The following is a 56,606-nucleotide window of genomic DNA, read 5'->3' on the forward strand; positions in this document are numbered from 1 at the left end:
GGGCCGGGCAGCACTCGTGAGCGCCACCCCCGCGAGGATCAGCGCGCCGCCCAGGGCCTGCACCGCCGTGGGCACCTGCCCGAGCAGCAGCCACGACGCCACCGCCGAGGCCACCACCTCCACCAGCGCGACCAGCGCACCGCGGGACGCACCGATCCGCGCGACCGCGGCCACGCCGGTCAGGTACGCGATGACTGTGGAGACGACGACGAGCAGCATCGCCGTGACCGGCCAGCCGACGTCGGCGCCGCCGAGGAGCACCCCGGTCGCGGATATGTCGATCACGACGGGAAGCACGCCGCCGAGCCCGAGGAGCGCCACCACGACGGCACCCACCGACATCCCGACGCCCGCGAGCACGAGCGGTGGTGTGCTGCTGCCTGCCCGGTCGGCCACCAGGAAGTACGACGCCTGGCACACAGCAGCGGCGAAACCCCAGGCCAGCCCCTCCCACCGCAGCTCGACTCCCGTCCATACCTGCACGACGAGCGACAGCCCGATGAGGGCGACCGCCGCCCCGACCAGCGTGCGCGGGCTCGGTGGCTGGCGCCGGACCACCCACACCCAGGCGATCACGAGGATCGGGCCGGTGTACTCCAGCAGCAGCGCGATCGCCACGGGCAGATAGAGGAGCGCGTTGAAGAACGCGACCTGCACACCCGCCATCGCGAGCAGGCCGTAGAGGAGGAGGGCCGGCCCGTCCGCACGCATGGCGGCCACCACGCCGGGCCGCACGACCGCGAGGACCACGAGAAGGATCACCGCGGCCCCGCCCAGCCGCACCAGCACGGCTCCGGTGGCGGACCATCCCGCGTCGGTCAGGGCCTTCGCGAAGGGACCCGAGAGCCCGAACGTCACGGCCGACACGAGCGCGAGGGCGAGGCCCGCTCCGGCGCGCTGGACGGCGATGCCGGCGCTCAGTCCTCCGCTCCGGTCTCCGCCACGAGCCCGGCGGCCGCGATGCCGGCGACGGCCGCGGCCTCGTCGTTGAGCGAGGCGTCGCCGCTGATCCCGACGGCGCCAAGCAGCGTGCCGTCGGCGTCGCGGATGAACACCCCACCGGGCACCGAGACGAGCTTGCCGCCGGCCAGCGCGACGAGGGAGGTGTAGATCTCCGGGGAGTCGGCCGCGCGGGCGGCGAGCGCCCGGTTCGTGATGCCCATGCCCAGGATTCCCCAGGCCTTCGCCGTCGCGAGGTCGGGCCGGAGGTAGCCGGAACCGTCCTGGCGGCCGAGCGCGACGACGGCTCCCCCCGTGTCGAGCACGGCCACCGTCAGCGGGTTGAAACCCTGCTCGGTGCCGTGCTCGAGCGCCGCGCGCACGATCGTCTGGGCCTGGGCCAGCGTGACGGACATTGGGTCCTCCGGGGTCGACGTTGATCTCGGGGACAATCCTGCCTGTCGAACGTCAGGCCGCCGGAGTGAGCCGCAGCACGGGAATCGTGCGGCTGGTCTTCTGCTGGTACTCGGCGAAGCCGGACCGCTCGGTGATGACCCGCTGCCAGACCTGGCCGCGCTCCTCGCCCGTGATCTCCTCCACGAGGACGGGGAACGTTCGCGCGCCGACCTCGACCTCGATCTTCGGGTTGGCCTTGAGGTTGTGGTACCAGGCGGGGTTCTCCGGCGCCCCGCCCTTGGACGCGACGATCACCATCTTGCCGTCGTCCTCGGCGAAGTACACCAGCGGCGAGACACGCTCGGTGCCCGACTTCGCCCCCACGTGGTGGATGAGGATCATCGGCGCACCCTCGAACATGCCACCCACGCGCCCCTCGTTGGCGCGAAACTCATCGATGATCTGCTGGTTCCAGTCAGTCACGTCGCTCCTAGTCCTTGAAACAACAGCACCCAGGCCGCGATGATCACGGCCACGCTCGCCAGTAACCAGAAGAGGCCCGCCCACATTCCGCCCGCGAGCGGGGTGATCCGCGCGAGCATGTCGGCGTCCGACGTGCCGTGGTGGCCGCGCCGCCTGCCCCGCTGCAGCTCCTGCACCGCGCGCAGCCCGCCGAACACCAGGAACCAGCAGAGCGCCGCGGCGAAGCCGTCCTGCAGCCGCGGCTCGCCGAACCACGCGACCGCACCGACGAGCGCGCCGGTGGCCAGCACGGAGAACACACCGAAGACGTTGCGGACGTGGATCAGCGTGGCGACGAGCAGCGCGACCGCGATCCAGAGCATCAGCGCCGCCCGGTCGGCGGCCACGAGGACCGCACCGCCGAGCCCGAGGAGCGAGGGCGCCGGGTAGCCGCCGAGGAACGTGAACACCAGCCCGGGCCCGCGGCGGGCGCCGGTGGAGACCGTGAGCCCCGAGGTGTCGGCGTGCAGCCGGATGCCCGTCAGGCCGCGGCCGGCGACCACCGCGACGAGCGCGTGGCCGCCCTCGTGCGCGATCGTCACCACGCTGCGGGCCCAGCGCCACGACAGCGACCAGGTGACGGCCACCAGCGCGAGCACCGCGGCCAGCAGCACCCCGGGCCGGTCGGCCACCACCTTCTGCAGCGTCTCGACAACATCTTGCCCGGTGGCTTGTGCGGTCACTCGGCGTCACCCACGTCCCCCAGTCTGGCACCCTCGGAAATCGGCGTTGACCTTCCACCGGCTGGAGAGTTGAGGATGGCTGCATGACCGACAACGCCCTGCTCACGATCGGGCAGCTCGCGCGCCGGTCGGGTGTGCCGGTTCGCACCATCCGGTTCTGGTCCGACCAGGGCGTGCTGCCCGAGACGGACCGGTCGCACGGCAACTACCGCCGCTACGACGCTCGCGCCGTCGCCCGGCTCGACCTCGTGCGCACGCTGCGCGAGCTGGGCCTCGGCCTCGACGACGTGCGGCTCGTCCTCGAACGCCGAAGCAGCGTCGAGGACGTGGCGGCGGCGCACGTGCGGGCCATCGACAGCCAGATCCGCACCCTGCGGACGCAGCGCGCCGTGTGCACGCTGCTCGCCCGCGGGGCCACCACTCCACGGAAGGCAGCACTGATGAACGACCTCGCCCGGCTCTCTGCCGCCGAGCGCCAGCGGATGATCGACGAGTTCGTGGACTCCGCATTCGCCGGCACCGACCCCGACGCCCCCGGCGGCGGCATCGCCACCGCCATGCGCACCCTCCCGGCCGAACTGCCCGACGACCCGACCACCGAGCAGGTGGAGGCCTGGGTGGAGCTCGCCGAGCTCGTCTCCGACCCGGAGTTCCGAACCAGGGTGCGGGAGATGGCAGTGACCGGCTCGGACGCGGGCCCCGGTCCGCGCGAGTACGACCCGGCACCCGTCGCGGAGCACGCGGGCGGCGCCCTGGCCGCCGGGATCGCGCCCGGCTCGGCCGAGGGGCAGGCCGTGCTCGCCCGGATCGTGGCGCCCGAGATGCTCGCCGACCCGGCCGCCCGCGACCAACTCGCGGACACGACCGCGACGTTCTCCGACCGGCGAGTGGAGCGCTACTGGGCGCTCCTCGGCGTGCTCAACGGATGGGACCCGTTCCCTCCGACGGTGCCGGCGTTCGAGTGGTTCGTGGACGCCCTGCGCGCCCACGCGTGACGGCGGCTGTGCCCTGGCGGGCCGATCAGGGCCGCCGCGGGTGCCTGGCAGGCGGCCGGCGTTGATCGTCAGGAGTGGTGAGAGAGCGACAGATTTGACGCGTTGACACCACTCCCGACAATCAAGGGGACGAGTTCTGCCGAACGGGTCCGGGGCGGGGCCGCGGCGTTCCATTCTTGGCCGGTGTCCATGCAGCGAACGGTTGGCAGGCAGGCGGGCGTGATCGCGCTGTCTCAGACCGTCGCGCTCGGGATGAGTGCCCGCACCGTTCAGCGGCGGGTTCGCAATGGGGCGTGGCGGGAGCTGCACCCGCGGGTCGACCTGGTCGGCGGCCACCAGTGCACCGACGAGGCACGGGTCCGGGCCGCGTGGTTGTGGGCGGGTGGTGAGCCCGCCGCCGCGGGATGGGACCTGCTCCGGTTCACCTGGCACGACCTGAACGGCAGGCCCGCGGAGGTGGCGGCAGAGATCAAGGCAACCCTCGTCGCCGCTGCATGATCGTCAGGAGTGGTTTGAGGGCGACAGATCTGTCGCTCCCACACCACTTCTCGTGATCATGAGTGTCACCAGCCGTAGAAGACCCGCTCCACCACCGCGCGGGCGCGCCGGGTGGTGCGGCGGTAGTCGTCGAGGAAGATGCCGGGGTCGCCGTCGGCCGGGTAGCTCATCGCGGCCGCGACCGCGAGCAGCTCGCGCCCCGAGCGGGGCAGCTGGTCGCCCGGCTTGCCCTTGACCAGCATGACGGCGTTGCGAGCGCGGGTGGCCATCGTCCAGCCCGCCGCCAGCTCGTTCGCGTCCTCCGCGCTCAGCAGGCCCGCCTGGCTCGCCGCCCGCAGCCCCTCGAGCGTGGAGGTCGTGCGCAGCTCCGGGATGTCGCCCGCGTGCTGGAGCTGGAGCAGCTGCACCGTCCACTCGACGTCGGCGAGCCCGCCCAGCCCGAGCTTCGTGTGCGTGGTGCGGTCCGCGCCGCGCGGGAGCCGCTCGGCGTCGACCCGGGCCTTGATCCGCCGGATCTCGGTCACCGTGGCCTGGTCGATGCCGTCGGCGGGGTAGCGGATGGGGTCGACCATGTGCAGGAACCGCCTGCCCAGGTCCTCGTCACCGGCCACCGCGCTCGCCCGCAGCAGCGCCTGCGCCTCCCAGGGCTCCGACCAGCGGGCGTAGTAGTTGCGGTAGGACTCCAGCGTGCGCACCAGCGGCCCAGAGCGCCCCTCGGGCCGCAGATCCGCGTCGACGACGAGCGCCGGGTCCGGGTTCGGTGCGGCAAGCCTGCGACGGACGGTCTCGGCAACCGTGGTCGCGTACCGCACGGCCTCGCGGTCCTCCGCGCCGTCTACCGGCTCGCAGACGAACAGCACGTCGGCGTCGCTGCCGTAGCCCAGCTCGGCACCGCCGAGCCGGCCCATCCCGATCACCGCGAGCCTGGCGGGCGGCGGCCCCCCGTCGATGGCCTTCTCGACCGACTCCAGCGTCGCTTGCAGCACCGCGACCCACACGGCGCTCAGCGCCACGCAGATCTCCTCGACAGACAGCACGCCGAGCAGGTCGCCGCACGCCACCCGCAGCATCTCGTGGCGCCGCAGGGAGCGGGCGCTGGCGGCGGCGGCGTCCGGGTCGTTCTGCCGCGCCACCGTCGCGCGTAGCGACGCCGCCACCTCCGCCGGGTCCCGGCGCAGCTCGTCGGCCTGCCCTGCAGCGGGCGAGGCGAGCAGCCGCAGCACCTCCGGCGCCCGGACCAGCAGGTCCGGGACCAGCGCGGACGTGCCGAGCAGCCGCATCAGCCGCTCCGCGACCTGCCCCTCGTCGCGCAGGAGACGCAGGTACCACGGGGTGGTCGCGAGAGCCTCGGACACCCGCCGGTACGCAAGCAGCCCGCGGTCGGGCTCGGGGCTGCGGGCAAGCTCACCGAGCAGAACGGGCAGCAGCGTCTGCTGGATCGACGCCGCCCGCGACACCCCGGACGTCAACGCACGCAGGTGTCCGAGGGCCCCCTCCGGCGACGCCCAGCCCAACGCACCCAGCCGCGCGACCGCCGCCTGCTCCGACAGCCGCACCGAGTCGACGGGCAGCCGCGACACGGCCGTGAGCAGCGGTCGGTAGAACAGCTTCTCGTGCAGCCTGCGCACGCGGTGCGCGTTGTGCGCCCACTCCGCGGCCAGCACGCCGACGACGTCGCGGCGCCCGTCGGGACGCATCCGCGCCGCCCTGGCGAGCCAGCGCAGGTTGTCGGTGTCGTCGGGGGCGGGGAGGAGGTGGGTGCGCCGCATCCGCTGCAGCTGGAGGCGGTGCTCCAGCAGGCGCAGGAACCGGTAGGACGCGGCCAGGTTGGCCCCGTCCTCACGCCCCACGTAGCCGCCGTCGGCGAGGGCGGCGAGCGCCTGCAGCGTGGACGGCGAGCGCAGCGACTCGTCGGTGCGCCCGTGCACGAGCTGGAGGAGCTGCACCGCGAACTCGACGTCGCGCAGCCCGCCCGGCCCGAGCTTGATCTCGCGGTCGGTGTGGTCGGGGCGGATGTGCTCCTCCACCCGCCGGCGCATCGCCTGGACGTCGGCCACGAAGTCGTCGCGTTCGGACGCGCTCCACACCAGCGGCGCGACGGCCTCGGCGTAGGCGGCACCCAGCTCCGGGTCGCCCGCCACCGGCCTCGCCTTGAGCAGCGCCTGGAACTCCCAGGTCTTGGCCCACCGCTTGTAGTAGGACAGGTGCCCGTCGAGCGTGCGGACGAGCGTGCCCTGCCGGCCCTCCGGGCGGAGGTTGGCGTCGACCTGGAAACACGCCTCCCCTGCGATGCGCATGACCCGGCTGGCCAGCCGGGTGGTCTGCTGGTCAGCGGGCTCGGCGACGAACACGACGTCGACGTCGCTCACGTAGTTCAGCTCGTGGCCGCCGGTCTTGCCCATCGAGATCACGGCGAGCCGCCCGGGGTCCACCTCGGTCTCGGCCACGGCGACGGCCAGCGCGGCCTGCAACGCGGCCGCGGCGAGGTCGGCGAGCTGCGCGGCCACGTCCTCGACGTCGAGCACCGGCAGCTCGGGCTCCCCGACCGCGGCGAGATCGGCGGCGGCGAGCACCAGCACCTCGTCGCGGTAGGCCGTCCGCAGGGCGGTGATCGCCTCGGCCCCCGTGAGCGTCGCGGGCGATCCACCGGCCGCGCCCGCAGGCGGGCCGTCCGGGTCGGCGCCCACGGCCCGCAGCAGGGCGGCGGTGGCGGCAGCCCCCGGCGGCGGCGCCGACGCGGTGAGCCGGTGCCAGCGGTCGGGGTGGGTGATCAGGTGGTCGGCCAGCGCCGTCGAGCTGCCGAGGAGGGCGAGCAGGCGCCCCCGAAACACCTGGTCCGTGCGCAGCGCGGCGTCGAAGTCAGCGCGGTCCGGTACCGCCTGGACCAGGCGCTCCGCCGCCCGCAACGCGAGGTCGGGGTCGGGGCTGCGGGCCAGCGCCCACATGATCGGACCCGCGCCCTCGGCCGGTTTGTCACCGGCCCACCAGCCGAGCTCGGTGACCGTTGACTCCGCCCGGGGCTCAGTGAGCCCCAGGCGCGCGAGCGAGCTTCCGGTGCGCGTCACGGACGTGGATCCTGCCCTACATCGGGCGAGAACATCACCATGGTCTTGCCACGGAGCGACGACAATGTTTCGTATCGGGGGCCGCGCCGTCACGGTCCGCGAACGGGACCAACGCGGTGCAGCCGGTGATCGACTCGACCGGACGTGGTGGACTCCGGGCCCTCACGCGACGAACTGCACCTCGGCCGCCTCGTGCACCGGCCGGTACCCCAGGCGCGGGTAGAGCCGGTTGGTGACCGGGTTGGCGAGGTCGGTGTACAGCAGCACCCGGTCGGCGCCGGCGTCGAGCGCCCACTGCGATGCGGCCGCCGTCGCCGCGGCCGCGTAGCCATGGTTGCGGTGCTCAGGGGGTGTGTAGACGGGGCCGATCCGCGACATCCCGGCTACCACCGGTCGCGCGGCGGCGTGCGACACGGGCTCCCCGCCGACCTCCCACAGGATCTCGGCGCACCCCAGCAGCAACCCGCTCAGCACGGTCTCGAGCGGCGACAGCGGGTCGTGCCACCCCCCGTGGTCCTCCTCGACGAACGCGAGCCGCCAGGCGGCCAGCAGGTCGGCGTCGTTCTCGTCGCCCCGGCGCGCCGCTCCTGGGACCCCCGTCGGCGGCGTGAGCGTGTCCAACTCGAAGAGGCGGGTGCGCATCGTGGTCTCGGTGCGGTCACCGGTGCGGGCCGCGCGGGCCGCCGCGAAGGCCTCCAGCTCGGCGATCGGACCGGTTGCCCCGGTCAGCTCCGGGTCGGCGATAGCGAGCGCCTCCTCGGCGGCGGCCGCGTGCCGGGCGGGCACGGCGGAGACGAGGACCGGCCGCCCGGGCGTGCGCAGGGCCGCCCCGACCACCTTCCCTGCCTCGTGCAGTGTGAGGAGCGCGGCCGCCTCGTGCCCGGCCCGGCGGATGCCGTCGAGCACGGTGAGGACGACGGTGTGGCGCAGTGGGTCGGCGCGCAGCACAGGGCCGGCAGCGGCCGCGAACGTCTCGGGGCTGTCATGCAGGACGATCTCCACGGCACGACTGTGCCGCCCGCCGCCGCTGCGGCAAAGCCACTTTCAGGGCCGGTCGAACTCCCCCGCGCGCACGCCCGCCACGAACGCGGCCCACTCCTGCGCCGTGAACCGGTGCACACCCAGCGAGCGGTCCTTGGTGTCGCGCACCGCCACGCCGCCGCCGGGCAGGAACGCCACCTCGACGCAGCCGTCGCCGCCGCCGTTGCCGTTACTGAAGCTGCTCTTCCGCCAAGCGAGGCCTGCGGAGGGGGTCGAGGCGGGCATCGGCACCTTCTTCGGGACGACTAGAGCTTCTCGGCCATCCCCTCGACCAGGGCGACGGACTCGGCCGGACCCAGCGCCGCCGAGCGGAGGTGGTCGAACACGACCCTAGCCCGGGCGACGTCCTCGTCCTTCTCCAGGTGGACCGCGCCCATCGGGTGCTCGACGTAGGCCATGTCCGGCTCACCGAGCCTGTCGAAGCTCAACAGGGTGAACGCCCCGCCCATACCGGCATGGGCGCCCACCGCGGTCGGGAGCACGTGGAACGTCACGGTGTCCAGCGCTGCCGCCTCCACCAGTCGCTCCAGTTTGGCGCGCATGACGGCCGGCCCGCCGACCGGTCGGCGCAGCACCGTCTCCTCGACGATCGCCGACAGCTCCAGCGGCTCCTCGTCGGATGTCAGCCGCTTCTGACGGATCATCCTGACCGTGACCTCGCGCTCCTTCTGCTCGGCCGTCCATCGCGTTGCCGATGCGTCGAACACCGCTCGCGCGTAGTCCTCGGTCTGCAACAGCCCGGGCAGGTACATCACCATGAACTCCCGCAGCAGCGTTGCCTCGGCCTCCAGCGGCACGTAGCCGTAGTCGTTCAGCCCGTACGCCCGCCACCACCCCGGCCGCCGCGCCTCACGCGTCAGCTCGATCAGCTCGGTCCACTTCTCACCGCCGACGCCGTAGTGGTCGAGCATGCTGCGCACGCCATGCACGTCGACCAACTGCTGCGCGTTCTCGATACGGCTCAGCTTGCTGGACGACCAGTCCAGCGCCGGGGCCGCGGCTTCGATCGTGAGCCCGGCCTGCTCGCGCAGCAGCCGGAGCTGGCGCGCGAGCTGCCGTCTCCGGATCGTCGATCCGTTCCGCACGCATCCACTCCCACTCTCGGCGACCAGCCGATCGCAGATGGTGTCAGGTGGAAGGTGGGAAGTGAAAGTTGCACATGATCATGCCCAGCGATCACGGGCCGTGTGCGTCAGAGCACCGGGAGGTAGGTGGCGAGCTCGTAGGGGGTGACCTGGCGGCGGTAGCCGTCCCATTCCGAGCGCTTGTTGCGGAGGAAGAAGTCGAAGACGTGCTCACCGAGGATCTCGGCGACCAACTCCGAGTGCTCCATCGCCCCGAGCGCCTCGGTGAGGTTCTGCGGCAGCGCCTCGTAGCCCATCGCGCGGCGCTCGGTCTCGGTCAGCGACCAGACGTCGTCCTCGGTGGCGGGCGGCAGCTCGTAGCCCTTCTGCACGCCGGTGAGGCCGGCGCCGAGGATCACGGCGAAAGCGAGGTAGGGGTTGCAGGCGCTGTCGAGCGTGCGGATCTCCACTCGCCGCGTGGACGACTTTCCGGGCGAGTACATCGGCACCCGCACCAGCGCCGAGCGGTTCGCGTGCCCCCACGACACGGCGGTGGGCGCCTCGCCGCCGACGATCAGGCGCTTGTAGGAGTTGACCCACTGGTTGGTGACCGCGCTCATCTCGCGCGCGTGCCGGAGCACGCCGGCCACGAACGCCTTGCCCGTCTCGGAGAGCTCGTACGGGTCGTTGGGGTCGTGGAAGGCGTTGCGGTCGCCCTCGAAGAGCGAGAAGTGGGTGTGCATCGCCGAGCCGGGGTGCGCCGAGAACGGCTTGGGCATGAACGACGCCCGCACGCCCTGGGTGAGCGCGACCTCCTTCACCACGTACCGGAACGTCATGATGTTGTCGGCCATGGTCAGCGCGTCGGCGTAGCGCAGGTCGATCTCCTGCTGGCCCGGACCGCCCTCGTGGTGGCTGAACTCGACCGAGATGCCCATCGACTCCAGCGTCTCGATCGCGTTGCGCCGGAAGTGCGGGGCGACGTCGTGGCTCGCCTGGTCGAAGTAGCCGCCGGAGTCGGCAGGCTCGGGCGGGGACCCGTCGGAGGGCAGGTCGCGCAGCAGGTAGAACTCGATCTCGGGGTGGACGTAGCAGGTGAAGCCCGCCTCGCCCGCCTTGGACAGGGCCCTACGCAGCACGTGCCGGGGGTCCGCCCACGAGGGCGATCCGTCGGGCATGGCGATGTCGCAGAACATGCGGGCCGAGTAGTGCTCGCCCTGCGACGTCTCCCAGGGCAGCACCTGGAACGTCGACGGGTCGGGACGGGCGACCATGTCCGACTCGTACACGCGCGCGAAGCCCTCGATCGCGGACCCGTCGAACCCGATCCCCTCCGCGAACGCCCCCTCCAGCTCGGCGGGAGCGACGGCCACCGACTTGAGGTAGCCGAGCACGTCGGTGAACCAGAGTCGGACGAAGCGGATGTCGCGTTCCTCGAGCGTGCGGAGCACGAACTCCTGCTGGCGGTCCATGGGCGCCGAGCCTAGGAACGCCGTGTTACAGGCATGTTACCTACGGGGGTCCTGAACAACCGCCACCGCTCAGGCCGGCCGGCAGACGATGCCGGGCGGTGGCACCGAAAGGTCGACGAGGTAGCGCGTCACCGCGTCGTCGACGCACGTCACCCCCCGCAGCGCAACCGTGTGCTGGTTGCCCTCGAAGGTCAGCAGGCTGCCGCCGAGGGATTGGGCGAGGTCGACGCCCGCCTGGTACGGGGTGGCGGGGTCGCCGGTCGTCGAGATCACCAGGGTGGGCGGCAGGCCCTGCACCTGCGGCACGTGTGGCTGACTCGTGGGCGGGGACGGCCAGAACGCGCACGGGTCGAGCGCCGCGACGACGCCGCGGCCGTCGTCGCGGAACGGGGCTGCCTCGTTGGCCCGCCGGATGAGCTCGGCCTGCTGCGCCCGGTCGGTGATCCGCTCCTCGTCCACGCAACTGATGGCGTTGAACGCCTCGATGCCGTTGCCGTAATGCCCGTTCGGCTCGCGGTTGTAGTAGATGTCGGCGAGCTGAAGCAGGGTCGTCCCGTCGCCCGACGCGAGCGTGGAAAGCCCTGCGGAGATGACGGGCCAGAACTCGGAGAGGTACAGCCCCTGGATCACCCCGGTGATCGCATCGGGGTAGGCGAGGGTCCTGGCGCCGCCCTCGGCACGCGCCGGGGCGTCGATGAGCGGCCGGGTGAGCGCCTGGAAGCGCGCGGTGGCCTGGGCGGGGTCGGTGCCGAGGGGGCAGTTCGGCTGCCGGGCGCAGTCGGCGGCGTAGGCGTCGAAGGCGTGCTGGAACCCGGCGTTCTGCGCCACGACCCGGTCGATCGTCGACTGCTTCGGGTCCAGCGCCCCGTCGAGCACCAGCGCCCTGACGTTCCCGGGGAACGCCTCGGCGTAGGACGACCCGATGCGCGTGCCGTAGGAGAAGCCGAGGTAGCTGAGCTTCTGGTCGCCGAGGACGGCGCGCAGGATGTCGAGGTCGCGCACGACGTCGCGCGTGCCGGCGTTGGCGAGCACCTGCGGCCCGCCGGAGCGTTCGGTGCACAGCTGGGCGTAGTGCTGGTTCTCCGCCTCGGTCTGCTGCACGCCGGCGGGCGACGGGTCGACGTCGAGGTCGGCGCGCTCGACCTCCCATTCGGGGTCGTTCAGGCAGTCGAGCGTCGGGGTGCTCGATCCGACCCCGCGCGGGTCGAAGCCCACGAGGTCGAAGCGCTGCCCGAGCGGGGCCTCGGCGAGCCCCGGCGCCAGCGAGGCCACCGTCTCCATGCCGGAGGCCCCCGGCCCGCCCGGGTTGAACAGCAGCGACCCGATCCGGTCGGGGCCTGTGGCGCGCTGGCGCAGCACCCCGACCTTCGCGGTCGGTCCGGCGGGTGCGGAGTAGTCGAGCGGCACCGTCAGGCTGAAGCAGTCGAACGCCTGGTTGGCGTAGGCCTGCTGGGCCTGGGCGCTCGTGGCGTAGTCAGCGCACGCTCCCCACTGCGGCACCTGGTCGTAGAACCGGTTCAGCTCGGCAGGCGTCGGCGTCGGCGTGGGTGGCGCCGGAGCGGGCGGGGCCGCCTGTGAGCACGCCGAGAGCACCAGGGCGGCGGAGCACAGGGCGGCCGCGAGGACGGAGAGCCTCAGTCGGGGGAGCACGCGGTCAGCATGCCAGCGCCCCACGCAAGCGCACGGTGAAGCGGATCTGCGCGCTGGGAGGGTGCTGAAAAGCTCGGGCCTACTGCGCGGCGCCCAGGCACCATCTGTGACGCCGCTGAGGCACAGCCGGCCCAGCCGGCGTGTGAACCTCGTCCCACGGCGGTGATCGCACCGGCCCCCGATGTCACGCTTCTTGCGTCAGCACCCTGACGACCCGGGGACCCGCCATGGGCCTCGAGGGAGGACGGACAGCGATGTCTGAAACAGAACTGCAGGCGCCCTACCGGTCCGGCGCGGCCCGCCCGAAGCGCGTCCGCATCCCGCACCTGCAGGAGTTCAAGGAACGCGGCGAGCGGTGGGCGATGCTCACCGCCTACGACACCTACACCGCGGAGATCTTCGACGAGGCCGGCATCCCGGTGCTGCTCGTCGGCGACTCCGCGGCCAACAACGTCTACGGCTACGAGAACACCCTCCCCGTCACCACCGACGAGCTGCTGCCGCTGGTCAAGGCAGTCGTGCGGGGCGCGAAGTCCGCGCTGGTCGTGGCCGACCTCCCGTTCGGCAGCTACCAGACCGGGCCCGAGCAGGCCCTCACCACCGCGTTCCGGTTCATGAAGGAGGGCGGCGCGCACGCCGTCAAGCTGGAGGGCGGGGCGCGGTTCGCGCCGCAGGTCGACGCACTCGCCGGGGCCGGCGTCCCGGTGATGGCGCACCTCGGATTCACCCCGCAGAGCGAGCACGCGCTCGGCGGATATCGGGTGCAGGGCCGCGGCGCGGCCGCCGACCGACTCGTGGAGGACGCGCTCGCCCTGCAGGCCGCAGGCGCGTTCTCGGTGGTGCTGGAGATGGTGCCCGCGGACGTCGCCAAGCGCGTCACCGGCGAGCTGACGATCCCCACGATCGGGATCGGCGCCGGGCCGGACTGCGACGCCCAGGTGCTCGTCTGGTCGGACATGGCCGGGATGAACCGCGGGCGCAAGCCGCGCTTCGTGAAGCAGTACGCCGACGTCGGAGCAGTGCTGCTGGATGCAGCCAGGCGGTTCGGCGAGGACGTGCGCGGCGGCACCTACCCGGACTCCGAGCACTCCTACAGCTAGACCTCCCGCACGGGCGCGGGGCAAGAAGCCGCGCCCGTGCGGTGACCTCCCGGCTTCGGGACCTACTCGGCGGCCACCGCGAGCACCTCGCCGGTCTCGCTGCCGCTCACTAGGCGCCTTCGACTGCATGTCAAACACGGCTCCCCCGCGGGCTCAACCCCGCCACGGGCTCCCCGGCCTCGTAGGCCGCCAGCATCGCCGTGGCCGGGGACTCGCGGCGCTTCCAACGCGCGCGAAGGCTCTCCAGCCGGGCCAGGTCGTCGGCGCGGCCCGTGAGAGCAGCCTCCGCGGCGTCGAGGAGGTCGCCGGTGCCCGCATGCACCTCGTCGTCGGTCAGCCCGGCCTGGGCCACGTGCCGGTGCATCTCGGCGTCCGGCGTGGTGCGGCGCCCGGGCAGCGAGCGGTCGAGCACGAGACCGGTGAGCAGGCTCAGCAGTTCGCCGTAGAGCGCCGGCTCGGGGCAGGAGTCGAACGCCTTGAACTCGACGCGCCCGACCTCCGCGGGCAGGCGCGCCACCTGCGTCAGCGACGGGTCGGCAGGCAGCTGCCCCTCCTCCCCCGCCAGGAAGACGAGAGCGGCCGGCCGCCTGCCGGTGCGCACCGCGGTACGCGCCGACAGCCCGCCCCACGGCTTCCCGTCCCGGAACGGCGAGGAGAACGACAGCGGCACGAGCCACGGGCTGTAGTAGGTGAGCTTGCGCCCGGCGTCGACGAGGTCGGCAGGCCCGATGTCCGAACACGACAGGTTCAGGTCGGGCCCGTACGTCGACATGTGCACGTGGGCCGTGCGCTCCTCGGGCGAGCCGAGCCGGTGCTCGCGCTCCCAGTCGTTCAGCGGCGGCTCGATCATGTACTCCGAGCGCAGCGGGTTGAACGAGATCGTGGTGGTGCGCAGCCCCGTGCTCGCCAGCGCCGCGTCGAGCCGGCCGATGTCGGCCCGCAGCGCGCCGACGGCGGCGTCGACGGAGTCGTGGATGCGCGTGCGGACCTCCAGGCCCTTGGGGTCGCAGCGCACCAGCCCGCCGCGGGCGTCGAACCGCTCGTAGCCCTCGACGTACCAGCGCTTGCGCTTGATGCCCTGGTCGCCGACGCGCAGGTCCGGGTAGTCGGCCGGATCCTCGGGCAGGCCGTCGACCACGGCCTGCAGCTCGTCGAACGTGGTGTTCGTGTAGTCGGCGAACCGGCCGTCGGTGTGCAACAGCGCGCACTCGTGCTCGATGCCGTAGCGGAACCGCACCGGCCGACCCCTTCGTTCAGTCAGCGGACCATCCGCAGCGATGAGGGTACCCTTACAACATCACCCTCTCAGGAGGAGTGCTCACCTGGCTGCGGTGACGCGCGCGGCTCAGGCTGCGGCGAACTCGATGCGGCCGGTCGCCGGGTCCGTCTCCATCAGGCGCACCCGCACCAGTGCCCCCGCCGTCAGCGCCCCGGTGCAGCGGGCCAGCACGGGCGGGTCCGGCACGTAGACCTCACCGGGCTCACCGTCGCGCCCCGCCGGCCGCAGCACCACGGCGTCGAACTCCTCGCCGACCCGCGCTGTGAGCAGCGCGGCCTCCGTGCGGTCGACGCAGGCCCTGTCGACCTTCCCGGCCAGCGCGTCCGACGCCGACATGGCCTCCGGCAGCGCCGGGAGCGCCGCCCGCAGCCAGTCCGGCAGCTCCTCGCCCGCCGCAACAGCCAGGCACAGCTCGGAGCCGAACCGGTCGGCCAGGCGCCGCAGCGGGGCGGTCACGTGCGCGTACGGCGCTCCGATGCCGCCGTGACGGGGGTCCGCGGGGGCCGGAAGGCCCGCGGCGGGGTCGAAGGCCGCGTAGCCGGCTCCGCGCAGCAGCACGGTCGCCGCCCGCCGCACGGCCAGCGCCGCGGGGTCGGCCGCGGTGAGGCCGGCCAACTGCTCGGCCACCGACGCCCCGTCCGGCCAGGCGAAACCCAGCTCGCGCGCGGCGCGGACGAACGCCTTCAACGCCTCGGGCTCCGGCGAGGGAAGGGTGCGCAGCAGCCCGATGCCGGCGTCCAGCATCATCCGGGCCGCCGCCATGCCCGTGAGCAGCGAGATCTCGGCGTTCCACGCCTCGATGTCGAGGCGCCGCCGCACCTGCACCGTCCAGCCGCCCGCGCCGTCCGGCACGACCTGCTGCTCGGGCAGTTCCAGCTCGATCGCCCCGCGCCGCACGGCGTGCGCCCGGCGCAGCACCCCCAGCTCGGGCAGCGCGGCCACCGCCGGGTGCACGCTGCCCGCATCGACGTCGGCCTGGACCCCCGCGTAGTCCAGCCGCGCCCGGGACCGCACGACGGCCCGCCGGACGTCCACGCCCGTCTGCTCGCCGGCCTCGTCCAGGTCGAACGTCCAGAGCACCGCCGCTCGGGAACAGTCGGGGAGCAGGCTAGACGCGCCTTCCGAGAGCACCGGAGGGTGCAGCGGCACCGACCCGTCAGGCAGGTAGACGGTCTGCCCGCGCCGGCGCACCTCCGCGTCGAGGGCGCCGCCTGGCGCGACCACCGCCCCGAGGTCAGCGATGGCGTAGTGCACCCGGAACCCGCTGCCGCGCCGGGTGACGCCGAGCGCCTGGTCGAGGTCCTTCGCATCCGGTGGGTCGATCGTCACCAGCTCGACATGGGTGGCGTCGAACCGCCCCGGCCCCGGCCCCGGGCGCTCGGCCGACGCCCGCTCGGCCTCCGCCAGCACGTCGGGCGGGAACGCCTCCGGGAGCGCGAACTCGGCTCGGACGGCGTCGAAGTCGGGAACGGCCCGCGTCGGCTGCACGGCCGGAGCCTCCCACGAACAAGCACGGAACGCGGGCTAGCTCTCAGGCTCTGCACACACATACGCGTCCAGCCCGCCGTCGCCCAACCGTGAGGTGCACGCCAGAGCTGTTCGATCTTCTTGGGACCGCTCTCAGGTCCATTTCGACGCACGCGACGGCCGAGCCCGGTGCGTATGTGTGTGCAGAGCCAGCGGCGGCCGCGGCGGGGCGAGGAGGGTCCTGAACAACTCCGGCCGTAGCGAGCGGCGTCCAGGTGGTGGCAGCGCAAGGCGGAGGAGAGGCCCGATACCGCTGTTGTATCGGGCCCGACGACAACGCAGCGATGGCGCCGGCTGGGCGTCGCGCAGTAGGCCCGAGTTGTTCAGGGCGCTCCTTAAAGCCAGCGCGGGAGGGCGGGGAGCTTGCGGGCGGCGTCGCCGCGCAGACCGCGGCCCTTGCTCCGGCCGAGGAGCCACGCCGCCAGCTCGGGCGCAGGCCCGGACACCGTGGTGGGTGCGGCCTGGTCGCCGACCTTCCACGCCGTCCCGTCGGGTGCGACGAGCAGCAACGGCGGGCAGTCCGGCTTCTCCGCCATCGCCTCGGCGACGTCGGTGAGCAGCTCGGTGACCATCGGCGCCGGGAAGTCGTCGAAGGACGCGCCGACGTCGAGGTCGACCGAGTGGATCCACATCTCCCGCGCCCGGATCCACGCGATGTCGGTGGCCGGGATCTCCCGCCCCTGCACGTTGGTGATGTGCGCCGACCATGCGGTTTTCGGCATCTTGCGCACCACCACCGCCAGCCGGTCCGACGACTCCACGACGTCGTCGCGGATCTCGGCGGGCGAGCGCGCGGCCCCGGCCTCGATGGCGCTGTCGCGGGCGTCACGGCTCGCGTAGGCGGGGGTCGGGACGCCGGTACGCGCCCACGTCAGGAGGTTGATCATCCCGTCGGCGTTGCGGGCGATGTGGGTCAGGACGTGCGCACGGCTCCAGCCGGGGAGCGTGGACGCGGCACCGAAGGCGTCGTCGCCCATGCGGGTCATGAGCCCCCGCAGGTGCGCGGCGCCGTCACCGGCCCAGGCCAGGGTGTTCGCCAGCGACCGGGGGCCGCCTGCGGTCACCGTTCTCCCTCGAGCCTGCAGGTGTTGCGGCACTAGCCGACCCCTGCCACGGACGTGACCAGCAGGTTGCCGTGCTCCAGGTACCGCGGGGGCCGCTCCGGCAACGCGCGGACGTCGGCCTCACCCGTCTCGACGGTGGCGTCGGCGTCCACGCGCACCGCGCGGTTTCCCGTCGCCGTCCGGATCGTGGCCAGCCTCATCGTTTCTCCTCGCCCAACGTCATGGGGCCCGACGTCACGGGGCCCAATGTCACGGGGCGCAGTCTCGTCCAGCACTGTGGGGGACGCCCGATCGGGGCCATCCCCAGCCAGGGGACGGCCCCGATCGTCCGGATCAGATCTCCCCGCCGGCCGCCTCCCCGCCGGTGGAGGTGCGCACCGGCAGCGTCGCGAAGACGGCGGGCGGCTCGCGCCACGGGTCGGCGGCCTGCCCGGCCCGCGCGTCCCGGACCGCCCGCCACACCCGCTCCGGCGTGCACGGCAGGTCGATGTGCCGCACCCCGAACGGACTGAGCGCGTCCACCACGGCGTTCTGCACCGCCGGGGTGGCCCCGACCGTGGCCGACTCGCCGATCCCCTTCGCCCCGAGCGGGTTCATGGGGGTGGGGGTCTCGGTGTTGCTCGCCTCGAACGTGAACAAGTCGGCCGCGCTCGGCATCCGGTAGTCGGCGAGCGTGGCGGTGAGCGGCTGGCCCTCGGAGTCGTAGACGACCTCCTCGTAGAGGGCCTGAGCGACGCCCTGGGCGAGCCCGCCGTGCTGCTGGCCCTCGACGAGCAGCGGGTTGAGCACGCGCCCGCAGTCGTCGACGGCGACGTGCCGCAGCGGCGTGACCCGGCCGGTGTCGGTGTCGACCTCCACCACGGACACGTGTGCCCCGAACGGGAACGTGGCACCCGCCTGCCGGAAGTCGAGCCCCGCCGCCAGCGCCTCGCCGTCGGTCTCGGCGGCGGAAGCGAGCTGGGCCCAGGTGAGCGTCACCGACGGCACGCCCACCACCCCGAAGACGCCGACGCCGTCGTCGCCGGTGGTCAGCTCGATGTCGTCGACCGAGGCCTCCAGCTGCGCCGCCGCCCGTCTGCGCGCCTGTTCCAGCACGTCGTCGGCGGCCGCCCGGACCGCGTTCCCACCCATCTGCAGGCTCCGCGAGCCACCCGTGCCCCCGCCGCGGGGCACGGTGGCGGTGTCCGACTGCACGAACCGGATCTTGTCCATGGGGATGCCGAGGCGGTCGCTTGTGAGCATCGCGAACGCCGTCGCGTGGCCCTGGCCGTGCCCGGAGGTGCCTGCGGAGATTGTGGCCGCCCCGTCGGCGTGCACGGTGACCGAGCCGAACTCGGTGCCGCCCCCACCCGCGGTGATCTCCACGTAGACGCAGACGCCGAGGCCCAGCTGCACCGGGTCGCCCGACTCGCGGCGGCGGGCCTGCTCCTCGCGCACCTTCTCGTAGTCGACGAGCCGCAGCGCCTCGCGCAGCGGGAGGTCGTAGTCGCCGACGTCGTACCGCGCGCCCGGGATCGTCGTGTACGGGAAGTCGGCGGGGTCGATGAAGTTGCGGCGGCGCAGCTCCACCGGGTCCATGTCCAACTCGGCAGCCGCGATGTCCATGATCCGCTCGAGGTGCGCCGTGGCCTCCGGGCGGCCGGCCCCGCGGAACGCGCCCATGGGCGTGGTGTTGGTGAGCGCGACGGCCGCGTCGAACCCGATCTTCGGCACCCGGTAGACCCCCGGGCTCATCGTGTAGGTGGAGCCGAACACGAGCGCCCCGCCGAACCCGGCGTACGCCCCGCTGTCGGCCACCACCCGCGCCCGCAGGCCGGTGATGTCGCCCTCGCGGGTCAGGCCGAGCTCGTAGTAGGCCACCTGTCCGCGCCCGTGCGGCATCGAGACGAGGTTCTCCGAGCGGGTCTCCACCCACGTCACGGGCCGGTTCAGCGCCCTCGCGACGCCGACCGCGGCCGTGTGCTCGGCGATCATGCCCGCCTTGCCACCGAACCCGCCGCCCACGTGCGGGGCGATCACCCGGACCCGGTCGGCGTCCAGGCCGAAGAGCTGCGCCGCCTGGTCGCGGAAAAGGTGCGGCATCTGGGTGGACACCCAGATGGTGAGGTCGTGCTCCCCGCCGCCGTCACCGCCGCCGGGCTGCACCGCGATCGCGTTGCCCTCCATCGGCATCACCGCGAGCCGCTGGTTGACCAAACGCGCCCGCACGACCACCTCGGCGTCGGCGAGCGGGTCCTCCTCGGAGCGCTCGCCCCTGGCGACGTTGCTGCCCAGCTCCGGGAACTGCAGCGGGGCGCCGGGCTCCAGCGCCGCCTCCATGTCGACGACGGCGGGCAGCGGGTCGTAGTCGACCTCGACGAGCTCGACCGCGTCGACGGCCGCGGCCTTCGTCTCGGCAACGACAACCGCGACGGCCTCGCCCACGAACCGGACGCGGTCGGTGGCGAGCGGCGGGCGCGGCAGGTCCTCGTTGACGACCATCAGGCCGTGGTGGGCGGGCAGGTCGAGGTCGGCCGCGGTGAAGACCGCGACCACGCCGGGTGCGGCGGCGGCCTCGGCCGTCGCGATCCCGGTGACGACGGCGTGTGCGAGTGGGGAACGGACGAACGCGAGATGCAGCACACCCTCGAGACCTAGGTCGCCGACGTACGTGCTCGCGCCGGTGATGAGGTCGAGGTCCTCCACCCGGCGGACGGAGGTGCCGAGAATCGATCCAGCCATGATTCCGACCCTACGGTCAGCGATCAGGGAACTTCCAGGAGTTGACGCGAGCCGTCTCTCGGGAGAAGGTCTCCAACCGGAGACCTCGCGCGCCGGTTCGCCGGACGCGCACACCCCGGGAGGTCGGACTGGTCGGGGGCCGGTCCGGCCTCCCGACCCATGTTCGGGCTTGTTAGTTTCGGCGGGTGCCCGAATTCGGTTACACGGACGTGCTGCCCCTCGGTCCCGACGACACGGAGTACCGGAAGCTCGACCTCCCGCCCGGTCGTCCGGTCGAGGCCGCCGGCCGCACGTTCCTGGAGATCGAGCCGGCCACGATCACCACCCTGGTCCGCGAGGCGGTCCGCGACATCCAGCACATGCTGCGCCCGTCGCACCTCGCCCAGCTCCGGGCGATCATCGACGACCCGGAGGCGTCGCCGAACGACCGGTTCGTCGCCACCGACCTCCTGCGCAACGCCTGCGTCTCGGCCGGGGGCGTGCTGCCGATGTGCCAGGACACGGGCACCGCGATCGTCGTCGGCAAGCGCACCGAGACCGTGCTCACCGGCGGCAACGACGAGGAGGCCGTCTCCCGCGGCGTCTTCGAGGCCTACGACGAGCTGAACCTGCGCTACTCGCAGATGGCGCCCACGTCCTTCTGGGATGAGAAGAACACCGGCACCAACCTGCCCGCCCAGGTCGAGCTGTACAGCGCGCCGGGGCAGGCGCCGAAGTACGAGTTCCTCGTGATGGCCAAGGGCGGCGGCTCGGCCAACAAGACCTTCCTCTACCAGGAGACGAAGGCGCTGCTGAACCCGAAGAAGCTCGCGGCGTTCCTCGACGAGAAGCTTCGCTCGCTCGGCACGGCGGCCTGCCCGCCCTACCACCTCGCGATCGTGGTGGGCGGGATGTCGGCTGAGTACACCCTCAAGGTCGCCAAGCTTGCCTCGGCGCGCTACCTCGACGCGCTCCCCTCCGAGGGCTCGGCGGCGGGCCACGCCTTCCGCGACCGCGGCCTCGAACAGCAGGTCCTCGAGCTCACCCGCGAGTTCGGCATCGGCGCCCAGTTCGGCGGCAAGTACTTCTGCCACGACGTGCGGGTCGTCCGCCTGCCCCGGCACGGCGCCTCGCTGCCCGTCGGAATCGCCGTCTCCTGCTCCGCCGACCGCCAGGCCAAGGCGAAGATCACGCCTGATGGCGTTTTCCTGGAGCAGCTCGAGCGTGACCCGGCGCGCTACCTGCCGGAGGCCACGTCGGAGGACCTCTCCGCGGAGGTCGTGCGGGTCGACCTGAACCGGCCCATGGCCGAGATCCGGGAGCAGCTCTCGGCGCTGCCGGTGAAGACGCGGGTCTCGCTCACCGGCCCGCTCGTCGTCGCCCGCGACATCGCGCACGCCAAGATCGCCGAGCGGCTGGAGGCGGGTGAGGCGATCCCGCAGTACCTGCGCGACCACCCCGTCTACTACGCCGGTCCGGCCAAGACGCCCGAGGGGTACGCGTCCGGCTCGTTCGGGCCGACCACCGCGGGGCGCATGGACTCCTACGTCGAGCAGTTCCAGGCCGCGGGCGGCTCGCTGGTGATGCTCGCGAAGGGCAACCGGTCCAAGCAGGTCACCACCGCCTGCGCCACCTACGGCGGCTTCTACCTCGGCTCGATCGGCGGCCCGGCAGCGCGCCTGGCCCAGGACTGCATCCGCAAGGTCGAGGTGCTCGAGTACCCCGAGCTCGGCATGGAGGCGGTCTGGAAGATCGAGGTGGAGGACTTCCCGGCGTTCGTCGTGGTGGACGACAAGGGCAACGACTTCTTCGCCGGGGTCAGCCAGCCCACGCTGCAGGTCTCGTTCCGGAGGTAGCGCTTACCGCGTGGGTCAGCGGAGGCGGCGCGGACCGCCGTCATCCCGGGTGGGCGGCGGGCCGAGCACGACCCGCGCCCCCGTGACGAACGCCCCCTCCGGCGAGGCGAGCACCGGATCGAGGCCGAGCGACCGCACCTCGGGGAGGTCCTCCGCGATCCGGCCGACGCGCAGCACGAGGTCCTCCAGCCCCGCGAGGTCGACCGGTTCCGTGCCGCGGTAGCCGGCCAGCAACGGGGCCGCCCGTGGGGCTCGCACCAGCGCAGCGGCGTCCTGATCGGACACCGGCACCACCCGGAACGCCCGGTCGCCGAGCAGCTCCGTGGCCATCCCGGACAGCCCGAAGGAGAGCAGCGAGCCGAACGACGGGTCGTCCACGATCTCCAGCACGCACGAGATGCCCTTGGGCGCCATCCGCTGCACGTAGACCTCGTCCTGGCCGGTGAGGCGGGCGAGGTCGGCGTGCGCGCGCCGCACGCCGGTTCCGGTGGCGACGTCCAGCCGCACCCCGACCAGATCGGTGCGGTGGTGCCAGCGCTCCCCGACCGCCTTGATCGCCACCGGGAAGCCGAGCTCCTCGGCCGCCGCGACGGCCGCGTCGGCGCCTGCCACCCTCCGGAACTCGGTGAACCGGATGCCGTAGCAGGCGAGCAGCTCCACGGCCTCGGCGTCGCTGAGCCGCCGCTCCTTGTCGCCGCCGAGCTTGGCGACCAGCTCGCGGGCACGGTCGGCGTCGACGCCGTCAGGCGTGACGAACTCCCCGACCGGGCGCGACCGCCACCGCGCGTACCGGCTGACCCGGGCCAGCGCCGCCGCGGCCCGCTCCGGGCTGGGGAAGCTGGGGACCGAACCTGGGCCCGGCGACCCGTCCTCGCCCGGCACCGCCAGCTCGGCCGGCACCCCCTCGGCCGCGAGGAAGACCGCCGCCACCGGCTTGTCCGACCCTGCCACTGCCTCCCGCAGCGCCCGCGCGTACGCCCCGCTGGGGGTGGCCACGGGTGGGACGAACACGGCGACCAGCGCGTCGGCGCCGCCGTCCGGGCCGTCGGTTTCGCTCAGGGCACGTGCGACGGCAGCCGCGAACTCCTCGGGCGGGGCGGCGGTGCCGACGTCCACGGGCGGGCGGGCCAGCTCCAGCCCTCCGTCGAGCAGGGCGTCGGTGACGAGCAGGCCGAGCGCGCTGGAGTTGCCCACGACCGCGACCCGCGGCCCGGCCGGCAACGGCTGGTAGGCGAGCAGCAGCGCCGTGTCGAACAGCTGCGACAGCGTCTCGACCCTGATGACGCCCGCCTGCTCGAACAGGGCCTTGACGCTGGCCTCGTCGATGGGCGCGGCGCGGGCGGCGAGCGCCGGGGTCGGCCCGGTGTGGCGGCCGCTCTTCACCGCGACGATCGGCTTGGTGCGGGCCAGCCGCCGGGCGAGCCGGCCGAACTTGCGGGGGTTGCCGAACGTCTCGAGGTAGAGCAGCACGAGGTTCGTGTCCGGGTCGGTCTGCCAGTACTGGAGGAGGTCGTTGCCGGACAGGTCGGCCCGGTTGCCTGCCGAGACGAAGGTCGACAGGCCCAGCCCGCGCTCCTTCGCCGCCGCGAGGATGGCGATGCCGAGCGCGCCGGACTGCGAGAAGAACCCGACGCGGCCAGTACCCGGCAGATCGGGCGCGAGTGTGGCGTTGAGCCGCACGTCGGGGGAGGTGTTGGCCACGCCGAGCGCGTTGGGGCCGATCACCCGCATCCCATGGGCCCGGGCCTCGGCGACGAGCCGGCGCTCCGCGACCGTGCCGCTCCCGCCCGCGTCGGCGAACCCCGCGCTGATCACCACGAGCGCCTTCACGCCCTTCGCGAGGCAGGAGTCCATGACCTCGTCGATGCCCGCGGCCGGGACAGCAACCACGGCGAGGTCGACCTCGTCGGGGATGTCGGTGACCGAGGCGTACGCCCGCACTCCGCGCACCGACCGGGCCTCCGGGTTGACCGGGTAGACCGGGCCGGTGAAGTTGGCGCGCAGCAGGTGCGCGAGCACGGCGTGGCCGATCTTGGAGGGGTCGGTGGACGCACCGATCACGGCGACCGACGACGGATGCAGCACGTTGTGCACGCTGCGCGCCTCGGCCCGCTGCTCGCGGGAGTCGCGGACGGCGAGCGAGCGTTCGGTGGGGTCGACGTCGAACTCCAGGTGCAGCACACCCTCGGCGAACGCCCGGCTCACCTGGTAGCCGGCATCGCGGAAGACCCGCACCATCTGGTGGTTCTCCACCAGGACCTCGGCCTCGAAACGGCGCACACCGTTCTCGCGGGCGGCCGCGGCGAGGTGCTCCAGCAGTATCGAGCCGAGCCCGCGGCCCTGGTGCTCGTCGCGGACGACGAAGGCCACCTCCGCCGACTCCACCTCTCCCCCGCGCGCGGCGTCGAGACCCTCGTAGCGCCCGACCGCGATGATCTCGTCGCCGAGCAGGCAGATGAACGCCACCCGGGTGCGATGGTCGACCGTGGTGAAGCGCACCAGGTCGCGAGGCGAGATGCGTGGGTACGGCCCGAAGAACCGCAGGTAGCGCGTGCGCTCGGACAGGCCCTCGTGGAACCGCAGCAGCGCGTCGCCGTCGCTGGGCAGGATGGGACGCAGGTGCACGATGCCACCGTCGGACGCGACGACGTCGGCCTCCCACTGCCGGGGGTATCCCGGGTCGAGCGCCGCCGCCTCGGCTGGCGGCTCCGCGACGTGGGCCGGACGGTCCGATGGCGGCATGGTTCAGTCCCGTGGGTCGTCGGGGTCGAGGCCGTGGAGCGGGAAGAGCATGCGGCGGGTCTCCAGGACCGCGGTGTCGACGCGGTCGGCGCCCTCGGTCCACGGCTCGTAGCTGGTGTCCCGGCCCTCCGTCATCTCACTGGGCAGCCGCTGCCCCGTGAGCGAGGCAGTGTGCGCCACCCAGCCCGCGGGAAGCGGGCGGTGCGGCTCCACGTCGCGGTCGAGCACCGTGGCGATGAGGTGCGTCCACGACCGCGGCACCACCCGGAACAACCCGTACCCGCCGCCGCCCGTGGCGAGCCACTTGCCGCCCGCGGCCTGCTCGGCGAGATCCCGCAGCGCCCGGTAGATCGCCCGGTGGCCGTCGACGGAGAGCCCGAGGTTGGCCAGTGGGTCCTCGGCGTGCGTGTCCACCCCGCACTGAGTGACGAGCACCTGCGGCCGGAACGCCGTGACCAGCGACGGCACCACCGCGTGGAACGCGCGCAGCCATCCTGAGTCGCCCGTGCCCGGCGGGAGCGCCACGTTGACCGCGGTGCCGATCGCCGGGCCCTCCCCCGCCTCTGCCGGCCAGCCCGTGCCGGGCCAGAGGGTCATCGGGTGCTGGTGCAGGGAGATCGTGAGCACCCGTGGGTCGCGGTAGAACGCCGCCTGCACGCCGTCGCCGTGGTGGACGTCGACGTCGACATAGGCGATGCGGTCGAACCCGTGATCGAGCAGCCAGGAGATCGCCACCGCGCAGTCGTTGTAGACGCAGAACCCGGACGCGTGGTCGGGCATGGCGTGGTGGAGGCCGCCCGCGATGTTGACGGCCCGGTCGGCCCGCCCCTCCGCGATCTCCTTCGCCGCCAGCAACGACCCGCCGCACACCAGCGCGCTCGCTTCGTGCATCCCGGCGAAGATCGGGTTGTCCTCCGTGCCCAGGCCGTGCCCCACACCGAACGGCATGTCGGGCGCCGCCTTGACCGCGGCGAGGTAGGCGGGCACGTGGACCCGTTGCACCTCCTCGTCCGGCGCGGGCTTCGGCACCAGCGGCTCGACGCCCTCCAGCACCCCCAGCCCGGTGGCCAGCCGCATCGTGAGGTCGAGGCGGACCGGGTCGAGCGGGTGGTCGTCCCCGAGGTCGTAACCGAGGAAGTCGGGGGTCCACACCACGGCGGCGCGCGGGCTCATGGCCGCGACCGTAAAGGACGGCCGCGGGCCGCGTCGCCCGCGGTGGAACCGGCGGCCCGGGTCACGGCTCGGTTCCGGTGGCGACCGGTCGGGCCGGGTCGGCCGTCCAGTTGGACCACGACCCGGCGTAGAGACCGATCGGCCGCTCGGGCGTGCGCAGCCCGGCGTGCTCGACCGCGAGCACCAAGGCAGCGGCGGTGACCCCCGAACCGCAGTAGGCTCCGGCCTCGCCGGCCCCTGCCACGCCGAGCGCCGCGAACCGCTCCGCCAGCACCTCGGGGGGCAGCCACCGGCCGTCGGCGCCGATCAGCTCGGCCGAGGGCGCGTTGCGGGCACCGGGCACGTGCCCGGCGACGGGATCGATCGGCTCGGTCTCCCCGCGGTAGCGCGGGGCCGCGCGAGCGTCGAGCAGGACCCCGTGCTGCCCGAGCGCCGCCGCGGCGTCGGCGTCGAGGACCGGCATGCCGCCCGGGCGCACCGTGATGTCGCCCGGCTCGGGAGCCGACGGTCCGCCGGTGGTGGGGAGGCCGGCCGCGGTCCACGCGGGGAACCCGCCGTCCAGCACGGCGACGCGCCCGGCGGGCAGGCCCGCCCAGCGCAACAGCCACCACGCCCTGGCTGCGGGCGCCCCGTCGCCGTGGTCGTGAGCGACGACCAGCGACCCCTCGCGCACCCCGGCCCGCCGCAGCACCGCCTGCAGCGCCTCGGCCGACGGGAGCGGGTGCCGGCCCGCCGGACCGGGCGGGCCGGCCAGCTCGGCGTCGAGGTCCACGAAGACCGCACCCGGGACGTGCGCGGCGTCGTGGTCGGGCCGTCCGGGCGGACCGCCCAGCCGGTAGCGGACGTCGAGCACCACCGGCCGCTCGGCCGGGTCAGGAGCGGCGAGGAGATCCGCCAGCCGGTACGGATCAATCACGGGAGCAATCGGTGCAACCACGTCGTCATCCTCCACGGGATCGCGCTCCTCTGTGACGTCCTCACCGATAGGATGGGGGCTTGACGAAAGGGCTGAGCGCGTGAACGAGCTCATTGACACCACCGAGATGTACCTCCGGACGATTTACGAACTCGAAGAGGAGGGCGTCGTACCGCTGCGCGCGCGGATCGCCGAACGCCTCGGCCAGAGCGGGCCGACGGTGAGCCAGACCGTGGCCCGCATGGAGCGCGACGGTCTCGTGGTCGTCGCGGGTGACCGGCACCTGGAGCTCACCGACGCCGGGCGCAACCGCGCCGTCGCGGTGATGCGCAAGCACCGCCTCGCCGAACGCCTGCTCGTCGACGTGATCGGGCTGGAGTGGGAGTACGTGCACGCCGAGGCGTGCCGGTGGGAGCACGTCATGAGCGAGGCCGTGGAGCGCAAGCTCGTGCAGCTGCTCGACAACCCCACCATCTCCCCGTACGGCAACCCCATCCCGGGGCTCGCCGAGCTCGTGGAGCGCCCGGAGGCCCCGCCCGCCAGCACCGTGTCGGTGCCACCGACGCTCGAGGTGGGCCTGCAGCGGCTCGACGAGTTCGCCAGGCGCGGCGGCGGCCGCGTGGAGGTGCGCCGGATCGCCGAGCACGTGCAGGTGGACACCGGGTTGATGGCCGACCTCAAGGGCGCGGGCATCGTGCCGGGCCGTGACGTGGAGGTGCATGCCATCTCCCGCTTCGGCGACGCGGTGCCGGTGGCTGCCAACGGGGCGGACTCGTCGGTGGCCCCGCTCATCGCCCACGCGGTGCTGGTGCGGGCGCGCTGACGCCGACTCGGGGCGCGTCGCTCCCCCTTGGAGGACGCGGCTGCGCCCCGTGAGACGGTGTGCCGCGGCGACGTGCGGTGGCTCTGCGCCGCGCGCCATCCCCGGAGGAGGAACCCTGTGAAGCTGCTCGTCACCGGCGGTGCCGGTTACGTCGGCAGTGTGTGCGCCGCCCACCTGGTGGACGCCGGCCACGACGTGACGGTGCTCGACGACCTGTCCACCGGCCACAAGGACGCGGTGCCCGACGGCGCCCATCTCGTCCACGCCGACCTCGCGGAGGCCGCCGAGGAGGTGCTCGCCGAAGGGTTCGACGGGGTGCTGCACTTCGCGGCCAAGTCGCTCGTGGGCGAGTCGGTGGCGCGCCCGGAGCTGTACTGGGCGGGCAACGTGGTGACGACGTTCCGGCTGCTGGAGGCCATGCGCAAGCACGGGACCCCGCGCCTGGTGTTCTCCTCCACCGCCGCCACCTACGGCGAGCCCGAGCGCGTGCCGATCCCGGAGGACGCTCCGACCCGGCCCACCAACCCCTACGGCGCCAGCAAGCTCGCCATCGATCTCGCGATGACCTCCTACGCGGCCGCCCACGGCCTCGCCGCCGTGAGCCTGCGGTACTTCAACGTGGCGGGCGCCCACGGCCGCTTCGGCGAGCGGCACACGGTGGAGACCCACCTCATCCCCATCGTGCTGCAGGTGGCCTCGGGCACCCGCGAGGCCGTGCAGGTGTACGGCGACGACTGGCCGACTCCGGACGGCACCTGCGTGCGCGACTACATCCACGTGGACGACCTCGCCGACGCCCACCTCCTGGCCCTGCAGCACGCGGAGCCCGGGAAGCACGCGATCTACAACCTGGGGTCGGGCACCGGGTTCTCCGTGCGCCAGGTGATCGAGGCCTGCCGCGAGGTGACCGGCCACCCCATCCCGATGACCGCCGCGCCGCGCCGGGCCGGCGACCCGGCCGTGCTCATCGCCTCCAGCGAGGCGGCCAGGACCGAGCTGGGATGGCAGCCGCACCGCACGGACCTCACCACGATCGTGCGCGACGCCTGGGAGTTCACCCGCAGCCGCCCGGCCTGACGCGCCCCGCGTGCGGGCCCTCACCTCGTGCTCCCGGCCCGCGGCCCGGCGCACGCTCCTAGCCACGCCCGCACCTCGGCAGGCCGGACGCCGGCCTGGGTGGCAAGGCGGAGCAGGCCGGTGAGGTTGTGGCCCGGCCACGCCCCCTCGGCGCGGTCGAGCGCGACGTTGGCCAGCGCGCCGTCGCCGCGCAGCAGCGCCGACACCGCGAGCAGCGCAGCCGGCTCGGCGGCCTCCGGATCGGGTGTCTCGCGGGCCAGCGCCGCCCACAGGTGCTCCGCGCCTGCCGCGTCTGGTCCGGCGCAGCGCAGCAGGGCCGCGTCGCGCACGGCGGGCGCGGTGAGCGCGATGGCGAGCCGGACGACGCGCTCGTCGTCGAGCTCGAGGCGCCCCGCCTGGGCGTCGGCGATCGCGGTGAGCACCGGCGCGAGGTCTGGCAGATCCGGCTCGCCCGCGAGCTCGCGTTCGACGGCCAGCACCAGCAGCTCCTCCCGGCGCCGGATGCGCTCGTCGTCGGCGGGGGCGACCAGCCGTTCCAGCGCCGCGCGGTCGCCGCGCACCACCTGCCCGCCCGCGACCGCGGCCGCCAGCACGGCCGACGACCCGGCATCGGGCACCACGCCTGCGCAGCCGCACGAGTCGTAGCAGCGCCACGGGGAGCCCGCGGCGGTGGACTCCGCCCAGAGCACGGCGTGCACCTCGACGCCGTGCTCCGCCAGCGCTCCCCCGACGTGCTCGGCGAGCCGCCGGTGCGGCAGGCCCGCCCCACCGGGCGGACTCGCAGCGCCCCCGACGACCACGACGACGGCGCCTGCCGGATCGTCCAGCAGGAGGCCCCGGACCGCGACCGCGGCGAGCTCCGCCTCGTGTTCGGGCGGCGGAAGGTCGACGCGCAGCGTGAGCCCGACACGTTTGCCCGACTCACCGCCCATGGACACGAGCACGAGTGAGCCGTGCGGGTGGAAGCCGATCAGCGCGGGGAGCCCGGCGATCAGCTCGCCCTGGTCACGCACGCGGACCGGGGCGTGGATCGCGCCGGACGGGGGGACGCCGGGCAGCGCGCCGTTGTGGGTGGCAGGTGCCGGTGAGCAGGACTGCGGGAGGTCGGAGGACGTCATGCGGCGAGCGTGGGTCACGGTGGGGTGGGGCCGCGACCCTCGTCCCGTTCGGCTGTGGACAACTCCCCGGGAGCGGCCGGATCGGGGGTGGATGGGGCCGGGTGTGGACGTGTGCGGCGGCGTGGCCGGGAACTGTCGTCGATGACTGTTAATCTTGCGCGCTTGCCAGGGCCACCTCGACCGGAGCGCTCTACTCTGGACCTCGCGGGCTCGCCTGCCGTGCTGCGCTCTGCCGTAGGAGGACCGTCCCGTGTACGACTACGACCTGCTGGTGATCGGCTCCGGCCCGGGTGGGCAGAAGGCCGCGATCGCCGCCGCCAAGCTGGGCAAGCGCGTGTGCGTGGCGGAGCGGCGCGACATGATGGGCGGCGTCTGCGTCAACACGGGAACGATCCCGTCCAAGACGCTCCGCGAGGCCGTCCTGTACCTCACCGGGTTCGCCCAGCGGGACATGTACGGCGCGAGCTACCGGGTCAAGTCCGAGATCACGATCGGCGATCTGCTGGCCCGCACCAAGCACGTCGTCGGCCGCGAGGTCGAGGTGATCCGCAACCAGCTGCTGCGCAACCACGTCGACATCCTCGGCGGTACCGCCCGCTTCGACGACGAGCACACGGTGAGCGTCGACGGCGAGGCGCGCGGCGACCACAACACGGTCACCGCCGAGAACATCGTCATCGCCACCGGCACCAAACCGGCCCGGCCCCCGGAGGTCGAGTTCGACGACGAGCGCGTCCTCGACTCCGACGCCGTGCTGAAGATGCAGCGCGTGCCCGGATCGCTGGTCGTGGTCGGAGCCGGGGTGATCGGCATCGAGTACGCGTCGATGTTCGCGGCGCTCGGCACCCGCGTCACCGTCGTGGAGAAGCGGCCCTCGATGCTGGAGTTCTGCGACCCCGAGGTCGTCGAGTCGCTCAAGTTCCACCTGCGCGACCAGGCCGTCACCTTCCGGTTCGGCGAGGAGGTCGCCAAGGTCGAGGTGACACCCAAGGGCACCGTCACGAGCCTCGCCAGCGGCAAGCGGATCGCCGCGGACATGGTGATGTACTCGGCGGGACGGCAGGGCGTCACCGCCGAGCTCCACCTGGAGAAGGCCGGGCTCGCCGCCGACAAGCGCGGCCGGATCACCGTCGACAAGCAGTACCGCACCGAGGTGCCGCACATCTTCGCCGTCGGTGACGTGATCGGCTTCCCCGCGCTCGCGGCCACGAGCATGGACCAGGGCAGGCTCGCGGCCTACCACGCGTTCGGCGAGCCGGCCCGCGAGCTGCAGGAACTGCAGCCCATCGGCATCTACACGGTGCCCGAGATCTCCTACTGCGGGCGCACCGAGGCCGAGCTGACCTCGGCGGCGGTGCCGTACGAGGTGGGGATGTCCCGCTACCGCGAGCTCGCCCGCGGCGCGATCGTCGGCGACTCCTACGGCATGCTCAAGCTGCTCGTCTCGACCGACAACCGCACGCTGCTCGGCGTGCACGTCTTCGGCACCGGCGCCACCGACCTCGTACACATCGGACAGGCGATCATGGGCTGCGGCGGCACGGTCGACTACCTCGTCGACACCGTGCTCAACTACCCGACCCTGTCGGAGGCCTACAAGGTGGCCGCGCTCGACGTCACGAACAAGATCCGCGCGCTCGAGGCGTACGGCAGCGACGTCTAGGAGGCCGCGGCCGAAGGCGTCAGAAGAGGATGCCGTGCTGGTTGAGCCAGGGCTGCGGGTCGATCGTGGTGCCGGCCGGGGTGATGACCCCGAAGTGCAGATGCGGGCCGGTGGACTCGCCGCGGTTGCCGACCTCGGCGATCTCCTGACCGGCCACCACCTGCTGGCCGACGTTCACCAGCGATCGGTTGATGTGGCCGTAGATGGTGATGGTGCCGTCGGCGTGCTGGACTCGCACCCACAGCCCGAAACCACTGGCCGGACCGGAGTTGATGACGGTGCCGGCGAGCGGCGCGAGGATCGGGGTGCCGATCGGGGCGGCGATGTCGACGCCGTCGTGCAGGGTGCCCCAGCGGGAGCCGAAGCCGGAGGTGACCTGGCCGACGACCAGCTGGACGGCCCCGGTAGCGGCGGCGACGACGTTCTGCTGCTGGGCCGGCTGGGCGGGCTGCACCGCCCTCGCCTGCTCAGCCGCCCTCGCCTGGTCAGCCGCCTTGGCCTGCTCAGCCGCCTTGGCCTGCTCAGCGGCACGGGCGGCCTGCGCCGCCGTCTCGGCCGCGGCCGCCTCTGCGGCGGCACGCTGCAGGTCGGCGGCCTTCACGAGGTCGGCCGCCTCGGCGACGAAGGGCTGGGCCCCGATCGGGTCGGCCGCGGCGAGCGGCTCCGACACGATCGGCGCGACGGCGGCGGCGGGCGCGGTGTCGGGGGCCGTCGTCGCGGCGGCGGCCTGGGGGGCCGCGCCGAGCAGCCCGTCGAGACCGATGCGCAGCACGTTGGCGCCGTCGGCGGCCGATGGAAGAGCCTGCGTCAGCGCGTACTGGCCCGCGGCGGCGAGTGCGCCACCTGCCACGACGGTGGCCACGAAGCGGACCGGCAGCGACGAAGCAAGCTGCGGGACGGATACTGGCATCGACCGGTGGGCACCCACCCCCGCTGCCGCCGGGGAGGCGGACAGCGGGGGTTCAAGGTGCGCGCGCCGGCCCTGGGGGGAGCGGTGCCGAGCCACGACCTTTCCTTCCGGATCTCTACGGCGCCGGTTGGACGTCCCGCTCGGGGTTGCGGGGCGGACCGCCGGGGGCGCGGTCCGTGTCCGGTCTGTGACCGGGCCGTTATCGATCCGGGCGGAACGCTAATCGCTGCCAGACGTCTAGGAACTGCAGCGGCCCGCTGCTGAGGTCTCCGGTCCGCGCGGCGCGACGAGCGGGCGCCCCGGCGTGTCGCAGCCGACACGCCGGGTCACAGCCGGTCGATCCACTGCCGTTCGGCGCACCGCCACGTCCTGTCCCCCGCCGATATCCGCTGGTCGGGGCCGATCGGCGCAGTCGCTCTCGGATGCTTACGACGTTCGGCGGAACAGCTCGCCGACGGAAGCAGCAGGATCTGCGGCGGGCGGCCGGGGCAGGGAGATCGAGAGCGGGGCAACGCCGCCCGTCAACCCCTTGCCGCCGGTCGGCGGGCATGCAGTCGGACCGGCCCGGCGGTTTCGCCTGCGGCAGAACGGCGATCGCCGCGAGCCACACTGGGCGGCTCGCGGCGATCTCCCCCGCATGCGACGGCACCCGCTCCCCCGAGCCGGGCCGCCGCCGGTCTACCCAGCCGGACTCCTCGGCCGGACTCCTCGGCTGGACTCCTCGGCCGGTCTACCCAGCCGTCATGGCGCAGGCGGCGGGGGCAGGTCTGGCAGCTCGCAGGCCCCGGCCGCCTTGTCGCCCGGAACGCCCTCGCCCCGGACTATGAAGACACCCCGGACGCGCTCACCCGGGACGGGCTCGGCGCCGGGAGGCAGCTTCTTGAACTCGCCGCGAGGCAGCTCCTTGGAATCGCCGGGGGGCGGGCCCTTGAACACGACGAAGGGACCGTCCTTCGGGCCCCCCGGCTCCCCGTCGACGCGCACGTGGTGCTCGCCCGGCCCCTCCTTGACGACCCCCTCCTCGATCGCCCGGTCGCGCATCTCCTCGAACTTCGCCCGCTCCTCCTCCGTGATCGGGCGAACCTCCGACCGGCCGCCCTCGCAGGTGATGACGAAGGCGTCGCCCGGCGGCGGGTCGTCGATGGACGTGGCGGAGGCGGCGCCCGTCAGGGTGACGGACAGGCCCGCCGCGGCGAGCGCGGCGGCCGCCAGGGTGCGGATGCGCATCGGTCCCTCTCTCTCGGTCGTGGATCGTGACGCCGAGGAGGTTCGCGCCAACCCCCTGAACCGGGGCTGAAGATCGCCGAAAGCGTCTTCAGGTTCACCTCAGGCGCGGCCGCCAGACTCCCGCTGTGCGGTTGCTGCTGGTGGAGGACGAGAAACGGCTCACCGACGTGCTGACGGGCGGGCTGGCGAGCGAGGGGTTCGCCGTCGACGTCGCCCACGACGGGCGGGACGGGCTGTGGCTCGCCACGGAGAACACCTACGACGTGATCGTCCTCGACGTCATGCTGCCCCGGATGAACGGCTACGCCGTCTGCGGGAAGCTGCGGGCCGCCGAGAACTGGACGCCGATCCTCATGCTCACGGCGAAGGACGGCGTGCACGACGAGGCCGAGGCCCTCGACACGGGTGCGGACGACTACCTGTCCAAACCGTTCTCGTACGTGGTGCTGCTCGCCCGGCTGCGTGCGCTCGTGCGGCGCGGCGGGCCCGCGCGGCCGGTGTCGATCACGGTCGGCGACCTGGTGCTCGACCCGTCGGGCCTGCGGTGCCGCCGCGGCGACGTCGACATCGCGCTCACCCCGAAGGAGTTCGCCGTGCTGCACGGGCTCGCGCGGCGACCGGGTGAGGTCGTCTCGAAACGGGAGTTGCTCGGGCAGGCCTGGGACTTCGCCTACGACGGCGACCCGAACATCGTCGAGGTCTACATCAGCGCGCTGCGCCGCAAGATCGACGCCCCGTTCGGCAGGGCGTCGCTGGTGACGGTGCGCGGCGCCGGTTACCGGCTGGAGGCCGCACCATCAGGTTCGACCCGATGAGGGTTCCGCGTGTGCGACTCCCGTCCCGCCCCACCGCGAAGATGTCGGTCCGGCTGCGCGCGACGCTGGCCGCGACCGCCATCGTCGCGGTCGCGCTCGGCGGGGCGTCCGCGGTGCTGGTCGGGGTGCTGCGCGGAAGCCTGCAGGACAGCGCCGAGATCGAGGCGACCCGGCGGGCCACCGTCACCGCCGACCTCCTCGCCGCCGGCGTCCCTGGCCTCCCGCCGCCGGGCAGCCCGCTGCCGGGCGGGGGGAAGTCGGGCAGCGTCACGACCATCGCGCCGGACGTGCTGGTCGTCGGCGATCCTGCGGCGCCCAAGGCCCTGCTCGCGGTGGCCCCCGGCGACCCGGCCGCCACATGGGCCCCGGACGGCTCCTACGCGGTGGCCGTCAAGCAGGTCCAGACCACCGGCGGCGAGGTGCTGGTGCAGGCGAGGGCGTCGCTCCAGCCGGCTGCCGCGGCGCTCGCGACGCTCCAGGCTGTGCTGCTGCCGGGCATCCCCGCGCTGCTCCTGCTCGTCGCCGGCCTCACCTGGCTCGCCGTGGGGCGGGCCCTGGCGCCCGTCTCGGCGATCCGCCGGGAGCTGGCCGACATCACCGCGAGCGACCTGCACCGCCGCGTCCCGATCCCCCCGGCTCGCGACGAGATCACCCGCCTCGCGGAGACCACCAACCAGACGCTCGACCGGCTGGAACGTGCCGTCGGACGGCATCGCAGGTTCGTCGCCGACGCCGCCCACGAGCTGCGCAGCCCGCTCGCCGTGCTGCGTACCCGGCTGGAGGTGGCGCCGCGGCAGCCGCTCACGGTCGAGGCGCTCACCGACGTCGACCGGATCCAGCGCCTGACCGCCGACCTGCTCCTGCTCGCCCGCCTCGACGCCGGGGCGCCGCCCGAGCTCGAGGAGGTGGACCTCGGCCAGGTCGCCGCGGAGGAGGCGGCCCGCACCCGCCCGCGCACGCAGGTGCGGGTCGAGCTGCGGATCGGGAGCGGCCTCGTGGTGCGCGGCTCGGGTGAGCAGTTGCGGCGCCTTGTGGCGAACCTCGTCGACAACGCGGTCCGGCACGCGCAGACGACCGTGGTCGTCCGGCTGGCGCAGAGGGACCGGGACGCCGTGCTCGAGGTCGCGGACGACGGGCCGGGCATCCCCGTGGAACACCGAGAGGCGGTGTTCGACCGCTTCACCCGGCTCGACGAGGCCAGGGACCGGGACGCGGGCGGCTCAGGCCTCGGGCTCGCCATCGCGAGGGACATCGCCGCGCACCACGGCGGAACCCTCGTGGTGGCGGGTGGGCCGCCCGGCGCTGGTCTGCGAGCGGTTCTCCCGATCGGGTGATCTTCGGGCCTACGATTCGGCCATGCTGTCGTCACGGACCCGCTCGTTCATCGCCGGGGTGCTCGTCGGGAACAGCGCCCCACACCTCGCCACGGCGGTCACCGGGCACCGCCACCTCACGCCGCTCGCCGGGCGCGACTCCGGCCCCGGCGTCAACGGCCTGTGGGCCGCGCTCAACCTGCTGGCGGGGCTCCTCCTGCTCTCCCCCGATCGGCACCGGGCTCCCGGGCGGTGGAACGGGGACCTCGTCGCGTTCGAGACGGGCGTGCTCGCGGTCGCGGCCTGGATGGCCGGGTCCGAACGTCTGTTGGGCACGAACACCCGCCCGTGATCCCGTCCGGGCGGCACCACCACACATTCGGGGTGGCGCGCGCGGCGGAGCCGCAGTCGCCGCCCCTACGGCCTGATCCTCCCGTCGTGCGGGGGAGATGGATGGTCGCGGCGTTGGGCACGGCAGCGCTCGGTGCGGCGGCGCTGGGCGCGTGCGCGACCCCGGAGGCGGTGCACCCACAGCCGGTACCCACCGTCGAGCAGGCAGCCGACCTGTCCCCGGAGCCCGCCGCCCCGGTGGCGTCGACGCAGCAGCGGCAGCGGCTCGTCGTGCACGGCACGGGCGACGTCAGCCTCGACCCGGGCTACATCCCGGCTCTGCGGGCGAACGGCTACGAGCACCCCTGGTCCGGTCTCGACGGCCTCTTCGCCGAGGACGACCTCACCATCGTCAACCTCGAGTGCCCGGTGTCCACCCGCGGCACGATCCTGCCCAAGGCGTTCAACTTCCGGTGCGACCCCGCGGCGTTGCCCGCCGCCCGCGCAGCCGGTGTGGATGTGGCGAACCTCGCCAACAACCACGTACTCGACTACGGCGCCGACGCACTACTCGACTCGATCAGCCATGCGCAGACCGCCGGGATCGCCCCGGTGGGCGTCGGCAGCCATCGTGACGCGGCGATCGCTCCCGCCGTCCTCGAGCGGGCCGGCTGGCGGATCGCAGTGCTGGGCTTCGGCGGTGTCATCCCCGCCCCCGACTGGCTCGCGACGAGCCGCTCCCCCGGTATGGCCTCCGGCGACGACGTCGGTGAGATGGTCGCGGCCGTGCGCGCCGCCGCTGCCGTGGCCGACCTCGTGTTCGTGTCGATCCATTGGGGCGCGGAGCTGGAGGCCGCGCCGCAGCCGGGCGACGTCGCCCGCGCCGAGGCGATGATCGACGCGGGCGCGGACGGGATCTTCGGACACCACGCCCACCGCCTGCAGCACCTGAGCACCTACCATGACCGCCCGATCGCGTGGGGGCTGGGCAACTTCGTGTGGCCCATGCTGTCGGAGGCCTCGTCGCGCACGGCCGTGGCGCAGTTCGTGGTGGAACCCGACGGGTCGGTGCGGGGCTGCCTGCTCCCGGCCCGGATCACCTCGCCGGGACGCCCCGAGCTGACCGGGGCGCGCGACTGCCCGCGACCCGGGTCAGACGGTGCCGCAGCTCAGACGGTGACGCAGGTCAGACGGTGACCCAGCTCAGACGGTGAGCACCAGCTTCCCGGTCGTGCGGCCCAGCTCGCCCGCCCGGTGCGCGTGCGAGGCCCGCTCCAACGGGAACGTCTCGGCCACCAGTACCCGCAGGCGCCGCTCGTCGACCAGGCGGGCGAGCTCCTCGAGGCCGTCGCCGTCGGGTTCCACCATCATCCCGGTGGCGCGCAGCCCACGGTCGGCTGCAGCTGCGATCGCCTCGGCGGCGGCGGCCGACGGCAGGCAGATGAGCCGCCCGTCGGGCCGGAGCACGTCGAGCGAGCGGCGCGCGACGTCGCCGCCGATGAGGTCGTAGACGAGGTCGACCGGGTCGACGACCTTCTCGAACGCCTCGGCCCGGTAGTCGACCGCCTCGTCGATGCCCAGGTCGTGAAGCAGGTTGTGCTTGCCGACCGACGCCGTGCCGATGACGTACGCCCCGCGGGCCTTCGCGATCTGCACGGCCAGGTGGCCGACGCCGCCCGCCGCGGCGTGCACGAGCACCCGCTGCCCCGGCTCGATGGCAGCGATGTCGACGAGGCACTGCCACGCGGTGAGCCCGGCGAGTGGCAGCGCGGCCGCCTCGACCTCGGACAACCCGGCAGGGCGGTGCGCGAAGTGCCGCGACGGCGCCGTCACGAACTCGGCGTACGCGCCCGCCTGCCGCGGGAACCACGGCATGCCGAACACGGCGTCACCCACCGAGAACCGCGTGACGCCGGGGCCGACGGCGTCGACGGTGCCCGCGACGTCCCAGCCGACCGTGTACGGAGGCGGACCGAGCACGGCGGCGACTCCCAAGCCGGCCCTGGTCTTCCAGTCGACGGGGTTGACCCCGGCGGCGCCCACCCGGACCCGGATCTCGGTGGGCAACGGCGCCGGGATCTCCGCCTCGCCGACCTCGAGCACCTCCGGCCCACCCGTCGAGAGCTGTGTGATGACGCGCATCGTTCCCACCCCGGATAACTACCACCGCAGACCGGTCCGCGCTGAAGGGGCCCGGGGACGGGCCGCCCACTTCACCGGTACGAGCGTCGCCCAGGTTCATTCGTGGCCGGTTTCGCCGCGATCAGGGTGAAGAACATCGGCAGCCGGCGGTCAGGATGCTGCGGCGGGCTCCCAGCGGTGCCCGCCGACCGCCCAGTCCTCCGGCTGCACCGGGATGATGCGGCCGTGGACGAGCCGGCGGTCCACGCCGAGAACGTCGACGAGCAGGTCGGTCAGCGCACCCAACAGCCGCCTGCGCAGGTCGACGGGCCAGTCTGCGAGCACCACTGCGGTGAAGTAGGGGGCCGACCGCCCGGCCCCCGGGATCGCGCCGGTTGCCCACAGCTCGGGGCGGTGGAGCGTGAGGTGCGCCCGCACCTGGTCGCGCGACACCTCCAGTACCTCCGCGTAGCGGGTGCTGACCGCGGTCAGCAGCTCAGCGTGCTGAGCGGGGGTGTGCGCCCCCTCGACCAGGTGGATCTCGAGGATCGGCATGCGCACACCGTAGGGAGCGGCCAGTAGGCCAACAAGATCGGTGTCGGCAGACGGCCCGATCAAGCAGGCGGCTGGTTGACGACCCGGTGCCGGTCGACCATGGTGGGCTGCTGCCGCTCCCAGGCGAGGAAACGATCGGTCTCGGCCAGGAACGCGCCGCCGAGCCAGAGCGCGACCACGGCGTCGTCGCCGAGGCCGAGCAGGGCCACGAACGCCTCGGGCACGAGGTCGATCGGCGACACCAGGTAGGCGAGACCGAGCAGGATCAGCCCGAGCCGGCCGCGACTGAGCTGCGGGTAGTGGCCCGCGACGGCCGCACGCACGAGACGCGGCAGGGCGCTCACGCGCTCCCCTACTCCCGGAGCGCCCGGCTTGCGCGCTTGGGAGACGGCGCGCCACAGCGCACGGAACGCGGCGATCCGCTGAGGTCCGACCTTCACGAAAGGGATAACGAACGCAGCGATCACGAGGTTCCCGGAACGGTATGGCGTGACAGTGGCCCTCCGCACCGCCCGATAGGGTCGTCGCCTGCCACTGGTCGGGGTCGGGGGAAGTCGATGGGTTTGCTCACGCGTGCCACCGCGCTGGTGGGCGCGGTGGTCGCAGCTGCCGTGATCGCGGGCTGCGGTGGCTCCGTCGCCGACGCCGACCGCCGCGAGCCGGTCGCCACCGCACCGCGGCCACAGACGCCGTTCTGCGCCGCGGCGGAAGCGAACGTCGAGGCCATCCGACCGCTCAACGAGCTGCTGGCCAGGGGCGTGGTACCGCCGGACGAGCTGGCCGACACCACCGCCGCGGTGCGCAGCGCGGGCGCGGCGATGGTGGAAGCCGCTCCGAACGAGATCCGCGCCGACGTCGAGCGCACGGTGCGGGCGCTGGACATGCAGCTCGACGTGCTTATCGCCAACGGCGGCGACGCAGCGGCGATGAACCGCGACCCGGAGCTGGCCGCCGGGCTCAGCTCGCCCGAGTTCGCGGGGGCGGGCGACCGCGTGCGCGCGTACGTCGAGCGGACCTGCACGACGACGACCGCGACGCGGCGCTGATCCCTCGCTGATCCCTGCCCTAACGGCCCAGCGACCGCCGGTTGCGGGCCTTGACGGCCGAGTAGCCCGCGGCGCCGACGAACACGACGGCCCCGATCACGAGCGCCCACGTGAGGAACTGGAACACGGCCCCCAACAGCGAGAACGCAACCCAGATGACCAGCACGACCCCGAGGATCTTCAGCACCATCCGGCCCACCTCCTTCTGTGAGTCCGACGAGTGAGCCGCCCGCGGAGTTCCCGCAATGCCAGGGTGCAGCGTCAGGCGTACAGGCGGAGGTGATCGAGCAGCACCTGGTTGAAGACCTCCGGCTGCTCCATGTTGGTCATGTGCCCCGCACCCGGCAGGTCCACCCGATCTGCCCGCGGCATCCGGTCGTGCGCGTCGGCGACCACCCGGAACACGTCGGACGCCTCCAGCTCACCCATCACGAACAGAGTGGGCGCGGTGATCTCCTCCAGCCGGTCGGCCGCGTCGCGGGTCAGCATGGCTCCGGCGGACGCGTAGTGGTTGCGAACGGTGCGCATCGCCATCGCGCGGCACGCCTCCCGGACGGCGGGCGCCTGCTCCGGCGTCCGGTGCGGGCCGTCCACGCCGTAGCGGAGGAACGCCTCGACGTACGCTTCGGCGTCACCGGCTGCGACCGCCTCCGCCTGCACCTGGTGGTACCGCCGGACGAACGGGTCCTCGAACCGCATCGGGTGGATCCCGGGCCCCGCGAGCACGAGGGACCGCACCCGGTCCGGGTGCATCAGGGCAAAGTCGAGCGCTGTGGCGCCGCCGTAGGAGTTCCCCACGAGGGTGCGTCGAGGCCTGCCTGCGTGTGCTGCGCAGCCTGCACACCACGGTCGCAGGGCAGGAACGCTAGGCCGTTACAGGAGGGTCGCCTGCCCGCCGTCGTAGACGAGCAGGCCGTCGGGCAGCAGCCGCGCCGCGGCAGTGGGGACGTGGCCGGCGATGCTCCCGTCGAGCATCAGGTGCCGGACGGGCACCCCGCGGGCGAGCGTGGCGAAGTCGGCGATCATCCGGCGGTGGCAATGGCGCCAGTCGCCCTCCGAGCAGAGCACCGCCGTCGGTTCGGTGGCCTCGAGCAGCTCGGCCATGGCCGCTCCGAACTCGGGCGTGCGCATGTGGGCCGCGTACCCCGCGAGCGCGCGGTGCGGCGGGGCCGTGTCGAGAGCCGGCTCGACGTCGGGCCTGCGGCCGCCGAGCCGCACGTCCCAGCGGTAGGCCACCCCCTGCTCGGGCAACCACCGCGCCATCGCGTCCCTGGCGACGTCGGGGTTGCGCCTGCTGCCCGGTTGCCGCCGGACGTCCACGAGCTGCGCGATGCCCGCATGGCGCAGCAGCTCGGCGAGCCGGCCCGCGTTCGCGGTGCCGTGGCCGAGCGTGAACAGCGCCATGCCGTCGACCTAGCACCGCGAGCGGGCGACGAGCACTCCTATAGTGAGCCAGATCACAGTGTCGTCAGGGCTATCGCGATATATCGTGATGGCACACGAGCTACTCGGTGCTACCAGAGCAGGAGGCTCGTCACGAACAGGAGAACCACGATGAACGCGATGAACCCCGAGTTCGAACCCGCGCGGTTCGGCTTCCGCGGACGCGGCCGACGTCCCCGTCCGCCCTTCGGTGCCGACGGTCCGCCCGTCCCGCCCGTCCCGCCGCCGTTTGCCGGCCCGGTGGACGACGAGAGCCACATCGGTCACGGCCGGCGCGGCCGCAGGCACCCCTTCGGCCCGGGCTTCGGCCCAGGCCCCGGCTTCGGGCCCGGCGGCCGGGGATTCCCGGGCCCGCGCGGACGGCGCGGCCGTCGCACGTCCCGCGGCGACATCCGCGCTGCGGTGCTGGCGCTTGTCGCGGAGCAGCCGCGGCACGGCTACGAGATCATCCAGGAGATCGGGCGGCGCACCGGCGGCGTCTGGCACCCGAGCCCCGGCTCGGTGTACCCCACCCTGTCGCAGCTCGAGGACGAGGGCCTGGTCCGCGTCGAGCAGTCCGAGGGGCGCCGGGTCGTCCATCTGACCGAGGAGGGCACCCGCTACGTCGAGGAGCACCGCGAGGAGCTGGACGCCGTCTGGAACTCGGTCAGCGGCGACACCGACGACGCCGCGGTCGAGCTGTGGGAGCAGCTGGGCCAGCTGCACGCGGCCGCCCAGCAGGTGATGGCGGCGGGCACGCCCGAGCAGATCGCCACCGCGACGACAGCGCTGGCGGAGGCCCGCAAGACGATCTACCGCCTGCTGGCGGAGTAGTCGCTCCGAACGCCAGGAAAGCCACATTCACGGCCCATCCCGTGAGGTTACCGACTAGGCGCAGGTCAGCGCCCCGCCAAGGGATCTTGGTAGGGCGCATGGGACGATTCCGTCCCACGCCGCGCCTCCTTGGTAACTTCCCGGGCTCCCGCCGCGCGTGCGCCGGTGCCGTCCATGACTGCGCTGATGGCGCTGTTAATGCCCCACTGAATGGACGACCGGCGGCGCGGTGAGCGGCGGAGGTGGTGGCAGGCTCTGCACACAGATACGCACCGCGCAGGCCCGTGAGATGAACACCAGCGCACTCGGCGCAAGATCCAACTGCCCTGGTGCGAATCTCACGACCCACCCGCACCCTGGCCAGTTTCTTGTCGGCCTGGCCCAGCCGGGCCCGCTTCGCCACCACGTCGATGGCGCCGGAGGTGTCGATCTCGACGTGGACCGGGCCGCCCGCCAGCAGGACGTCCAGCGCGCCCACGGTGTGGAGCGGCCGACCAGGTAACGGACGGGACCGGCGCCGTGGGAAGAACATGGGAAGAACGTGGGTCCCACAGTCCCCCTCCCACGCCTCACGGTGCCCCCGCCGTGACCCCCTGTCACACGTTGTCGCAGGTAGATAACCTGATCACGCCAAGCAGCACGTCAGGCGGGTTTGGGTGCGTGAGAAGCCACATTCAAGGCAGCTACCGCCCTGAATGTGGCTTTGCCGGCGTCCGAAGGGGCGGCCCCCGGATTTACGCGTGGACCGGGCGTGCCGCGCCGGGGCCCGGCACGAAGTCCGGGTCCACCTGGGCGGCGAGGTCGGCGCCCACCGTCTCGTTTCCCCACGCCGCCGCGTTGCGCAGGTGGAACTCGACCGTCCCGCGGTGGTAGGCCGCCCAGTCCCGCTGCCGCGCGTCCAGGGCGTCGAGCACGGCGCCGAGCACCGCGAGGTTGGCCGGCTCGAGGGACCCGACCGGGGCCACGTCGCCGCGCTCGGCCGCCCGCACCCACGCCGACTGCCCGAACCAGCCGATGAGTGCGTCCCCGACCTGCCCGCGCAGGTACTCGACGTCCTCGGCATCCGACACCTTGTTGCCGAGCACCCGCAGCTCCACGCCGTGGCCCGCGGCGTGATCGGCGTACTGCCGGTAGACCCCCACCCCGCGCCGCGTCGGCTCGCTGACGAGCACGGTGAGGTCGAACCGGGTGAAGAGCCCGGACGCGAAGGCGTCCGCGCCCGCCGTCATGTCGACGACCACGTACTCGCCGGGGCCGTCGAGGAGGTGGTTGAGGTAGAGCTCGACGGCTCCGGTCTTGGAGTGGTAGCAGGAGACGCCGATGTCGGACTCGTCGAACTCGCCGGTGACGAGGTAGCGCACCCCGCCGGCCACGGCCGAGTACCGCTGCAGCAGGTCACCGCCGGGCGAGAGGTCCAGCAACCGGGAGCCGGTCCCCGGCGGCGTGGTCTTGATCATCGTGTCGACGGAGGAGATGCGCGAGTTGGTGCCGCGCAGGTGCTCCTTGAGCCATGGCAGGTCGGCGCCGAGGGCTCGCGGCTGCGGCCCGTCGTGGCCGAGTGCCTGCGCGAGGTGCTGGTTGATGTCGGCATCGATCGCGAGCACGGGCCGGCCCAGCTCGGCGAGGTAGCGGCTGAACACCGCCGCCGACGTGGTCTTGCCGCTACCGCCCTTGCCGACGAATGCGATCCGCACCGCTGGCTCCTCCCCGTCGCCTTTCGATACTTACGGGGCAGATGATAATCATTGCCACTTCTGGGTGACACGATCGACCTGCGACAGGAAGCCCAGCTACTCGCCGCGCTCGGCGACGATCACGGAAGGTCCCGGCGCCGTGCGGCCAGCGCCTCGCGCAGCGGCGGCACGACCACACCCTCGGTCGCCATCTTGCGGCGCGCCCGGCGCCTCGCGATCAGCACGCCGGTCAACGCCAGACCCCAGACGGCGTACTGCACGGTCCACGCCATCCGGAACGCCCCTGGCGTGTACCCGGCGCCGAGCCCCAGGAGCACTCCGACGGCGAGCGACACCAGCACCGCGGCGGTGAACCCACCGACGTTCACGATCCCCACCGCGGTGCCCTGGCGGTGGCCGGGGTTGAAGGTGCGCGCGTAGTCGAAGCCGATCATGGACGCCGGCCCGCCGAGCGCCAGCACCACCACGAGCACGGCGAGCAGCCAGCGCGGCGCGGGCGGGGGCACGAGCAGCACGACCGTCCACACCGCGGCCGTCGTCCCGATCACGGACAGCACGAGCCAGGATCGGCGCAGCGGGTGCCGGGCGGTGAACTCGCCGAAGAGCGGGCCCGCGACGATCCCCGCACCGACCAGGAGCGTGAGCATCACGCTCGCCTCGCCGGGCGTCATGCCCTGCCCCGCGACGAGGTAGGGCACTCCCCAGAGCAGCGCGAACACCGTGCCGGAGAACTGCGTGCCCATGTGCGTCCAGAAGCCGAGGCGGGTGCCCGGCTCGCGCCACGAGGAGACCAGGCCGTCGATCACCGCGCGCGGGGAGGGGGCCGGCGGGGCGGGCGGGGCGCTCGGCGGCCGGTCGCGCACCAGCGCGAACGCGGCGATCGCGACGGCCACCCCGAGCGCCGCGGCGGAGACGAACGCCGGGGCCCAACCGGACGTGTGCAGCATGGCGGCCAGCGGCACGGCCGACAGCACCTGGCCGAGCTGCCCGATCAGGCCGGTGAGCTGCGTCATGAGCGGCACCCGGCGTGGCGGGAACCAGGTGGTGACCACCGAGAGCACGCTGACGAACGTGAGCGCGTCGCCGGTGCCGACCAGCACCCTGGCGAGGATCGCCTGCGGCAGCCCGCCGGCGAGCGCCAGCATCAGCTGCCCCGCCGCCATGGTGAGCGCGCCGACGGCGAGCAGCTTGCGCGCGCCGAAGCGGTCGAGCAGGGCGCCCGCCGGCACCTGCAGAACGGCGTATACCAGCAGCTGGAGCACGAGGAACCCGGAGAGCACCGCGGGCCCCGCGTGGAAGCGGGCAGCCGCATCGAGCCCGGCGACCCCGAACGACGTGCGGTGCATGACGCCGACGAGATAGGTGACCAGCCCGACGGCCCAGACGATCCAGGCGCGATGATGAACCCTCATGTCGGACTCCATGGTGCGCGGGGTCGGCCCGTAACGGGATGCTGTGCGGGAAGATTCACGTTGCATCCGTGGAGACGTGCGACGGTCGGGACCTTCCCGGTCCCGTCGACCGAGGCGGAGGTGTGCCGTGCTGGATCCGGCAGAGCTGTACGAGGTGGCGTCGGACGCGCCACAGCTCGACGAACCCGTACTGCTCGTGGCGCTGGACGGCTTCGTCGACGCGGGCAGCGCGGCGAAGCTCGCCGTGGACGCGCTGCTGGAGGCACACGAGCCGCAGGTGGTCGCGCGGTTCGACGTCGACCAGCTCGTGGACTACCGCTCGCGACGCCCGCCGCTGCGCTTCGAGACCGACCACTGGGCCGCGTACACCGAGCCCGAGCTGGACGTCCTGCTGATGGCCGACACCGGCGAGACGCCCTACCTCCTGCTCGCCGGCCCGGAGCCGGACACCCAGTGGGAGCGCTTCAGCGCCGCCGTCGAACAGCTCGTGCGGCAGTTCGGTGTGCGGCTGGTGATCAACCTCACCGCGATCCCGATGGCCGTGCCGCACACCCGCCCGATCGGCGTCACGGTGCACGGCACGCGCCCTGAGCTGACCGAGGGCCACGAGGCGTGGTTCGCCACCGCGCAGGTGCCCGGTAGCGCGGTCGGGCTGATGGAGTTCCGCCTCGGCGAGGCCGGCCACGATGCCATGGGCTTCGCGGTGCACGTTCCGCACTACCTGGCCAGGGCCGAGTACCCGCAGGCCGCGCGGGTGCTGCTGGACCACGTCGGCCTCGCCGGCGGCCTGTACCTCCCCACGGAGGCACTGTCGAAGGCCGCGGAGCGCACTGAGGCCGAGATCGCCGAGCAGGTGGAGGGCTCCGACGAGGTGCGCCAGGTCGTGCAGGCGCTGGAGCGGCAGTACGACATGGTCGCCACCGGGCGCGGCGAGCGCTCGAGCCTCGGGCTGTCCGGACAGCTCCCGAGCGCCGACGAGCTGGCCGCCGAGGTAGAACGTTTCCTGGCAGACCAGGGCGACGACGACAAGGACGGCTGAGACCCCTCGAAACCCTCAGCGGGCCCCTCACACCGCCAGGTCTAGGAGGGTCCTGAACAACTCCGCCCGTAGCGAGCGGCGTCCAGGTGGGTGCATCGCAAGGCGGACGATCGGGCCGATACCGCTGTTGTATCGGGCCGATCGTCCAACGCCGCGAGGTGCCCGCCTGGACGCCGCGCAGTAGGGCCGAGTTGTTCAGGTCGCTCCTAGGGCCGCTCGTACCACGCTGTCCGCGTCGATCCCATGGTGGCGGTAGACGTCCTCCAGGTCGCCCGACTGTCCGAAGCGCGACACCCCGAGGTGCGCCGCGCGCACCTGGTTGATCCCGGGCAGGAAGGCCAGCGTGTGCGGGTGGCCGTCGAGCACGGTCACCATCGGCGCGGCCCGCCGGGCGGGGAACGCCGCGTCGAGCACCCAGGTGTCGGCGCTCCCGTGCCCGGCGCGCGCCTGCAGCGCCTCGAACACGAGCCCGGCGCTCGTCACGCAGACGACGTCGGCGGGCACACCCAAGGCGTCCAGCCGGTCGGCGGCCGCGACGGCCTCGGGCACCATCGCCCCCATGGCGGCGATGGTCACCGCCGGGGTGCCCTCGGACCGGCGCAGCGGGTACGCCCCGGCCACCACCTGCCGGCGGCGGCGCTCGCGCGCGGCGGGGTCGGCGGGCACGGCGGCGAGCGTCTGGTCGACGGGCCGGGTGGAGAGCCGCAGGTACGCCGACGTGCCATCCGGGCGCCCGAGCCGGGCGAGCGACGCCAGCAGGGTCCATTCGACGTCGATCGCGAAGGCCGGGTCGTAGCTGACGCAGCCCGGCTGCTCGAGGCCGACCGACGGCGTGCTCACCGACTGGTGCGCCCCACCCTCCGGCGCCAGCGACACCCCGGAAGGGGTGCCCACCAGGATCGACTGGCCGCCCGAGTAGATCCCGAACGACCACGGCTCCAGCGCCCGTTCGACGAACGGGTCGTAGAGCACCCCGATGGGCAGCAGCGGCTCACCCCACCGGCTCCAGGTGGCGCCGAGCTCGCCGAGCAGCCCGACGAGGTTCGTCTCCGCGATCCCCAGCTCCAGGTGCTGGCCGTCGGGGCGCTCGCGCCAGTGCAGGATCGTCTCGGGGTCGTCGGCGAACCAGTCGACGCGTTCGCGGGCCGACCACACACCCACCTTGTTGACCCAGCCCCCGAGGTTCGTCGAGGAACTGACGTCGGGGCAGAGCGTCACCACCCGGCGGGCCACGTCGGGCGCCGAACGCGTGAGGTCGAGCAGCGCCCGGCCGAGCGCGGCCTGGGTGGTGGCGGTGCCGGTCGGGGTGCGCCCGATGTCGGTGGGCACCGCACCCACCGGCGTCAGCTGCGCCGGCTCCCGGCGCAGCCGCTCGGCCACCGACGCGCAGAGCACTGCCGCGCCGGAGCCGTCCGGGAACCGCGCCCACGGCTGGTCGACCGACGCGCCGACGGCCGTGGCCAGCTCTGCCATCTGCTCGTGGGTGAGCAGCGAGGAATGGTTCTGCGGGTGCCCTTCGCTGGCGAGGCCGTAGCCCTTCACGGTGTAGGCGAAGATCACCGTGGGGCGGGAGTCGTCGATGGCGGTGAAGGCGTCGCCGAGGGCGGCGAAGTCGTGCCCGCCGAGGTTGCGGACCGCGGCGTGCAGCGTCGGGTCGTCGAGGCCCGCGACGAGCCCGGCGATCTCGGGGTCGCCGCCGGGGAGCCGTTCGCGCAGCTGGGCCGGGGTGCACCGGAGGAGGCGCTGGTACTCGGGGTTGGGCATCTCGTCGATGCGCCTGCGCAGCGCGGGACCGCCGGGCCGGGTGAAGAGGTCCTCCAGCAGCCGCCCGTACTTGACGGTGAGCACCTGCCACCCCGCGGCCGCGAACATGCCCTGCAGCCGCGTGGCGCCGATGTTGGGCACCACGCGGTCGAGCGACTGCCGGTTGAGGTCCACGATCCAGACGACCTCACCCAGCTCGCCCACCATGGGGTCGAGGATCGCCTCCCAGCAGGCACCCTCGTCCAGCTCAGCGTCACCGACCAGCGAGTACTGGCGGCCGGTCCCGACCTCCCTGCCGATCTCGGGGCCCTTCGACGCGACGTACCGGCGGGCCAGCGCACCCCAGATCGGCGCGGTGGCCCCGATGCCGACGGACCCGGTCGAGTAGTCGACGGGATCGGGGTCCTTGGCGCGCGACGGGTAGCTCTGGAGCCCGCCGAACTCGCGCAACGACGTCAGGTATCGCTCGTCCAGCTCGCCGAGCAGGTAGTTGACGGCGTGCAGCACCGGCGAGGCGTGCGGCTTGACCGAGACGCGGTCCTCGGAGCGCAGGTGTGCGAACCACAGCGCCGTCATGATCGTCACCATCGACGCGCTGGACGCCTGGTGCCCGCCGACCTTGAGCCCGCCCGGGTTGGGGCGCACGCGGTTGGCGTGGTGCACGATCGCGGTGGCGAGCCAGAGCACGCGCTGCTCGATCTGGCGCAGCACGTCGGGCTGGTGCACCGTCGCGGCCGGCCGCGGCACAGCGCTCGTCATCGCCGTTCTCCTCATGTCAGGATGCACTCCTATGCCAGCACCGCATCCAGGTCTGCACAACCGCGACGGCGTTTGTTGAGCAGGATGCTCACATCTGGGTGGGCACGAGCCGGGAAGGCAGGGCACAGTGCGCAGTGCGGACCCCGTCGACGCCACGGATGCGCGCCTGCTGCTCGCGCTCGCGGAGAGCCCGCGCGCCACTGTGCTGGCGCTGGCCGAGCGGGTCGGGCTGTCCCGCAACACCGTGCAGGCCCGGCTGGCGGCGCTCGAGGCCCGTGGCGTGCTCACCTCCTTCGAGCGCCGGATCGACCCGGCCGCGCTCGGCTACCCGCTCACCGCGTTCGTGACGGTGCAGGTGACCCAGCGGATGCTGGCCGAGGTGGCCGACGCGCTCGACCGCGTGCCCGAGGTGGTGGAGGTGCTCGGCATCTCCGGCCAGACCGACCTGCTCGTACAACTCGTCGCCCGCGACGCCGACGACCTCTACCGGATCTCCGGCCAGCTTCTCGCCACCGCCGGCGTCGAGCGCACCACCACCTCGCTGGTGATGCGAACGCTCGTCGGGCACCGCGTGGCGCCGCTGCTGGAACGGATCGCACGCCTCTGAGGGCGGTAGCGAGCTGATCGAGACTTGGCACGGCTGGGGCCGGTTCGCGTGAGTGGCCCGCGCTGATCATGGCGGCAGTGCCGATGCCCTGCTCGGAGTGCATGACCATCAGGTCGCGATGCAGCGCTTCCGTTTGACGCATTCGCCCCCGGGACGCAGGGTGACCCCGCACAATCAGGAACACTCTCGGCGGGGGAGACCGCCCCGCCTCTACTCGCGGAGGGGGCAGGCTCGGGCTACCCGCCGGAGCCGACGCGGCATGACCGTTCACGAGACACCCAGGGGCACCGAGCCCGCACGTCCGGTGGAGCCGCCTTCGCTGAGCACATCCGCTGAGCGGCGCCACCCCGTTGACTGGTGGGTCTTCGGCACCGCCGCGGCGCTGGTCGTCGCGTTCATCATCTGGGGTGTCGCCTCGGTCGACACGCTGAGCGCCGTCTCGACGGCGGTGCTCGCCGGCGTCATGAACGTGGGCGGCTGGGCGTTCGTGCTGGTCGCGAGCGGGTTCGTGGTATTCGCGCTGTGGGTGGCGTTCAGCCGCTACGGCAAGATCCCGCTCGGCGCCGACGGGGAGGACCCGGAGTTCCGCACGGTCTCGTGGATCGCGATGATGTTCAGTGCCGGCATGGGCATCGGCCTGATGTTCTACGGCGTTGCCGAGCCGCTCGCGCATTTCACCAGCCCGCCGCCGGGCACGGTTTCACCGGGGTCTCCGCAGGCGCTCGACGTCGCGATGGCCACCACGCTCTTCCACTGGACGCTGCACCCGTGGGCGATCTACGCCGTGGTGGGACTCGCGATCGCCTACAGCACGTTCCGCCGCGGGCGCCGGCAGCTGATCAGCTCGGCGTTCGCCCCACTGCTGGGCAAGCGCCACACGGAGGGCGTGTTCGGCAGGGTCGTCGACATCCTGGCGATCTTCGCGACCCTGTTCGGCTCGGCCGCGTCGCTCGGGCTCGGCACGCTCCAGATCGGCGCGGGCCTTCAGGCCAACGGGGTGCCCGCGCTGCCGACGCAGCTCCTGCTCGGGATCATCGCGGTGCTGACGATCGCGTTCGTCGCCTCAGCGGTCTCCGGCATCGCCAAGGGCATCCAGTGGCTGTCCAACATCAACATGGTGCTGGCGGCGATCCTCGCCCTGTTCGTGTTCGTGGCGGGGCCGACGATCCTGATCCTCAACCTGATCCCCAAGGCGATCGGCGACTACGTGGGCAGCATGGCCGAGATGGCCGCGCGCACCGCGGCCACCGGCGGTGACGCCATGGCCACGTGGCTGAGCTCGTGGACGGTCTTCTACTGGGCGTGGTGGATCTCCTGGACGCCGTTCGTCGGCATGTTCATTGCGCGGATCAGCCGGGGGCGCTCGATCCGGCAGTTCGTCGTCGGCGTGATCCTTATCCCGAGCGCGGTCAGCCTGGTGTGGTTCGCGATCTTCGGCGGCGCCGCGATCGACCTTCAGCAACGGGGCACCGACCTCGCCTCGCTCAGTACCGAGGCCCAACTCTTCGGGCTCCTCCACTCGCTGCCGCTCGGCGGGGTGCTCAGCGTCATCGCGATGGTGCTCGTGGCGATCTTCTTCGTCTCGGGTGCCGATGCCGCGTCCCTCGTGACGGGCACGCTCTCCCAACGCGGCACGATCGAGCCGTCCCGCTGGGTGGTCGTGTTCTGGGGTGTCGTGATGGGGGCGATCGCCGCCATCATGCTGGTCGTCGGCGCCGGCCGCGACGATGCGCTCGCCGGGATCCAGAACATCACGATCATCACGGCGGCGCCGTTCGCGCTGGTGATGGTCCTGCTGTGCGTCGCCCTCGCCCGGGACCTGCACGACGACCCGCTCATGCGCCGGGTACGGCGTTCCGAGCAGGCCGTCGACCAGGCGATGGAGTACGGCACGCGCAACTACGGCGACGAGTTCTTCGTGCCGGTGAAGCCGCACCCGCCGGGTGACGACAACGGTATGGAGCCGCGGCGGACCTGATCAGCCGGTCTCCAGGATCACCTTCCCGGTGACGCGGCGCTCGTCGATGGTGGCGAGCGCCGCGGCCGCGTCCTCCAGCGGGAACGTCGCACTGATCACCGGGTCCAGCGCGCCCGAGCGCAGGTGCGGCTCCAGCTCCGCCCACTGCTGCCCGAGGTAGCCCGGCCGCGCCATCGCGAACGCCCCCCACCCGACGCCGACGACGTCGATGTTGTTGAGCAGGAGCCGGTTCACCCGGACCGTGGGGATCTCGCCCGCGGCGAACCCGACGACGAGCAGCCGTCCCTCCGGAGCGAGGCTGCGCAGCGAGTCGGTGAACCGGTCGCCGCCGACGGGATCGACAACGAGGTCGACACCAGCGCCGCCGGTCAGCCCCTTCACCGAGTCCTTGAAGCCGTCGGCGAGAACGGTCTCGTGCGCTCCCGCCGCGCGGGCGACCTCGGCCTTGGCGTCGGTGGACACAACCGCGATCACTCGCGCCCCGAGCGCGGCGGCAAGCTGCGCGACCGCCGTGCCCACGCCGCCCGCGGCGCCGTGCACCAGCACCGTCTGGCCTGCCCTCAGGTGGCCACGCACGAGCAGCGCGAAGTGCGCGGTGAGGTAGTTCATCGGCAGGCAGGCGCCTGCGGCGAAACCGACCTCGTCCGGCAGCGGGAGCACGTGGTCGGCCGACACCGCGACGACATCGGCGAACGCGCCCGTCGTGGTGAACGCGGCGACCCGGTCGCCCGGCCGCAGCGACGAGCCCTCCGGGGCCTCCCGCACCACGCCCGCGGCCTCGGCGCCGAGCGTGTACGGCGGGTCCGGCTTGTACTGGTAGAGCCCCTTGCTCTGCAGCACGTCGGGGAAGTTCGCCCCGGCCGCCCGGACGTCGACCAGCACCTGGTCGGGCCCCCGCTTCGGCTCCGGCACGTCCCGCACCTCGACCGCCGCCGGCCCGTCCAACCGCACCACCTGCACCGCGCGCACCCGCTGACCCCTTCGTCGACTACTCGGTTCGCGCCCATGTTCGCTCATGCCACGCCGCGAAGTCGCTCCCCCGCCCCGCCGACGATCGCGTCGCCGTGCCCGAAGCGGGCCGTGTCGACGTCCAGAGCGGCGAGCGCGGGCGCGGACACCGCGGCCCGCTCGCGGTCGAGGTTGAACGGCCCGACCATGATCCGCCCCTCGTGCTGGGCGATGACATCGCCGGTGAACAGCACACCTTCGGCCGGGAGGTGCAGGGCGACGCTGCCGTCGGTGTGCCCCGGCACGTGCACGACCCGGGCGCCCTAGAGGAGCGCCCTGAACAACTCGGCCCTACTGCGCGACGCCCAGCCGGGCACCTCGCGGCGTTGGACGATCGGGCCGATACAACAGCGGTATCGGCCCGATCATCCGCCTTGCGATGCACCCACCTGGACGCCGCTCGCTACGGGCGGAGTTGTTCAGGACCCTCCTACCCGACGTCGAGGACGTCGCCGTCGTCCAGCTCGACGTCCACCCGGGCGGCGGGCGCGCGGGTCAGCCCCGCGGCGACCTGGGCGTGCAGCTCACGCTCGAAGTCGGTGAAGTCGAGCGGCGGAGGTGGGACGACCCCGCGGATGATCGGGGCGTCCGCGCGGTGGGCCGACACCGTGACCCCTGGCCACGCCCCTATCTCCGCGGCCGCGCCCGCGTGATCGTCGTGGAAATGGGTGAGCACCAGGCGCCGCAGCGTCCCGAGCCCGGCGACGGCTTCCGCGATCGCCGGCCCGGAGCCGGGCGGGCCGCTGTCGACCAAGGTGAGCTCGTCACCGTCTCGCCAGAGGTAGGCCTGCCCGACCCAGAACCGGAGCAGGTGCAGGCGTGGGGTCAGCTCCAGGATGTCCATGCGCCGGACGCTAGGGAGCGGAACGGGAGGCCTGGGGCGTCGTTCGCCGTGGGCGGATCAGCCCTGGGCCTAGGGCGTGTCCGGCGGATCTTCGTCCGCGATAGCCGCGCCCAGGCGGCCCCTGCATCACGGCTCTCATCGAACAAGATCCCCCGGACACGCCCTAGTTTCAGGCGGGCACGCCGTCGTCGTAGCTCACCGGCCGCGGACCGTGCGTCAGCTCCTCGACGAGCGCTGTGAGCCACCCGTCGACCCGCTGCTGCACGCGTTCGAGGGCGTCGAGCTCCATGGCCAGGTCGATCGCACCCTCGGCGTCGGTCCCGTCGAGCGGGCCGCCGAGTGCCAGCTGCAGCTCGTGGCGCACCCGCTCGATTCGCGTGCGGCACCCGTCGGAGGCCTGGACGTGGGCGAGCAGGCGGGCTCGCTCGTCGGCGTCGATGCCCTCGGGCACGGACGCGACGAGCTGCTTCAGACGGTGCGGATGCACGGCGTACCCCTCACGTGACGGTCGTCACCACAGACCGTAAAGGGTGCGAGCGGCGTCACGGAAGCCCTTGCCGCCCGCACCGCTACGGTGGTGATCATGTCGGCGTGGGCGGACACGGGCCGCTTCATCCGCGAGTTCGTCCGCGACCCCCTGCACACGGCGTCGGTGACTCCCAGCTCCGCCGCGCTCGCCGCCGCGATGACGCTGCCACTCACCGTCACCGGTGAGCCCGTGGTCGTCGAGCTCGGGCCAGGCACCGGGGCGTTCACGCGAGCCATCCAGGAGCGCACCGGCGGGCGCGCGCGGCACATCGCCGTGGAGCTGAACCCGGGCTGGGCGCGGCTGCTGGAGGAGCGCTACCCGAAGGTCGAGGTGGTACGCGCCGACGCGCGCGAGCTGCCGCAGCTGCTCGCCGACCGCGACGTCGCCGCCGTCGACGCCGTGGTGAGCGGGCTTCCCTGGGTGGCGTACTCCCCCGGCTCGGACGGCCGCGGCCTGCACACCCTGATCGTCGAGGCGCTGGCGCCGACCGGCTTCTTCACGCAGTTCGGCTACTCGTGGACGCGGTGGGCCCCACCGGCCCGCAAGCAGCTGGCGGACCTGCGAGCGCACTTCGCGGAAGTAGCGACAAGCCGCACGGTCTGGCGGAACTTTCCATCGGCGGTCGTCTACACGGCGCGCCAACCCCGCCGCTGAGCGTTCAGAGGTGGGGGTGCACCAGTTCCACGTAGCGCCTCTTCATCGTTCCCAGCACCTGGTCGCCTGGCGCCGCCCATATCTCCGCGTTGAAGATCTCCACCTCCACGTCGCCCGGGTAGCCCGATGCCGCGACCGCGCGCGTGAAGGCTGTGAAGTCGACGTGCCCGTCGCCCATCATCCCGCGGGCGAGCAGGGCGTCGGCCGGGAGCGGGGTGATCCAGTCGCACACCTGGTAGGACACGATCCGCTCCCCCGCCCGCGCGATCTGGGTGTGCACACCCGGTTCCCACCACAGGTGGAACGTGTCGAGCACGACGCCGACCTCGTGCGGGGCGAACGACTCGGCGATGTCGAGCGCCTGCGCGAGTGTGGAGATCACCCCGCGGTCGGCGGCATAGATCGGGTTCATCGGCTCGATTCCGAGCGTCACCCCCCGCTCCACGGCGTGCGGGACGAGCGCGGCGATCGCCTCGGCGGCGCGGATCCGGGCGCCGCTCAGGTCCCGGTCGCCAGGCGGCAGTCCGCCGGGGACCAGCACGAGCGACTTCGTGCCCAGCTCCGCGGCCTCGTCGACCGCGCGCCGGTTGTCCTCGTGCGCCCGCGCCCGCTCGGCGGGATCGGACGCGGTGAAGAACCCGCCGCGGCAGAGCGACGATACGCGCAGGCCGGCGTCGTCCACCCAGCGGCGGGCGGCGGCGAGACCGGCCTCGGCCACCGGCTCGCGCCACAACCCGATCGCCGGGAGCCCGGCGGCCACCGCGCCGTCGATCGCCTCCCGCAGGTTCCACTCGGCGGTGGTCCGCTGGTTGAGTGAGAGCCTGGCCAGGCGGGGGTCGCCGGGTGCGGGTGTGTCGACGCGAGCAGGCGTCCCCGACGGGACGTCGACCACGGCGGTGGCCGTCATCGCACGGCCCCTGCCACCTCGAGCAGGCCGCGGAACTTCGCGGCGGCTCGCTCCGGGTCGGGGAAGAGCCGCGCCTCGTTGGCCAGCGCGAACACCTCGGACAAGTGCACGATCGACCGGGCCGACTGCAGCCCGCCCACCATCGTGAAGCCCGGCTGGTGGCCGCTCAGCCACGCGAGGAACGCGATGCCGGTCTTGTAATAGAAGGTCGGCGCCTCGAACACCTTCCGCGAGAGCGGGAGCGTCGGGGCCATCTCGGCGTCGTAGCGGGCGAGGTCGCCCTGGTCGAGTGCGGCGAGCGCCGCGGACGCCGCAGGCGCGACGACCGCGAACGCGCCCAGCAGCGCGTCGGAGTGGTGAGTGCCGTCGCCGCGGATCAGCTCGGGGTAGTTGAAGTCGTCGCCGGTGTAGAGCCGCACGTCGGTCGGGAGGGCGGCGCGCAGGCCGATCTCGTGCTCGGCCGAGAGCAGCGACACCTTCACCCCGTCGACCTTCGCCGCGTGCGCCTCCACGAGCTGCACGAACGTGACCGTGGCGGCGTCCACGTCGCCCGAGCCCCAGTAGCCGCGCAGCTGCGGGTCGAACGCCTCGCCGAGCCAGTGCAGGATCACCGGCTCCCGCACCTGCCGCAGCAGCTCGTTGTAGACGCGCAGGTAGTCCTCCGGCCCGGCGGCGGCCGCGGCGAGCTGGCGCGAGGCCATGAGGATCACCTGGGCGCCGGTGCCCTCCACGAACTCGACCTGCTCGCTGTAGGCGGCGATGACCTCGTCGATCGTCGCCGCGTCGGGCCGGTGGTCGGTGCCTGCCCCGGCGGCGATGCGCGCTCCGTGTGCCTGCGCCTGCTCGGCGCTGCGGTGCACCAGCTCCTGCACGGCCGCCCAGTCGAGCCCCATGTTCCGCTGCGCGGTGTCCATCGCCTCGGCGACGCCCAGGCCGTAGGAGAAGAGGTGGCGCCGGAAGGCGAGCGTGGCGTCCCAGTCGAGCGCGGCGGGGGCGCCCGGCACGTTCTCGCCCCACGGGTCGGCGACGACGTGCGCGGCGGCGAAGGCCACCCGCGTCTCGTACGGGTCGGGGTGGAGCGTCCAGCCGCGCGGCTCGGCAGGCTCGACGGTGCGGAAACCGCCCCCCGCGACGGGCAGCTCGATGCGGGAGGAGACCCGGGTCATCGCCCGGTCCCGGCCAGCTCGACGCGCACGCCCTCGGCCGACGACTTCAGCGCCGCGTCCACGAGCTGCAGGCCCCGCACGCCACTGGCGAAGTCGTACGGGTGCCGCTTGCCGGCATCGGCGTCGAGGAGGAAGCGCTCCCACTGCGCCCGGAACCCGTTGCCGAACTCCTGGTTGTCGGGCACCTGCTCCCACTGCGAGCGGAAGTCCTGGTCGGTGGGCAGGTCCGGGTTCCACACCGGCTTGGGCGTACACACGCGCGGCTGGATGCGGCAGCCGAACAGACCCGCGACGGCCGAGCCGTGCGTG

Annotated in this window: 54 protein-coding genes (2 of these 54 running past the window's edge); 17 read left to right on the forward strand and 37 right to left on the reverse strand. The window is 73.2% G+C overall.

From position 1 onward, the window contains the following. The 4 genes in view from ABD143_RS15350 to ABD143_RS15365 are tightly spaced (at most 52 nt apart) and all read right to left on the reverse strand, a layout consistent with a single transcriptional unit that may run on beyond the window. Positions 1-921, reverse strand: partial view of an EamA family transporter gene (locus ABD143_RS15350; RefSeq protein ID WP_343977980.1) — the 5' portion only. It extends 39 nt beyond the left edge of the window; the window shows 921 of its 960 coding nt (coding positions 1-921); its start codon is at positions 919-921; the stop codon falls past the left edge of the window. Further along, complete coding sequence (locus tag ABD143_RS15355; protein ID WP_343977762.1) at positions 918-1,355, reverse strand: GlcG/HbpS family heme-binding protein; 438 nt, start codon at positions 1,353-1,355, stop codon at positions 918-920. Before ABD143_RS15355 ends, ABD143_RS15350 begins: the two co-directional genes overlap by 4 nt. 52 nt (positions 1,356-1,407) lie before the next feature. Beyond that, on the reverse strand, positions 1,408-1,818 hold the full coding sequence (locus ABD143_RS15360; RefSeq protein ID WP_343977765.1) for a nitroreductase family deazaflavin-dependent oxidoreductase: 411 nt from the start codon (positions 1,816-1,818) through the stop codon (positions 1,408-1,410). Continuing rightward, the gene (locus ABD143_RS15365; protein WP_343977768.1) at positions 1,815-2,540 is read right to left on the reverse strand and encodes a M50 family metallopeptidase; all 726 of its coding nucleotides are present in this window, start codon (positions 2,538-2,540) and stop codon (positions 1,815-1,817) included. The genes ABD143_RS15360 and ABD143_RS15365 overlap by 4 nt, the downstream gene beginning before the upstream one ends. 83 nt (positions 2,541-2,623) lie before the next feature. Here ABD143_RS15365 and ABD143_RS15370 point away from each other — a divergent pair, with 83 nt between their 5' ends. Beyond that, the gene (locus ABD143_RS15370) at positions 2,624-3,535 is read left to right on the forward strand and encodes a helix-turn-helix domain-containing protein (RefSeq protein ID WP_343977771.1); all 912 of its coding nucleotides are present in this window, start codon (positions 2,624-2,626) and stop codon (positions 3,533-3,535) included. A 183-nt stretch (positions 3,536-3,718) separates the two neighbouring features. Next, positions 3,719-4,033 carry a hypothetical protein gene (locus tag ABD143_RS15375; protein WP_343977774.1) on the forward strand — a complete coding sequence of 105 codons (315 nt, stop codon included), beginning with the start codon at positions 3,719-3,721 and terminating at the stop codon, positions 4,031-4,033. 65 nt (positions 4,034-4,098) lie between these two features. Here ABD143_RS15375 and ABD143_RS15380 read toward each other — a convergent pair whose 3' ends face one another. The 6 genes from ABD143_RS15380 to ABD143_RS15405 all read right to left on the reverse strand — a co-directional run bounded on the left by ABD143_RS15380 (position 4,099) and on the right by ABD143_RS15405 (position 12,325). Continuing rightward, on the reverse strand, positions 4,099-7,098 hold the full coding sequence (locus ABD143_RS15380) for a bifunctional [glutamine synthetase] adenylyltransferase/[glutamine synthetase]-adenylyl-L-tyrosine phosphorylase (RefSeq protein ID WP_343977777.1): 3,000 nt from the start codon (positions 7,096-7,098) through the stop codon (positions 4,099-4,101). Between the two features lie 162 nt (positions 7,099-7,260). Then, positions 7,261-8,100, reverse strand: a complete 840-nt coding sequence (locus ABD143_RS15385) for a GNAT family N-acetyltransferase (RefSeq protein WP_343977780.1) — start codon at positions 8,098-8,100, stop codon at positions 7,261-7,263. 42 nt (positions 8,101-8,142) lie between these two features. Continuing rightward, the gene (locus ABD143_RS15390; RefSeq protein WP_343977783.1) at positions 8,143-8,364 is read right to left on the reverse strand and encodes a DUF397 domain-containing protein; all 222 of its coding nucleotides are present in this window, start codon (positions 8,362-8,364) and stop codon (positions 8,143-8,145) included. A gap of 20 nt (positions 8,365-8,384) precedes the next feature. Next, positions 8,385-9,224: a helix-turn-helix domain-containing protein gene (locus ABD143_RS15395; RefSeq protein ID WP_343977786.1), complete on the reverse strand. Its 840-nt coding sequence runs from the start codon at positions 9,222-9,224 to the stop codon at positions 8,385-8,387. Between the two features lie 107 nt (positions 9,225-9,331). Continuing rightward, entirely contained in the window at positions 9,332-10,675 is a 1,344-nt protein-coding gene (gene glnA, locus ABD143_RS15400; RefSeq protein WP_343977789.1) for a type I glutamate--ammonia ligase, read from the reverse strand. Positions 10,676-10,744: 69 nt separating this feature from the next. After that, the gene (locus ABD143_RS15405) at positions 10,745-12,325 is read right to left on the reverse strand and encodes an alpha/beta hydrolase (protein WP_343977792.1); all 1,581 of its coding nucleotides are present in this window, start codon (positions 12,323-12,325) and stop codon (positions 10,745-10,747) included. A 254-nt stretch (positions 12,326-12,579) separates the two neighbouring features. On the opposite strand from ABD143_RS15405, the gene panB reads away from it, so the two are divergent. Further along, the gene (panB, locus tag ABD143_RS15410; protein WP_343977795.1) at positions 12,580-13,425 is read left to right on the forward strand and encodes a 3-methyl-2-oxobutanoate hydroxymethyltransferase; all 846 of its coding nucleotides are present in this window, start codon (positions 12,580-12,582) and stop codon (positions 13,423-13,425) included. A 130-nt stretch (positions 13,426-13,555) separates the two neighbouring features. Here panB and ABD143_RS15415 read toward each other — a convergent pair whose 3' ends face one another. The 5 genes from ABD143_RS15415 to ABD143_RS15435 all read right to left on the reverse strand — a co-directional run bounded on the left by ABD143_RS15415 (position 13,556) and on the right by ABD143_RS15435 (position 20,016). Continuing rightward, a complete protein-coding gene (locus tag ABD143_RS15415; protein ID WP_343977798.1) occupies positions 13,556-14,662 on the reverse strand; it encodes a glutamate-cysteine ligase family protein in 1,107 nt (368 codons plus the stop codon). A 108-nt stretch (positions 14,663-14,770) separates the two neighbouring features. Then, a complete protein-coding gene (locus ABD143_RS15420; RefSeq protein ID WP_343977801.1) occupies positions 14,771-16,192 on the reverse strand; it encodes an RNB domain-containing ribonuclease in 1,422 nt (473 codons plus the stop codon). 374 nt (positions 16,193-16,566) lie between these two features. Then, a complete protein-coding gene (locus ABD143_RS15425) occupies positions 16,567-17,295 on the reverse strand; it encodes a maleylpyruvate isomerase family mycothiol-dependent enzyme (RefSeq protein WP_343977804.1) in 729 nt (242 codons plus the stop codon). Positions 17,296-17,327: 32 nt separating this feature from the next. Further along, complete coding sequence (locus ABD143_RS15430; RefSeq protein ID WP_343977807.1) at positions 17,328-17,495, reverse strand: hypothetical protein; 168 nt, start codon at positions 17,493-17,495, stop codon at positions 17,328-17,330. A gap of 133 nt (positions 17,496-17,628) precedes the next feature. Next, positions 17,629-20,016, reverse strand: a complete 2,388-nt coding sequence (locus ABD143_RS15435) for a xanthine dehydrogenase family protein molybdopterin-binding subunit (RefSeq protein ID WP_343977810.1) — start codon at positions 20,014-20,016, stop codon at positions 17,629-17,631. Positions 20,017-20,201: 185 nt separating this feature from the next. Between ABD143_RS15435 and ABD143_RS15440 the strand changes: the two genes are divergently transcribed. Then, the gene (locus ABD143_RS15440) at positions 20,202-21,851 is read left to right on the forward strand and encodes a fumarate hydratase (protein WP_343977813.1); all 1,650 of its coding nucleotides are present in this window, start codon (positions 20,202-20,204) and stop codon (positions 21,849-21,851) included. Positions 21,852-21,866: 15 nt separating this feature from the next. On the opposite strand, the gene ABD143_RS15445 is transcribed toward ABD143_RS15440, so the two are convergent. The 3 genes from ABD143_RS15445 to ABD143_RS15455 form a co-directional block, all read right to left on the reverse strand. Next, positions 21,867-24,593 carry a bifunctional acetate--CoA ligase family protein/GNAT family N-acetyltransferase gene (locus ABD143_RS15445; protein WP_343977816.1) on the reverse strand — a complete coding sequence of 909 codons (2,727 nt, stop codon included), beginning with the start codon at positions 24,591-24,593 and terminating at the stop codon, positions 21,867-21,869. A gap of 3 nt (positions 24,594-24,596) precedes the next feature. Then, positions 24,597-25,766 (reverse strand): acetoin utilization protein AcuC, encoded by a 1,170-nt coding sequence (locus tag ABD143_RS15450; protein WP_343977819.1) that lies wholly within the window; start codon positions 25,764-25,766, stop codon positions 24,597-24,599. 61 nt (positions 25,767-25,827) lie between these two features. Further along, positions 25,828-26,691 carry a sulfurtransferase gene (locus tag ABD143_RS15455; RefSeq protein WP_379659992.1) on the reverse strand — a complete coding sequence of 288 codons (864 nt, stop codon included), beginning with the start codon at positions 26,689-26,691 and terminating at the stop codon, positions 25,828-25,830. Between the two features lie 91 nt (positions 26,692-26,782). Here ABD143_RS15455 and ABD143_RS15460 point away from each other — a divergent pair, with 91 nt between their 5' ends. Beyond that, positions 26,783-27,505 carry an iron-dependent transcriptional repressor DtxR gene (locus ABD143_RS15460; RefSeq protein WP_343977822.1) on the forward strand — a complete coding sequence of 241 codons (723 nt, stop codon included), beginning with the start codon at positions 26,783-26,785 and terminating at the stop codon, positions 27,503-27,505. A 117-nt stretch (positions 27,506-27,622) separates the two neighbouring features. Further along, positions 27,623-28,582: a UDP-glucose 4-epimerase GalE gene (gene galE / locus ABD143_RS15465; protein WP_343977825.1), complete on the forward strand. Its 960-nt coding sequence runs from the start codon at positions 27,623-27,625 to the stop codon at positions 28,580-28,582. Positions 28,583-28,602: 20 nt separating this feature from the next. Here the strand turns inward: galE and ABD143_RS15470 are convergent, their stop codons facing one another. Then, a complete protein-coding gene (locus ABD143_RS15470) occupies positions 28,603-29,700 on the reverse strand; it encodes a DUF4192 domain-containing protein (protein ID WP_343977828.1) in 1,098 nt (365 codons plus the stop codon). A gap of 250 nt (positions 29,701-29,950) precedes the next feature. Between ABD143_RS15470 and sthA the strand changes: the two genes are divergently transcribed. Beyond that, on the forward strand, positions 29,951-31,363 hold the full coding sequence (gene sthA, locus ABD143_RS15475; RefSeq protein WP_343977831.1) for a Si-specific NAD(P)(+) transhydrogenase: 1,413 nt from the start codon (positions 29,951-29,953) through the stop codon (positions 31,361-31,363). A gap of 19 nt (positions 31,364-31,382) precedes the next feature. Here the strand turns inward: sthA and ABD143_RS15480 are convergent, their stop codons facing one another. Continuing rightward, a complete protein-coding gene (locus ABD143_RS15480; protein ID WP_343977833.1) occupies positions 31,383-32,273 on the reverse strand; it encodes a M23 family metallopeptidase in 891 nt (296 codons plus the stop codon). A gap of 741 nt (positions 32,274-33,014) precedes the next feature. Further along, entirely contained in the window at positions 33,015-33,500 is a 486-nt protein-coding gene (locus ABD143_RS15485; protein ID WP_343977836.1) for a hypothetical protein, read from the reverse strand. A 125-nt stretch (positions 33,501-33,625) separates the two neighbouring features. On the opposite strand from ABD143_RS15485, the gene ABD143_RS15490 reads away from it, so the two are divergent. The 4 genes from ABD143_RS15490 (at position 33,626) to ABD143_RS15505 (ending at position 37,155) form a co-directional block, all read left to right on the forward strand. Then, a complete protein-coding gene (locus ABD143_RS15490; RefSeq protein WP_343977839.1) occupies positions 33,626-34,315 on the forward strand; it encodes a response regulator transcription factor in 690 nt (229 codons plus the stop codon). Beyond that, entirely contained in the window at positions 34,312-35,649 is a 1,338-nt protein-coding gene (locus ABD143_RS15495; RefSeq protein ID WP_343977842.1) for a sensor histidine kinase, read from the forward strand. Before ABD143_RS15490 ends, ABD143_RS15495 begins: the two co-directional genes overlap by 4 nt. Positions 35,650-35,671: 22 nt before the next feature. Continuing rightward, positions 35,672-35,980: a hypothetical protein gene (locus ABD143_RS15500; protein ID WP_343977845.1), complete on the forward strand. Its 309-nt coding sequence runs from the start codon at positions 35,672-35,674 to the stop codon at positions 35,978-35,980. A 101-nt stretch (positions 35,981-36,081) separates the two neighbouring features. Then, on the forward strand, positions 36,082-37,155 hold the full coding sequence (locus ABD143_RS15505; protein WP_343977848.1) for a CapA family protein: 1,074 nt from the start codon (positions 36,082-36,084) through the stop codon (positions 37,153-37,155). Positions 37,156-37,161: 6 nt separating this feature from the next. On the opposite strand, the gene ABD143_RS15510 is transcribed toward ABD143_RS15505, so the two are convergent. The 3 genes from ABD143_RS15510 to ABD143_RS15520 all read right to left on the reverse strand — a co-directional run bounded on the left by ABD143_RS15510 (position 37,162) and on the right by ABD143_RS15520 (position 39,074). Next, positions 37,162-38,100 (reverse strand): NADP-dependent oxidoreductase, encoded by a 939-nt coding sequence (locus ABD143_RS15510; protein WP_343977851.1) that lies wholly within the window; start codon positions 38,098-38,100, stop codon positions 37,162-37,164. Positions 38,101-38,250: 150 nt separating this feature from the next. Next, positions 38,251-38,634: a tautomerase family protein gene (locus tag ABD143_RS15515; RefSeq protein ID WP_343977854.1), complete on the reverse strand. Its 384-nt coding sequence runs from the start codon at positions 38,632-38,634 to the stop codon at positions 38,251-38,253. 59 nt (positions 38,635-38,693) lie between these two features. Beyond that, on the reverse strand, positions 38,694-39,074 hold the full coding sequence (locus ABD143_RS15520) for a YkvA family protein (RefSeq protein ID WP_343977857.1): 381 nt from the start codon (positions 39,072-39,074) through the stop codon (positions 38,694-38,696). Positions 39,075-39,191: 117 nt separating this feature from the next. Here ABD143_RS15520 and ABD143_RS15525 point away from each other — a divergent pair, with 117 nt between their 5' ends. After that, complete coding sequence (locus ABD143_RS15525; protein ID WP_343977860.1) at positions 39,192-39,680, forward strand: hypothetical protein; 489 nt, start codon at positions 39,192-39,194, stop codon at positions 39,678-39,680. 19 nt (positions 39,681-39,699) lie between these two features. Here the strand turns inward: ABD143_RS15525 and ABD143_RS15530 are convergent, their stop codons facing one another. The 3 genes from ABD143_RS15530 to ABD143_RS15540 form a co-directional block, all read right to left on the reverse strand. Beyond that, positions 39,700-39,870: a hypothetical protein gene (locus tag ABD143_RS15530; RefSeq protein ID WP_343977864.1), complete on the reverse strand. Its 171-nt coding sequence runs from the start codon at positions 39,868-39,870 to the stop codon at positions 39,700-39,702. Between the two features lie 71 nt (positions 39,871-39,941). Continuing rightward, on the reverse strand, positions 39,942-40,535 hold the full coding sequence (locus ABD143_RS15535) for an alpha/beta fold hydrolase (protein ID WP_343977986.1): 594 nt from the start codon (positions 40,533-40,535) through the stop codon (positions 39,942-39,944). An 18-nt stretch (positions 40,536-40,553) separates the two neighbouring features. Continuing rightward, positions 40,554-41,084 carry a DUF488 domain-containing protein gene (locus ABD143_RS15540; protein WP_343977867.1) on the reverse strand — a complete coding sequence of 177 codons (531 nt, stop codon included), beginning with the start codon at positions 41,082-41,084 and terminating at the stop codon, positions 40,554-40,556. Between the two features lie 150 nt (positions 41,085-41,234). On the opposite strand from ABD143_RS15540, the gene ABD143_RS15545 reads away from it, so the two are divergent. After that, complete coding sequence (locus tag ABD143_RS15545) at positions 41,235-41,936, forward strand: PadR family transcriptional regulator (RefSeq protein ID WP_343977870.1); 702 nt, start codon at positions 41,235-41,237, stop codon at positions 41,934-41,936. A 734-nt stretch (positions 41,937-42,670) separates the two neighbouring features. Here ABD143_RS15545 and ABD143_RS15550 read toward each other — a convergent pair. Both ABD143_RS15550 and ABD143_RS15555 read right to left on the reverse strand, forming a co-directional pair. After that, complete coding sequence (locus ABD143_RS15550; RefSeq protein WP_343977873.1) at positions 42,671-43,630, reverse strand: ATP-binding protein; 960 nt, start codon at positions 43,628-43,630, stop codon at positions 42,671-42,673. Between the two features lie 119 nt (positions 43,631-43,749). Next, complete coding sequence (locus ABD143_RS15555; protein ID WP_343977876.1) at positions 43,750-45,042, reverse strand: MFS transporter; 1,293 nt, start codon at positions 45,040-45,042, stop codon at positions 43,750-43,752. A gap of 127 nt (positions 45,043-45,169) precedes the next feature. Here ABD143_RS15555 and ABD143_RS15560 point away from each other — a divergent pair, with 127 nt between their 5' ends. Next, on the forward strand, positions 45,170-46,081 hold the full coding sequence (locus tag ABD143_RS15560; protein WP_343977879.1) for a proteasome assembly chaperone family protein: 912 nt from the start codon (positions 45,170-45,172) through the stop codon (positions 46,079-46,081). 195 nt (positions 46,082-46,276) lie between these two features. Here the strand turns inward: ABD143_RS15560 and ABD143_RS15565 are convergent, their stop codons facing one another. Then, positions 46,277-48,604, reverse strand: coding sequence for a transketolase-like TK C-terminal-containing protein (locus ABD143_RS15565; protein WP_343977882.1), 2,328 nt, complete (start codon positions 48,602-48,604; stop codon positions 46,277-46,279). Positions 48,605-48,731: 127 nt separating this feature from the next. Here ABD143_RS15565 and ABD143_RS15570 point away from each other — a divergent pair, with 127 nt between their 5' ends. Both ABD143_RS15570 and ABD143_RS15575 read left to right on the forward strand, forming a co-directional pair. Continuing rightward, positions 48,732-49,211, forward strand: a complete 480-nt coding sequence (locus tag ABD143_RS15570; RefSeq protein ID WP_343977885.1) for an Lrp/AsnC family transcriptional regulator — start codon at positions 48,732-48,734, stop codon at positions 49,209-49,211. A gap of 259 nt (positions 49,212-49,470) precedes the next feature. Continuing rightward, positions 49,471-51,189 carry a BCCT family transporter gene (locus ABD143_RS15575; protein ID WP_343977888.1) on the forward strand — a complete coding sequence of 573 codons (1,719 nt, stop codon included), beginning with the start codon at positions 49,471-49,473 and terminating at the stop codon, positions 51,187-51,189. Here ABD143_RS15575 and ABD143_RS15580 read toward each other — a convergent pair whose 3' ends face one another. The 4 genes from ABD143_RS15580 to ABD143_RS15595 form a co-directional block, all read right to left on the reverse strand. Beyond that, positions 51,190-52,158 carry an NADPH:quinone oxidoreductase family protein gene (locus ABD143_RS15580; protein ID WP_343977891.1) on the reverse strand — a complete coding sequence of 323 codons (969 nt, stop codon included), beginning with the start codon at positions 52,156-52,158 and terminating at the stop codon, positions 51,190-51,192. 44 nt (positions 52,159-52,202) lie between these two features. Continuing rightward, a complete protein-coding gene (locus ABD143_RS15585) occupies positions 52,203-52,442 on the reverse strand; it encodes an MBL fold metallo-hydrolase (protein WP_343977894.1) in 240 nt (79 codons plus the stop codon). A gap of 185 nt (positions 52,443-52,627) precedes the next feature. Next, on the reverse strand, positions 52,628-53,041 hold the full coding sequence (locus ABD143_RS15590; RefSeq protein ID WP_343977896.1) for an MBL fold metallo-hydrolase: 414 nt from the start codon (positions 53,039-53,041) through the stop codon (positions 52,628-52,630). A 169-nt stretch (positions 53,042-53,210) separates the two neighbouring features. Beyond that, entirely contained in the window at positions 53,211-53,528 is a 318-nt protein-coding gene (locus ABD143_RS15595; protein ID WP_343977898.1) for a hypothetical protein, read from the reverse strand. A 96-nt stretch (positions 53,529-53,624) separates the two neighbouring features. Between ABD143_RS15595 and ABD143_RS15600 the strand changes: the two genes are divergently transcribed. Continuing rightward, the gene (locus tag ABD143_RS15600; RefSeq protein WP_343977901.1) at positions 53,625-54,224 is read left to right on the forward strand and encodes a class I SAM-dependent methyltransferase; all 600 of its coding nucleotides are present in this window, start codon (positions 53,625-53,627) and stop codon (positions 54,222-54,224) included. A gap of 4 nt (positions 54,225-54,228) precedes the next feature. Here the strand turns inward: ABD143_RS15600 and ABD143_RS15605 are convergent, their stop codons facing one another. The 3 genes in view from ABD143_RS15605 to ABD143_RS15615 are tightly spaced (each overlapping or abutting the next) and all read right to left on the reverse strand, a layout consistent with a single transcriptional unit that may run on beyond the window. Further along, on the reverse strand, positions 54,229-55,131 hold the full coding sequence (locus tag ABD143_RS15605) for a sugar phosphate isomerase/epimerase family protein (protein WP_343977903.1): 903 nt from the start codon (positions 55,129-55,131) through the stop codon (positions 54,229-54,231). Further along, positions 55,128-56,297, reverse strand: coding sequence for a dihydrodipicolinate synthase family protein (locus ABD143_RS15610; RefSeq protein WP_343977906.1), 1,170 nt, complete (start codon positions 56,295-56,297; stop codon positions 55,128-55,130). The genes ABD143_RS15605 and ABD143_RS15610 overlap by 4 nt, the downstream gene beginning before the upstream one ends. Next, a protein-coding gene (locus ABD143_RS15615) for a Gfo/Idh/MocA family protein (protein WP_343977909.1) crosses the window boundary here: on the reverse strand, positions 56,294-56,606 show its 3' end. The gene runs 839 nt beyond the window's last position; 313 of the gene's 1,152 nt are visible here — the last part of the coding sequence; its start codon lies beyond the right edge, outside the window; the stop codon is at positions 56,294-56,296. Before ABD143_RS15615 ends, ABD143_RS15610 begins: the two co-directional genes overlap by 4 nt.

The organism is Pseudonocardia aurantiaca (genome assembly GCF_039526725.1).
GTDB lineage: Bacteria > Actinomycetota > Actinomycetes > Mycobacteriales > Pseudonocardiaceae > Pseudonocardia > Pseudonocardia aurantiaca.

Bases quoted from the DNA above. Each gene is read 5' to 3' on its own strand.
- ABD143_RS15355 (WP_343977762.1), bottom strand. From the start codon at position 1,355: ATGTCCGTCACGCTGGCCCAGGCCCAGACGATCGTGCGCGCGGCGCTC.
- ABD143_RS15370 (WP_343977771.1), top strand. From the start codon at position 2,624: ATGACCGACAACGCCCTGCTCACGATCGGGCAGCTCGCGCGCCGGTCG.
- ABD143_RS15390 (WP_343977783.1), bottom strand. From the start codon at position 8,364: ATGCCCGCCTCGACCCCCTCCGCAGGCCTCGCTTGGCGGAAGAGCAGC.
- glnA (WP_343977789.1), bottom strand. From the start codon at position 10,675: ATGGACCGCCAGCAGGAGTTCGTGCTCCGCACGCTCGAGGAACGCGAC.
- panB (WP_343977795.1), top strand. From the start codon at position 12,580: ATGTCTGAAACAGAACTGCAGGCGCCCTACCGGTCCGGCGCGGCCCGC.
- ABD143_RS15430 (WP_343977807.1), bottom strand. From the start codon at position 17,495: ATGAGGCTGGCCACGATCCGGACGGCGACGGGAAACCGCGCGGTGCGC.
- ABD143_RS15435 (WP_343977810.1), bottom strand. From the start codon at position 20,016: ATGGCTGGATCGATTCTCGGCACCTCCGTCCGCCGGGTGGAGGACCTC.
- ABD143_RS15445 (WP_343977816.1), bottom strand. From the start codon at position 24,593: ATGCCGCCATCGGACCGTCCGGCCCACGTCGCGGAGCCGCCAGCCGAG.
- ABD143_RS15450 (WP_343977819.1), bottom strand. From the start codon at position 25,766: ATGAGCCCGCGCGCCGCCGTGGTGTGGACCCCCGACTTCCTCGGTTAC.
- ABD143_RS15470 (WP_343977828.1), bottom strand. From the start codon at position 29,700: ATGACGTCCTCCGACCTCCCGCAGTCCTGCTCACCGGCACCTGCCACC.
- ABD143_RS15480 (WP_343977833.1), bottom strand. From the start codon at position 32,273: ATGCCAGTATCCGTCCCGCAGCTTGCTTCGTCGCTGCCGGTCCGCTTC.
- ABD143_RS15485 (WP_343977836.1), bottom strand. From the start codon at position 33,500: ATGCGCATCCGCACCCTGGCGGCCGCCGCGCTCGCCGCGGCGGGCCTG.
- ABD143_RS15495 (WP_343977842.1), top strand. From the start codon at position 34,312: ATGAGGGTTCCGCGTGTGCGACTCCCGTCCCGCCCCACCGCGAAGATG.
- ABD143_RS15500 (WP_343977845.1), top strand. From the start codon at position 35,672: ATGCTGTCGTCACGGACCCGCTCGTTCATCGCCGGGGTGCTCGTCGGG.
- ABD143_RS15505 (WP_343977848.1), top strand. From the start codon at position 36,082: ATGGTCGCGGCGTTGGGCACGGCAGCGCTCGGTGCGGCGGCGCTGGGC.
- ABD143_RS15510 (WP_343977851.1), bottom strand. From the start codon at position 38,100: ATGCGCGTCATCACACAGCTCTCGACGGGTGGGCCGGAGGTGCTCGAG.
- ABD143_RS15515 (WP_343977854.1), bottom strand. From the start codon at position 38,634: ATGCCGATCCTCGAGATCCACCTGGTCGAGGGGGCGCACACCCCCGCT.
- ABD143_RS15525 (WP_343977860.1), top strand. From the start codon at position 39,192: ATGGGTTTGCTCACGCGTGCCACCGCGCTGGTGGGCGCGGTGGTCGCA.
- ABD143_RS15530 (WP_343977864.1), bottom strand. From the start codon at position 39,870: ATGGTGCTGAAGATCCTCGGGGTCGTGCTGGTCATCTGGGTTGCGTTC.
- ABD143_RS15540 (WP_343977867.1), bottom strand. From the start codon at position 41,084: ATGGCGCTGTTCACGCTCGGCCACGGCACCGCGAACGCGGGCCGGCTC.
- ABD143_RS15545 (WP_343977870.1), top strand. From the start codon at position 41,235: ATGAACGCGATGAACCCCGAGTTCGAACCCGCGCGGTTCGGCTTCCGC.
- ABD143_RS15555 (WP_343977876.1), bottom strand. From the start codon at position 45,042: ATGAGGGTTCATCATCGCGCCTGGATCGTCTGGGCCGTCGGGCTGGTC.
- ABD143_RS15565 (WP_343977882.1), bottom strand. From the start codon at position 48,604: ATGACGAGCGCTGTGCCGCGGCCGGCCGCGACGGTGCACCAGCCCGAC.
- ABD143_RS15575 (WP_343977888.1), top strand. From the start codon at position 49,471: ATGACCGTTCACGAGACACCCAGGGGCACCGAGCCCGCACGTCCGGTG.
- ABD143_RS15590 (WP_343977896.1), bottom strand. From the start codon at position 53,041: ATGGACATCCTGGAGCTGACCCCACGCCTGCACCTGCTCCGGTTCTGG.
- ABD143_RS15600 (WP_343977901.1), top strand. From the start codon at position 53,625: ATGTCGGCGTGGGCGGACACGGGCCGCTTCATCCGCGAGTTCGTCCGC.
- ABD143_RS15605 (WP_343977903.1), bottom strand. From the start codon at position 55,131: ATGACGGCCACCGCCGTGGTCGACGTCCCGTCGGGGACGCCTGCTCGC.
- ABD143_RS15610 (WP_343977906.1), bottom strand. From the start codon at position 56,297: ATGACCCGGGTCTCCTCCCGCATCGAGCTGCCCGTCGCGGGGGGCGGT.